The sequence below is a fragment of the Microbacterium sp. MMO-56 genome (genome assembly GCF_037146215.1).
GTDB lineage: Bacteria > Actinomycetota > Actinomycetes > Actinomycetales > Microbacteriaceae > Microbacterium.
This window is the reverse complement of record NZ_JBBCVW010000009.1, coordinates 1-57000: the sequence shown is the minus strand read 5'-3', so window position 1 is coordinate 57000 and position 57000 is coordinate 1. Positions and strand designations below refer to the sequence as shown.

General features: G+C 69.4%; 52 protein-coding genes and 1 pseudogene. 16 read left to right on the top strand and 37 right to left on the bottom strand.

Going from position 1 to position 57000, the window contains the following annotated elements:
- The first annotated feature begins 31 nt into the window (after positions 1–31).
- Complete coding sequence (locus tag WFI00_RS09970; RefSeq protein ID WP_336631891.1) at positions 32–1471, top strand: D-alanyl-D-alanine carboxypeptidase family protein; 1440 nt, start codon at positions 32–34, stop codon at positions 1469–1471.
- 43 nt (positions 1472–1514) lie between these two features.
- Here the strand turns inward: WFI00_RS09970 and WFI00_RS09965 are convergent, their stop codons facing one another.
- From WFI00_RS09965 to mgtE, 3 genes are all read right to left on the bottom strand, one after another.
- On the bottom strand, positions 1515–3107 hold the full coding sequence (locus tag WFI00_RS09965; RefSeq protein WP_336631890.1) for an SLC13 family permease: 1593 nt from the start codon (positions 3105–3107) through the stop codon (positions 1515–1517).
- A 140-nt stretch (positions 3108–3247) separates the two neighbouring features.
- A complete protein-coding gene (locus tag WFI00_RS09960) occupies positions 3248–3676 on the bottom strand; it encodes a hypothetical protein (RefSeq protein ID WP_336631889.1) in 429 nt (142 codons plus the stop codon).
- Positions 3677–3728: 52 nt separating this feature from the next.
- Positions 3729–5078 carry a magnesium transporter gene (mgtE, locus tag WFI00_RS09955; RefSeq protein ID WP_336631888.1) on the bottom strand — a complete coding sequence of 450 codons (1350 nt, stop codon included), beginning with the start codon at positions 5076–5078 and terminating at the stop codon, positions 3729–3731.
- A gap of 102 nt (positions 5079–5180) precedes the next feature.
- Here mgtE and WFI00_RS09950 point away from each other — a divergent pair, with 102 nt between their 5' ends.
- From WFI00_RS09950 to WFI00_RS09935, 4 genes are all read left to right on the top strand, one after another.
- A complete protein-coding gene (locus tag WFI00_RS09950; RefSeq protein WP_336631887.1) occupies positions 5181–5786 on the top strand; it encodes a hypothetical protein in 606 nt (201 codons plus the stop codon).
- A gap of 103 nt (positions 5787–5889) precedes the next feature.
- Positions 5890–6435, top strand: a complete 546-nt coding sequence (locus WFI00_RS09945) for a copper resistance CopC family protein (protein WP_336631886.1) — start codon at positions 5890–5892, stop codon at positions 6433–6435.
- Positions 6432–6986: a copper chaperone PCu(A)C gene (locus WFI00_RS09940; RefSeq protein WP_336631885.1), complete on the top strand. Its 555-nt coding sequence runs from the start codon at positions 6432–6434 to the stop codon at positions 6984–6986. The genes WFI00_RS09945 and WFI00_RS09940 overlap by 4 nt, the downstream gene beginning before the upstream one ends.
- A complete protein-coding gene (locus WFI00_RS09935; RefSeq protein WP_336631884.1) occupies positions 6986–8203 on the top strand; it encodes a Dyp-type peroxidase in 1218 nt (405 codons plus the stop codon). The genes WFI00_RS09940 and WFI00_RS09935 overlap by 1 nt, the downstream gene beginning before the upstream one ends.
- Here the strand turns inward: WFI00_RS09935 and WFI00_RS09930 are convergent.
- The 11 genes from WFI00_RS09930 to WFI00_RS09880 all read right to left on the bottom strand — a co-directional run bounded on the left by WFI00_RS09930 (position 8192) and on the right by WFI00_RS09880 (position 21979).
- Positions 8192–9625: an FAD-binding oxidoreductase gene (locus tag WFI00_RS09930; RefSeq protein WP_336631883.1), complete on the bottom strand. Its 1434-nt coding sequence runs from the start codon at positions 9623–9625 to the stop codon at positions 8192–8194. The genes WFI00_RS09935 and WFI00_RS09930 overlap by 12 nt on opposite strands.
- Before the next feature lie 9 nt (positions 9626–9634).
- Positions 9635–11917, bottom strand: coding sequence for a beta-glucosidase family protein (locus WFI00_RS09925; protein WP_336631882.1), 2283 nt, complete (start codon positions 11915–11917; stop codon positions 9635–9637).
- Positions 11914–13467, bottom strand: a complete 1554-nt coding sequence (locus WFI00_RS09920) for an arylsulfatase (RefSeq protein ID WP_336631881.1) — start codon at positions 13465–13467, stop codon at positions 11914–11916. The genes WFI00_RS09925 and WFI00_RS09920 overlap by 4 nt, the downstream gene beginning before the upstream one ends.
- Positions 13464–14165: a TetR/AcrR family transcriptional regulator gene (locus tag WFI00_RS09915; RefSeq protein ID WP_336631880.1), complete on the bottom strand. Its 702-nt coding sequence runs from the start codon at positions 14163–14165 to the stop codon at positions 13464–13466. The genes WFI00_RS09920 and WFI00_RS09915 overlap by 4 nt, the downstream gene beginning before the upstream one ends.
- On the bottom strand, positions 14162–15787 hold the full coding sequence (locus tag WFI00_RS09910) for an ABC transporter ATP-binding protein (RefSeq protein ID WP_336631879.1): 1626 nt from the start codon (positions 15785–15787) through the stop codon (positions 14162–14164). The genes WFI00_RS09915 and WFI00_RS09910 overlap by 4 nt, the downstream gene beginning before the upstream one ends.
- Positions 15784–16698, bottom strand: a complete 915-nt coding sequence (locus WFI00_RS09905; RefSeq protein ID WP_336631878.1) for an ABC transporter permease — start codon at positions 16696–16698, stop codon at positions 15784–15786. Before WFI00_RS09905 ends, WFI00_RS09910 begins: the two co-directional genes overlap by 4 nt.
- A 1-nt stretch (position 16699) precedes the next feature.
- Positions 16700–17647, bottom strand: a complete 948-nt coding sequence (locus WFI00_RS09900) for an ABC transporter permease (RefSeq protein WP_336631877.1) — start codon at positions 17645–17647, stop codon at positions 16700–16702.
- Between the two features lie 102 nt (positions 17648–17749).
- Positions 17750–19285 carry an ABC transporter substrate-binding protein gene (locus tag WFI00_RS09895; RefSeq protein ID WP_336631876.1) on the bottom strand — a complete coding sequence of 512 codons (1536 nt, stop codon included), beginning with the start codon at positions 19283–19285 and terminating at the stop codon, positions 17750–17752.
- 119 nt (positions 19286–19404) lie between these two features.
- Entirely contained in the window at positions 19405–20574 is a 1170-nt protein-coding gene (locus WFI00_RS09890) for a thiolase family protein (RefSeq protein WP_336631875.1), read from the bottom strand.
- A 2-nt stretch (positions 20575–20576) separates the two neighbouring features.
- Positions 20577–21224 carry a 3-oxoacid CoA-transferase subunit B gene (locus WFI00_RS09885; RefSeq protein ID WP_336631874.1) on the bottom strand — a complete coding sequence of 216 codons (648 nt, stop codon included), beginning with the start codon at positions 21222–21224 and terminating at the stop codon, positions 20577–20579.
- Positions 21221–21979 carry a 3-oxoacid CoA-transferase subunit A gene (locus WFI00_RS09880; protein WP_336631873.1) on the bottom strand — a complete coding sequence of 253 codons (759 nt, stop codon included), beginning with the start codon at positions 21977–21979 and terminating at the stop codon, positions 21221–21223. The genes WFI00_RS09885 and WFI00_RS09880 overlap by 4 nt, the downstream gene beginning before the upstream one ends.
- Before the next feature lie 53 nt (positions 21980–22032).
- On the opposite strand from WFI00_RS09880, the gene WFI00_RS09875 reads away from it, so the two are divergent.
- The 3 genes from WFI00_RS09875 (at position 22033) to WFI00_RS09865 (ending at position 23929) form a co-directional block, all read left to right on the top strand.
- Positions 22033–22824 (top strand): IclR family transcriptional regulator domain-containing protein, encoded by a 792-nt coding sequence (locus WFI00_RS09875; RefSeq protein WP_336631872.1) that lies wholly within the window; start codon positions 22033–22035, stop codon positions 22822–22824.
- A gap of 82 nt (positions 22825–22906) precedes the next feature.
- Positions 22907–23176 carry a glutaredoxin family protein gene (locus tag WFI00_RS09870; RefSeq protein ID WP_336631871.1) on the top strand — a complete coding sequence of 90 codons (270 nt, stop codon included), beginning with the start codon at positions 22907–22909 and terminating at the stop codon, positions 23174–23176.
- A 63-nt stretch (positions 23177–23239) separates the two neighbouring features.
- On the top strand, positions 23240–23929 hold the full coding sequence (locus WFI00_RS09865) for a GntR family transcriptional regulator (RefSeq protein WP_336631870.1): 690 nt from the start codon (positions 23240–23242) through the stop codon (positions 23927–23929).
- Here WFI00_RS09865 and WFI00_RS09860 read toward each other — a convergent pair.
- Genes WFI00_RS09860 through WFI00_RS09850 form a run of 3 tightly spaced genes read right to left on the bottom strand, consistent with a single transcriptional unit; the run spans position 23892 to position 27591 of the window.
- Positions 23892–24854, bottom strand: a complete 963-nt coding sequence (locus WFI00_RS09860; protein ID WP_336631869.1) for a 3-hydroxyacyl-CoA dehydrogenase — start codon at positions 24852–24854, stop codon at positions 23892–23894. The genes WFI00_RS09865 and WFI00_RS09860 overlap by 38 nt on opposite strands.
- Complete coding sequence (locus tag WFI00_RS09855) at positions 24854–26104, bottom strand: iron-containing alcohol dehydrogenase (RefSeq protein WP_336631868.1); 1251 nt, start codon at positions 26102–26104, stop codon at positions 24854–24856. Before WFI00_RS09855 ends, WFI00_RS09860 begins: the two co-directional genes overlap by 1 nt.
- The gene (locus WFI00_RS09850) at positions 26101–27591 is read right to left on the bottom strand and encodes an NAD-dependent succinate-semialdehyde dehydrogenase (protein WP_336631867.1); all 1491 of its coding nucleotides are present in this window, start codon (positions 27589–27591) and stop codon (positions 26101–26103) included. The genes WFI00_RS09855 and WFI00_RS09850 overlap by 4 nt, the downstream gene beginning before the upstream one ends.
- Before the next feature lie 208 nt (positions 27592–27799).
- Here WFI00_RS09850 and WFI00_RS09845 point away from each other — a divergent pair, with 208 nt between their 5' ends.
- On the top strand, positions 27800–29473 hold the full coding sequence (locus WFI00_RS09845; protein ID WP_336631866.1) for a sigma-54-dependent Fis family transcriptional regulator: 1674 nt from the start codon (positions 27800–27802) through the stop codon (positions 29471–29473).
- Between the two features lie 40 nt (positions 29474–29513).
- On the opposite strand, the gene WFI00_RS09840 is transcribed toward WFI00_RS09845, so the two are convergent.
- From WFI00_RS09840 to WFI00_RS09825, 4 genes are all read right to left on the bottom strand, one after another.
- Positions 29514–30524 carry an ABC transporter permease gene (locus tag WFI00_RS09840; RefSeq protein WP_336631865.1) on the bottom strand — a complete coding sequence of 337 codons (1011 nt, stop codon included), beginning with the start codon at positions 30522–30524 and terminating at the stop codon, positions 29514–29516.
- Positions 30521–33043 carry an ATP-binding cassette domain-containing protein gene (locus tag WFI00_RS09835; protein ID WP_336631864.1) on the bottom strand — a complete coding sequence of 841 codons (2523 nt, stop codon included), beginning with the start codon at positions 33041–33043 and terminating at the stop codon, positions 30521–30523. The genes WFI00_RS09840 and WFI00_RS09835 overlap by 4 nt, the downstream gene beginning before the upstream one ends.
- Positions 33044–33058: 15 nt before the next feature.
- Positions 33059–33778 carry an SDR family NAD(P)-dependent oxidoreductase gene (locus tag WFI00_RS09830; RefSeq protein ID WP_336631863.1) on the bottom strand — a complete coding sequence of 240 codons (720 nt, stop codon included), beginning with the start codon at positions 33776–33778 and terminating at the stop codon, positions 33059–33061.
- Positions 33779–33868: 90 nt separating this feature from the next.
- A complete protein-coding gene (locus WFI00_RS09825) occupies positions 33869–35029 on the bottom strand; it encodes a substrate-binding domain-containing protein (RefSeq protein WP_336631862.1) in 1161 nt (386 codons plus the stop codon).
- A 329-nt stretch (positions 35030–35358) separates the two neighbouring features.
- Here WFI00_RS09825 and WFI00_RS09820 point away from each other — a divergent pair, with 329 nt between their 5' ends.
- From WFI00_RS09820 to WFI00_RS09810, 3 genes are read left to right on the top strand one after another with little or no spacing between them, the layout of a single operon-like run.
- The gene (locus WFI00_RS09820) at positions 35359–36279 is read left to right on the top strand and encodes an alpha/beta hydrolase (protein WP_336631861.1); all 921 of its coding nucleotides are present in this window, start codon (positions 35359–35361) and stop codon (positions 36277–36279) included.
- A gap of 23 nt (positions 36280–36302) precedes the next feature.
- Complete coding sequence (locus WFI00_RS09815) at positions 36303–37985, top strand: flavin-containing monooxygenase (protein ID WP_336631860.1); 1683 nt, start codon at positions 36303–36305, stop codon at positions 37983–37985.
- Positions 37982–38752 carry an SDR family NAD(P)-dependent oxidoreductase gene (locus WFI00_RS09810; RefSeq protein WP_336631859.1) on the top strand — a complete coding sequence of 257 codons (771 nt, stop codon included), beginning with the start codon at positions 37982–37984 and terminating at the stop codon, positions 38750–38752. Before WFI00_RS09815 ends, WFI00_RS09810 begins: the two co-directional genes overlap by 4 nt.
- A gap of 172 nt (positions 38753–38924) precedes the next feature.
- Here WFI00_RS09810 and WFI00_RS09805 read toward each other — a convergent pair whose 3' ends face one another.
- Positions 38925–39941, bottom strand: coding sequence for a LacI family DNA-binding transcriptional regulator (locus WFI00_RS09805; protein WP_336631858.1), 1017 nt, complete (start codon positions 39939–39941; stop codon positions 38925–38927).
- 38 nt (positions 39942–39979) lie between these two features.
- The gene (locus WFI00_RS09800) at positions 39980–41200 is read right to left on the bottom strand and encodes a Gfo/Idh/MocA family protein (protein WP_336631857.1); all 1221 of its coding nucleotides are present in this window, start codon (positions 41198–41200) and stop codon (positions 39980–39982) included.
- 129 nt (positions 41201–41329) lie between these two features.
- On the opposite strand from WFI00_RS09800, the gene WFI00_RS09795 reads away from it, so the two are divergent.
- On the top strand, positions 41330–42247 hold the full coding sequence (locus tag WFI00_RS09795; protein WP_336631856.1) for a PfkB family carbohydrate kinase: 918 nt from the start codon (positions 41330–41332) through the stop codon (positions 42245–42247).
- Positions 42248–42257: 10 nt separating this feature from the next.
- Here WFI00_RS09795 and WFI00_RS09790 read toward each other — a convergent pair whose 3' ends face one another.
- The 6 genes from WFI00_RS09790 to WFI00_RS09765 form a co-directional block, all read right to left on the bottom strand.
- Complete coding sequence (locus tag WFI00_RS09790; RefSeq protein ID WP_336631855.1) at positions 42258–43256, bottom strand: LacI family DNA-binding transcriptional regulator; 999 nt, start codon at positions 43254–43256, stop codon at positions 42258–42260.
- A gap of 34 nt (positions 43257–43290) precedes the next feature.
- Positions 43291–44214, bottom strand: coding sequence for a ribokinase (locus WFI00_RS09785; RefSeq protein ID WP_336631854.1), 924 nt, complete (start codon positions 44212–44214; stop codon positions 43291–43293).
- Positions 44211–45167 carry a nucleoside hydrolase gene (locus tag WFI00_RS09780; RefSeq protein ID WP_336631853.1) on the bottom strand — a complete coding sequence of 319 codons (957 nt, stop codon included), beginning with the start codon at positions 45165–45167 and terminating at the stop codon, positions 44211–44213. Before WFI00_RS09780 ends, WFI00_RS09785 begins: the two co-directional genes overlap by 4 nt.
- Positions 45164–46000, bottom strand: coding sequence for a carbohydrate ABC transporter permease (locus WFI00_RS09775; RefSeq protein ID WP_336631852.1), 837 nt, complete (start codon positions 45998–46000; stop codon positions 45164–45166). The genes WFI00_RS09780 and WFI00_RS09775 overlap by 4 nt, the downstream gene beginning before the upstream one ends.
- Entirely contained in the window at positions 45997–46827 is an 831-nt protein-coding gene (locus tag WFI00_RS09770) for a carbohydrate ABC transporter permease (protein WP_336642356.1), read from the bottom strand. The genes WFI00_RS09775 and WFI00_RS09770 overlap by 4 nt, the downstream gene beginning before the upstream one ends.
- A gap of 130 nt (positions 46828–46957) precedes the next feature.
- Positions 46958–48184 carry an ABC transporter substrate-binding protein gene (locus WFI00_RS09765; RefSeq protein ID WP_336631850.1) on the bottom strand — a complete coding sequence of 409 codons (1227 nt, stop codon included), beginning with the start codon at positions 48182–48184 and terminating at the stop codon, positions 46958–46960.
- Between the two features lie 152 nt (positions 48185–48336).
- On the opposite strand from WFI00_RS09765, the gene WFI00_RS09760 reads away from it, so the two are divergent.
- Positions 48337–49371, top strand: a complete 1035-nt coding sequence (locus WFI00_RS09760; RefSeq protein WP_336631849.1) for an acetylxylan esterase — start codon at positions 48337–48339, stop codon at positions 49369–49371.
- A 60-nt stretch (positions 49372–49431) separates the two neighbouring features.
- Here the strand turns inward: WFI00_RS09760 and WFI00_RS09755 are convergent, their stop codons facing one another.
- Positions 49432–50049, bottom strand: a complete 618-nt coding sequence (locus WFI00_RS09755) for a L,D-transpeptidase (RefSeq protein WP_336631848.1) — start codon at positions 50047–50049, stop codon at positions 49432–49434.
- 102 nt (positions 50050–50151) lie between these two features.
- On the opposite strand from WFI00_RS09755, the gene WFI00_RS09750 reads away from it, so the two are divergent.
- The gene (locus WFI00_RS09750; protein ID WP_336631847.1) at positions 50152–50307 is read left to right on the top strand and encodes a hypothetical protein; all 156 of its coding nucleotides are present in this window, start codon (positions 50152–50154) and stop codon (positions 50305–50307) included.
- Between the two features lie 32 nt (positions 50308–50339).
- Here WFI00_RS09750 and WFI00_RS09745 read toward each other — a convergent pair whose 3' ends face one another.
- Both WFI00_RS09745 and WFI00_RS09740 read right to left on the bottom strand, forming a co-directional pair.
- Positions 50340–50561: a hypothetical protein gene (locus WFI00_RS09745; protein WP_336631846.1), complete on the bottom strand. Its 222-nt coding sequence runs from the start codon at positions 50559–50561 to the stop codon at positions 50340–50342.
- A gap of 177 nt (positions 50562–50738) precedes the next feature.
- Positions 50739–51911, bottom strand: a pseudogene (locus WFI00_RS09740) (alcohol dehydrogenase catalytic domain-containing protein).
- A 272-nt stretch (positions 51912–52183) separates the two neighbouring features.
- On the opposite strand from WFI00_RS09740, the gene WFI00_RS09735 reads away from it, so the two are divergent.
- Positions 52184–52708: a DUF6328 family protein gene (locus tag WFI00_RS09735; RefSeq protein ID WP_336631845.1), complete on the top strand. Its 525-nt coding sequence runs from the start codon at positions 52184–52186 to the stop codon at positions 52706–52708.
- Between the two features lie 208 nt (positions 52709–52916).
- On the opposite strand, the gene WFI00_RS09730 is transcribed toward WFI00_RS09735, so the two are convergent.
- The 5 genes from WFI00_RS09730 to WFI00_RS09710 form a co-directional block, all read right to left on the bottom strand.
- Positions 52917–53405, bottom strand: coding sequence for a nuclear transport factor 2 family protein (locus WFI00_RS09730; RefSeq protein ID WP_336631844.1), 489 nt, complete (start codon positions 53403–53405; stop codon positions 52917–52919).
- Positions 53406–53446: 41 nt separating this feature from the next.
- On the bottom strand, positions 53447–54517 hold the full coding sequence (locus WFI00_RS09725) for an ABC transporter ATP-binding protein (protein ID WP_336642355.1): 1071 nt from the start codon (positions 54515–54517) through the stop codon (positions 53447–53449).
- A 5-nt stretch (positions 54518–54522) separates the two neighbouring features.
- Positions 54523–55329 carry an ABC transporter permease gene (locus tag WFI00_RS09720; protein ID WP_336631842.1) on the bottom strand — a complete coding sequence of 269 codons (807 nt, stop codon included), beginning with the start codon at positions 55327–55329 and terminating at the stop codon, positions 54523–54525.
- A gap of 1 nt (position 55330) precedes the next feature.
- Complete coding sequence (locus WFI00_RS09715; protein WP_336631841.1) at positions 55331–56257, bottom strand: ABC transporter permease; 927 nt, start codon at positions 56255–56257, stop codon at positions 55331–55333.
- A gap of 47 nt (positions 56258–56304) precedes the next feature.
- The coding region (locus WFI00_RS09710) for an extracellular solute-binding protein (RefSeq protein ID WP_336642354.1) at positions 56305–57000 on the bottom strand (696 nt) is incomplete at its 5' end.

Genomic DNA, 57000 nt, shown 5'->3' with positions numbered 1-57000 from the left:
GAGTATAGGTGCTTCGCGGTAGTTTGAGCGGGTGACCGTGGACGATTCGCCCCCGCCGCCCGGCCCGGCGGCTGTGGCGGCGCCCGATGCGTCCAGCGTGGTCCTGACCGCGCACGACGCGGCCCGCGGCTCGGCCCGGGTCGCCCTGCGGTGGGTCGAGGACGACGCGGTCGTCGCCGCCCCGGCACCCCGGGAGCTCCTCCTCGCGCACGGGTACCCCGCCGTCTCGGTGGATCTGCTCGCGCGGAGGCCGCGACGCTCGCCCTGGCGCGCCGGCGTCGTCATGCCCTTCCTCCTGGCCATCGCCCTCGCCGGTCTCTACGCGGCGACCACGCTCCTCTGGCCTCTCGTGGCGGTGCCGCCCGTCGTCGACGACGTCCCGATCGCGGCTCTGGATGCACCGCCGACCGCGGTCACCTGGCCCGCGGAGGGCTCGGCGGCCGTGGGCGTCGCCGGGTTCGACGGGGCGCCGGCCTCCACCGCCGACCAGGCCCCGATGGCGAGCATCACCAAGCTCGTCACGGTGCTGATGATCCTCGACCAGATGCCGCTGGCGCCGGGCCAGAGCGGTCCGTCGTTCTCCTTCACGGAGCGCGATGAGGAGACGTACTACGACTACCTCGCCCAGGACGAGTCGGCGCTGGATGTGCCCGTCGACGGTTCGCTGACGCAGTATCAGATGCTGCAGGGCATCCTGATGGGCTCCGCGGGCAACTACACCGACCGTCTCGCGAGCACGATCTGGCCGACCGACGCCGTCTTCGCGCGCGCCGCATCGGAGTGGCTCGCCCGCCACGGACTCACCGGCATCACGGTCGTCGAGCCCACGGGCATCGATCCGGCCAACGCCGCCGATCCCGCCTCGCTCATCGCGCTGGCGCGCTTCGCGCTCGACGACCCGGTCGTCGCCGAGATCGTGCGGACCCGGACGGTCGACCTCCCCGGAGCGGGAACGGTCGTCAACACCAACGATCTGCTGAGCGACCCGGCGGTCATCGGCGTCAAGACCGGCTCGCTCAGCACGGGCTACAACCTCCTCGCCGCGCGCGAGCAGACGGTGGGCGAGCAGACGGTCCGTGCCTACGCGGTCACACTGACCCAGGGGAGCCGGAGCGACCGCGACGGCGAGACCGCGCGCCTGCTCGCCGAGGTCACCGCCGAGGCATCCCAGCCGCGTGTCCTGCCCGCGGGGACTCTCGCCGGCGTGGTCACGACACCCTGGGGCGCGACCGCGAACGTCATGACCGACACCGACGTCTCGCTGCTGCTGTGGAACGGGGCCACCGCCCCCGTGGTCTCCGACATCGAGCTCGGCGACGCCCGTACCGCCGAGAGCGCCGTCGGCAGCATCCGGGTCGCGGGCCCGCTCGGCGCCGCCACGACCGGCCTGCACCTCACGGGGGACATCCCCGGCCCCGACGCGTGGTGGCGCCTGACCCACCCGCTGCAGCTGTTCGGCCTCGCGGACTGAGCGCCGAGGGCCCCGACCCGGGTCCGACCGCGGGATGCGCGCGTCAGAACGGCCAGACCAGCGGGACGTAGACGACCGCCGCGGCGAGGAACACGACCATGAGCGGCAGCCCCAGCTTCCAGTAGTCGCCGAAGCGGTACCCGCCCGGCTGCAGCACCATGAGGTTGACGGGCGTGGCCACCGGCGTGAGGAACGCCGCCGCGCCGGCGACCGTCAGCGCCATCATGAACGGCTGTACGCTGAGATCGAGGCTGTCGGCGATCGCGATGGCGATCGGGGTCACGATGAGCACGGTCGCGACGTTCGAGATGAACTGGCCGAGCACCATCGTCAGCACGCACAGGACGAGCAGCGCGACCTGCGGTGAGCCCGACCCGATGACGGCGAGCACGACGTCGGCGACACGGTTCGCCGCCCCCGTCGTGATGAAGGCCGACGACAGCGGCACCATGCCGGCGATGAGGATGACCGTCGTCCAGGAGATCGACCGGTAGGCCTGCGGGATCGTGAGCGCTCGCGTCAGCACGATCGCCCCCGCCGCCGAGAGCCCCGCCACCGCCGGAGGGACCAGGCCGGTCGCCAGCAGCACGACCATGAGGCCCAGGATGACGAGCGAGCGCTTCGCACCCCGCCCGAGCGGCACCGCCCGCTGGAGCGACTGCGGGGGCGTGACGGCGATCACGTCGGGCGACTGCGAGTACCGGGCGAGTGCGGCCCACGGGCCCTGGACGAGCACGGCGTCGCCCGCCTGCAGCGTGAGGGAGCCCGCGACGCCGGTGCCGCGCGACGCGTTCGGCCCGTCGTCGGCGCCCCGCCGCACGGCGAGGATCACGAGGTTCTCGTCCCGCGTGGTCATCCCCGTCGAGACCGTCCGGCCGATCAGGCGCGAGCGCGGCGCGACCAGCACCTCGGCGACTCCCTCGCGGGCGCTGAAGAGGACGCCGGTGTCGATGTCGACGGCGTAGCTGTCGCGCAGCGTGCGGGCGTGCTCGCTCGGGTCGGTCGGATCGGCGAAGTGCTCCGGGCGGCGCGTGGGCAGCAGCCGGTCTCCCGCGAGCGCGACGATCGCGACCGTCACAGCGACCAGGGGAACCCCGACCAGGGCGAACTCGAAGAAGCCGAACTCCCGGCCGCCGGCCGCCGCCGCCGCCTCGGACACGACGATGTTCACCGGGGTGCCGGTCAGTGTGAGCAGCGACCCGGCGCTCGCGCAGAAGGCGAGCGGAAGCAGCATCTTCGACGGGACGATCTTCGCGCGGACGGCGACCACCACCACCACCGGCAGCAGCGCGGCGACCGCGCCGTTGATCGAGATGAACGCGGCGAGCACCGCGGCCATCGTCCCGAACACGACGGTCAGCCGCGCCCGGCCCCGGCCCGCGCGCGCGACGACCTGCTGCCCGAGCCACGCGGTCACACCGGTGGCATCCAGCGACTCGCTCACCACGAACAGGCTCGCGATGAACAGGACGGTCGGGTCGCCGAACCCCGACAGCGCCTCGGAGAGGGTCAGGACCCCCGTCGCCCACAGCGCGAGGGCCACACCGGTCGACACGACCGCCAGGGGCACGCGACCGCTCACGAACGCGACGATCGCGAGCGCCAGGATCAGGAAGGTCCACGCCGCGGGGTCCATGCCCCTCACCCTAGACGGCGCGCCGGGCCACGGTCATTCCGGCGATCACACCGCGCCAGCTCCGCAGAATGTCACCTACTCCGCAGCCGATCGCGCCTCCGCGTGCGGAGTTCGCGACATCCTGCGGAGTTCGCAAGCCGTCACTCCGTGACGGCGTCGACCAGCTCGATCTCGGCATCCGCCACGCGGATCGTGAGCGGGGACGTCGTGGTGACGTCGGAGGGCGTCACGAAGACGGAGGTGTGCGGCACGAGGTCGCGTGTGCAGGCCCTGTCCTCCGGGATTGCGCGGACGTCGACGCGGACGACATTGCCCGCCGACGCGGGCTCCTCGACCACCATCCGCTCACCGATCGGCGGGCAGGTGCTGCTCCCCCAGAGCACGACGGCGATGGCGCCCGCGTTCTCGAGGTAGAAGGCCTGCGGCTCGCCGCTGACGGCCGATGCGTCGACGTGCTCGGGGAAGCCCGGATAGGACTCCGTCGGGCCCGCGCCGGCGGCGCACCCCGCGAGCGCGAGGCCGAGTGCGGCCACACCGACGACGATTCCCCACCGCGTGCGTCCAGACATCCTCGCCCCTCTCCGCGCTCGTGCGATCACCTTATCGGTGGCCGGTCGTCGATCACAGTCCGAGCAGCCACGTCGCGATGAGGAAGTAGATCACGAGACTCGTCGCGTCGCAGAAGGTCGAGATGAACGGGGTGGAGAACACGGCCGGGTCGGCGCGTACGGCTCGGGCGAGCATCGGCATCGCGCCGCCGACCGCCGCCGCGAGCGTGCACACGGCCACGAGCGTGAGTCCGATCACGCCGCCGAAGGAGACGCCGAAGACGAGGGATGCCAGCACGAAGCCGAGACCTCCCAGGAGGCTGCCGAGGAGCAGCCCCACGCGCACTTCGCGCCACGCGACGGCGAGGACGTCGCCGGCGCGCACCTCTCCGAGCGCGAGCGCGCGGGTGACCGTGGTCGCCGCCTGCGCGCCGGTGTTCCCCGCCGTGCCCGTGAGCAGCGGGATGAACAGCGCGAGCGTGACGACCTCGGCGAGGGTCTCCTCGAACACCCCGAGCACCTGGACGGTCAGCAGGGCCGAGACGGCGAGGACCAGCAGCCACACCACCCGCGAGCGCACGATCCCGAGCACCGGTGTCGTGAGGTACGGGCGGCGCAGCGGCTCGGCGGCGCCCTGACGGGCCGCGTCCTCGTCGTCGGCGTCCTCGAGGATGCGCGCGGCGTCGTCGACCGTGACGACACCGACGATGCGGTTCTCGCCGTCCACGACGGGAGCGGCGAGCAGCTGCGCCTCGACGATGCGGCGCGCCGCCGTCTCGGCGTCGTCGGTGGCGCGCACGGAGCGCGCGTCGACCATGAGGTCGCCGATCGTCGCGTCCGCGGGTGCCATCACGAGGTCGCGAAGCCCGATCACACCCTCGACGCGCCGCTCGTCGTCGGTGACGGGCAGCAGGTAGATCGTCTCGGCCTCCGCGCCGCGATGACGCACGTGGGTGAGCGCGTCCCCCGCCGTCAGCCGGGCACGCAGCCGCACGAACTCCGGGCTCATGTATCGGCCGATGCTGCGCTTCGGGTAGCCGAGCAACGGCAGGGTCAGCTCTCGCTCCTGCGCGGAGAGTCCCTGCAGGAGCCGCTTGGCCACCCCGGCGGGGAGCTCGTCGAGCAGCTGCACCCGGTCGTCGGGGTCGATCGCCTCGAACACGCGCGTCACGTCCTCGTCGCGGAGTCCTTCGATCAGCTCCCCGCGCAGACCGTTCTCGAGCAGCTCGAAGACGTCGACCGCCGTCGAGCGGTCGAGCAGGCGGTACATCACCGCACGGTCGGCGGCATGCTGCTCCTGCTCCAGCAGCCGGACGATCTCGGGCGCGTCATGCGCATGCAGGAGCGTGCTCACGGCGGTGAGGTCGTGTGCGGCGAGCGCGGCCGTCACGCCGTCCCGGAATCCGTCGAATTCTTCGTCCATGGCCTCGATCCCTACCGTGCGCGGATGGACGACAGGTTACGCGGGACGACCGCGCCGCCGCGCGGCGCACGGCCTCGACGGGCGGCATGGAAGACTGTGGGGATGCGTTCCTCCCGTGCCACGCGTGTCGCGCGCGGCGCCGTGGTCGCGAGCATCGCGACCTTCACGGCGCTGCTGTCGCACGTCGTCGCCGGCGGGGACGTGCCCGGCTGGGCCGGGGTCGCGGCCCCGTGGATGCTGGCTCTCATGGCGTCCACGCTCCTGGCCGGGCGGAACCTGTCGACGATCCGGCTCGGCCTGAGCGTCGTGATCAGTCAGCTCCTGTTCCACACGCTCTTCGTGATGGGCGCGTCCGCATCCGCGCCCGCGATGCCGGGCATGCATCACCACGGCGCGATGACCGTGCTGCCGACGGCGCCCGTCGAGACGGCGGCACTGTGCGCCGACCCGCTCATGTGGGCGATGCATGCCGCGGCGGCGATCCTCACCACTGTGATGCTCGTGCGCGGCGAGCGCGCAATGCGCGCACTGCTGCGCCTCGCACACGACCTGCGCACCTGGGCACGACGGATCGTGCGGCACACCGCCGCCGTGTCGCTGCCCCACCTGCCCTCCGCCTCTCCCGAGGCGCCGTTCTGGGTCGTCCGGCCCGCCGCTCGTCTCGCCGTCCAGCGGCGACGAGGTCCCCCGCTCGCGATCGCGCTCTGACCCTGCCCCGCCGCGCCCCGCGCCGCGGGGTCCGCGTGCGCGCCGTCGGCGCGCGATCGATCGGTGGTGCCCGTTGTCCCGTTCCCGCATCCGTACCCTCACCATGGCCGTCGCTCTGGCGGCAGCGGCGGTGCTCGTCTCGGCGACGCCCGCCGCGGCGCACGACGAGCTCATGGCGAGTTCGCCGTCCCCGGGCCAGGATCTCTCCTCCGGCCCGGAGGAGATCTCGCTGACGTTCTCCGCGGACGTCCTGACCGTCGGCGCCGCCGTCATCGTCGCCGACGGGTCGGCCCGCGACTGGACGGCCGGCGAGCCGTCGGTCGAGGCCGGCACCGTCACGGTCCCCCTGGAGGGCGCCCTACCCGCCGGCGGGTACGAGATCCGGTGGCGGGTCGTCTCGGCGGACGGCCATCCGATCAGCGGCCTCGTGCCGTTCACGGTCGGCGGCGCCGCACCCCTCGAGAGGGCGGCTCCGGCCGACGACGGCACTCCTCCGGCGGCGAGCCCCGCCGACAGCACACAGCAGAGCGCATCCGACGACCAGGGGATCATCCGGATCCTGCTGGTGGGCCTCGGTGGAGCGGCCGTCGCGGTCGCCGCCTATGCCCTCATCCGCATACTTCGCAGGAAGAAGAACACCACATCATGACCATCTCCCTCTCTCCCCTCTCCCGCGCCGCCGCCCTCGTCGCCGTCGCAGCCCTCTCCCTCACGGGGTGCGCGGCGTCCGCGTCGGCACCCGCCGCGTCGCCCACCCTCGCCGGCGCGTCCGTCTCCGTCTCCGACGCGTGGGTCAAGGCGGCCGACGCGGGCATGTCCGCCGCGTTCGGCACGGTGCACAACGACTCGGCCGCAGAGGTCACCCTCGTCTCCGCCGAGACGTCGGCGTCGTCGATGACCGAGCTGCACGAGACCACCGCGAACGACGCGGGCGAGATGGTGATGCAGCAGAAGCCGGGCGGGTTCGTGATCCCGGCAGGCGGCGAGGCCGTCCTGCAGCCCGGCGGCGACCACATCATGCTGATGGACCTCACCGCACCGCTGACGGCGGGGTCCGACGTCACGCTCACGCTCACCTTCTCCGACGGCTCCACGTACGACCTCACGGCTCCCGTGAAGGACTACGCGGGGGCGAACGAGACGTACGAGGGCGGCGACATGTCCGGCCACACGAGCCCCACTCCGGCGCCGGGCCACTGATGGGCGCGCCCGCTCCCCGTTCGGGCCGGGCGTCCTCGACGCGGCGGCAGTTCCTCCTCGGAGGGGCTGTCGCCGGCGTCGGCGCCGCCGCCGCGATCGGCGTCGACCTCGCCCTCACCCCGACAGGTGGGTCGACGGCGTCGGTTCCACTCAACGGGGACGTGACCGTCCCCTTCCACGGCGCGCATCAGGCCGGCATCGACACGGATGCGCAGGCGCACGCGACGCTCGTGGCGATCGACCTGAACGACGACCTCGACCGCGACGGCCTGCGCCGACTCCTGCGCGTCCTGAGCGATGACGCCGAGAGACTCACGCAGGGCCGTGGCGCCCTCGCCGACTCGGAGCCCGAGCTCGCCCTCTCCCCCGCCCGGCTCACCGTCACCTTCGCCTTCGGGCCGCGCCTCGTCACGCGCACCGGCGCCTCCGCTCCGTCGTGGCTGCGTCCGCTGCCCGCGTTCGCGATCGACCGGCTGCAGGAGGGGTTCAGCGACGGCGACCTGCTGCTGCAGGTCGCCGCCGACGACCCCCTCACCGTGTCGCACGCGACACGCATGCTCCTGAAGGATGCGCGCGGGTTCGGGCGCGTGCGGTGGAGCCAGCAGGGCTTCCGCCGCGCGCACGGCACGGTCGCACCGGGCACGACGATGCGCAACCTCTTCGGGCAGGTGGACGGCACATCGAACCCGCGACCGGGGACCACGGCGTTCGACGACGTGGTGTGGTCGGGCGAAGGATGGCTCGCCGGGGGCACCGGGATGGTGGTCCGGCGCATCCGCATGGATCTCGACCGGTGGGACCGCCTCGACCGACCCGGCCGCGAGCAGTCGGTGGGACGCACGCTGTCGACCGGAGCGCCTCTGACCGGCACGGCGGAGCACGACGAGCCGGACTTCGAGGCGACGACCCCGATCGGCTTCCCCGTGATCCCGGAGTTCTCCCACGTGCGACGTTCGCGTCCGGACGATCCGGCGCAGCGGATCTTCCGCCGCGCCTACAACTACGACGAGCGGCCCACGGATGGCGGCATCTCCGACGCCGGGCTGGTGTTCGTGTCGTTCCAGGCCGACGTGGATCGCCAGTTCGTGCCGATCCAGCGGCGCCTGGACGAGCTCGATCTGCTGAACGAGTGGACGACGCCGATCGGCTCGGCCGTCTTCGCCGTGCCGCCCGGGTGCGCTCCGGGCGGCTTCATCGGCGAGACGCTACTCGGGTGACCCTTCGCCCTCGCGGATCACCTTCCCCGGGTTGAAGATGCCGGCCGGGTCCAGAGCCCGTTTCACCGCGGCGTGCATCCGCAGCGCCCTCGGGCCCGCCTCGCGGACGAGCCCCGCCCGCTTGAGCAGGCCCACACCGTGCTCGCCGGTCACCGTGCCGCCGACCTCGAGGGCGACGTCGAGGATGGCCTCGAAGGCCGCCTGGGCACGCAGCCGGGCCTCGTCGTCCCCGTGGGCGGTGACGATCAACGGATGCAGGTTGCCATCGCCGGCGTGCGCGATGTTCGCGATGCGCACGTCGAAGGCCTCCGCGATGTCGTGGATGCGCCCGAGCACCGCCGGTACGGCGCGGCGCGGCACGCAGATGTCCTCGGTCAGCACCGCACCGAGGCGTTCGACGGCAGGGTAGGCGAGGCGCCGCGCCTCGAACAGCGCCTCCGCCTCCGCCTCGTCGGTGGATCGGTCCGCCCAGGTCGCCCCCGCCTGCTCGAAACAGGTCACGACGCGCGCGGCCAGCTCGTCCCGGTGCGGCATCGGGTCGTCGAGTCGGGCGAGCAGGAGCACCTCCGCCTCCACGGCCAGACCCATCGCCGTCCACTCGTCGACGGCCTCCAGGCAGTACCGGTCCACGAGCTCGAGGGCGGCAGGCACAACCCCCGCCGCCGCGACGGCGCGGATCCCCTCGCCCGCCGACACGAGATCGGGGAAGGCTCCGACGACCGTCGCCGCCTGTCCCGGCAGCGGAAGCAGCCGCACCGTGACCTCCGTGACGATCCCGAGCGTCCCCTCCGAACCGACGAAGAGGCCGACGAGGTCGTACCCGGCGACCCCCTTGGCCGTGCGGTGCCCGATGCGCACCGTATCCCCGAAGCCGTTCACGACCTCCAGGGCGAGCACGTAGTCGCGCGTCACGCCGTACTTCACGCAGCACAGGCCGCCCGCGTTGGTCGCCACGTTGCCACCGATCGACGACCACGGGGCGCTCGCCGGGTCCGGCGGGTACCACAGCCCGTGCTCCGCGACAGCGCGGCGGAGGTCGTCGCCGACGACGCCCGGCTGGACGACCGCGAGACGCTCGACCTCATCGATCTCGAGCACCTCGTCCATATCGGCGAGACTGACGACCACGCATCCGTCGATCGCGTTCGCTCCCCCGGAGAGCCCGGTGCCCGATCCACGCGCGACGACGGGTCGTCCGTCGGCGAGACAGAGGCGGACGACCGCCTGCACGTCGGCGGTTCCGGTGGCGCGCACGACCGCGATCGGCGCGCCGGCCTCGGCCCACTCCGCGTCGTCGGCCACGAGGCCCGCGACGATCTGCGGGTCCGTCACGATCACCCGCGGGGGCAGCGCACCCGCGAGCGCGTCGAGGAACCGCGCGTCCCGATCGGTCGGCTCTTTCGTCGGCTCGTCACCCGTCATCGCGCCTCATCACACGTCGTCGCTCATCGCGACGATCTCGTCCGCATCGAACGGGAACCCCGGGAACTCCGTGAGGGATGCCATCGGCACGCTGAGCACCGAGTCCCTGCCCGCCTCGTCCGCGAGCAGGTCCGCCATGCGCCCGGTGATCCCTCCTCGTTCGGCGATCGCCTCCGTGAGGCGGGGTCCCCGTCGGGCATCGGCGAGCCACTCGCCGAAGCTGGACCACAGCGTGAGGGGGACGGAGACGGCGCGACCGGCCACCTCGGCCGTGCCGCGCAGACGGATGTCCCTCGAGGATGCTCCGACCCGCACCTCGAGCACGCCGCCCTCGAACTCCCACGCGTCCGAACGCACATCGAAGTAGCCGAGCCGGTCGCGGGCGACCGCGAAGGAGACACGACGCGACGCACCCGCCGCGAGATGCACCCGGGAGAACGCGCGCAGCTGCTGCTCGGGCATCCGGACCACCGCGGAGTCCTCGGCGACGTAGAGCTGGACGACCTCGTCGCCGGCGCACGCCCCGGTGTTCGTGATGCGCGCGCTCACGGTGAGGGCGACCTCGGACGAGGGGTCCGAGGACGGCTCGATCTCGAGCTCGTCGTACGCGAAGGACGTGTACGACAACCCGTGCCCGAAGGGGAAGTCCACGGCGAGGCCGAGGGCGTCGTAGTGGCGGTATCCCACGAACACCCCCTCGCCGTAGCGGACGTGCCCGGCTTCGCCGGGGAAGGAGAGATAGGACGGGGTGTCCTGGAGCCGCTGCGGGACGGTCTCGGCCAGCCGCCCGGCGGGGTTCACGTCGCCCACGAGGACGTCGACGATGCTGTCGCCGTGGGCTTGGCCGGTGAGCCAGAACTCGACGATCGCCGCCATACCCTCCCGCCACGACGCCGTGCTCACCGCGGACCCGTTGCTGAGGCATGCCACGACCGGGACGCCGGAGCGCCCGAGACGCGTCAGCAGGGACCGCTGCACCTCCGGAAGCTCGATCGAGGTGCGGTCTCGGCCCTCCGCCTCGGCGGACCCCGGCAGTCCCACGCACGCGATGACGATGTCCGCCTCTGCGGCCAGCGCGACCGCCCGATCCTCTTCGGCGGCGTCGATCGTGGCGGCGTCCACGGCGTAGCCGGGCGCGAAGGTCACGACGGCGCCACGCTCCGTGAGCCGCGCGTGGAGGGAATCCCACGCGCTCACGACGCGCGTCGGGTTCACCGCCGAGCTCCCGGCACCCTGATACCGCGGCTCGCGGGCGAGGGAGCCGATGACGGCGATGCGCACGCCGCCCAGATCACGCAGCGGCAGGACGCCGTCGTTCGTCAGGAGCACGGCGCTGCGCGCGGCCGCGCGCCGCGCGAGGTCGTGGTGCGCGCCGGGATCGGCGGCATCGGCGAGCGCCTCCGCCCGCGTCGTCCGCCTGCCGAGCAGAGCGAGCCGCTCCGCGACCGCCTCCAGGACCTCGGGGGCGAGGGCGCCGGATCTCGCCGCCTCGGCGACGCGAGCATCGTCGGGCCGTCCGGGCATCCGCAGATCCAGGCCCGAGCCGACGGCGTCGACCGGGTCGTGCACGGCGCCCCAGTCGGACACCACCACGCCGTCCCAGCCCCACCGCCGTCGGAGCGTGTCGGTCAGCAGGAACGGGTTCTCCGAGGCGTACACGCCGTTGATCCGGTTGTACGAGGACATGATCGTCCACGCCGGCTCGACCTCCAGGGCGACCTGGAAGGCGCGCAGGTAGATCTCGAAGAGGGTCCGCCGATCGACGTCGGCACTCACCCGCTGACGATCGGTCTCCTGGTTGTTGACGGCGAAGTGCTTCAGACAGGCCGCGACACCCTGCGACTGGATGCCCGCGACCATCGCTCCGGCGAGGACGCCGGCCAGCAGCGGATCCTCGGAGTAGTACTCGAAGTTGCGGCCGCACAGCGGACTGCGCTTGATGTTGAGGCCGGGGCCGAGGACAACGTCGACGCCCTGGGCCGCGGCCTCCGCGCCCAGCGCCCGGCCCACCTCGGTGATCAGCTCCGGGTCCCAGGAGGAGGCCAGGGTGACGGCGGGCGGAAAGCACGTCGCCGGGAGGCTCCGACCGATGCCCAGGTGATCGGGCGCGTCGTCGTTCTGGACGCGCAGCCCGTGCGGGCCGTCCGCCAGGCGAAGAGCCCGCACCCCGTCGGCGGGCGATGCGGGGGTGGACCAGTAGTCGACACCCGTCGTCAACGGTGCGCGGCGGAGCGCCGCCGTCGAGCGATCGGCGACGCTCACCTCCGCGTCGGGCTCTGCGGGCCCGCTCATCCCATGGCCCGTTCCGGAGCGAGTCCGCGGGACACATGGTCCGCGAGCACGTCCTCCCAGGGGATGACACCGTTGCGCTGCGCCCACGCCTCGTACTCGGCGAGGAGCTCGGCGGCCAGAGCGGGCTCCGCGGCGGAGAGGTCGTGCGACTCCCCCCGGTCGACCGCGATGTCGTAGAGCTCCCAGGGGCCTCCCCACTCACGCACGAGCTTGTACCGTCCGCGACGCACCGCCGCGTTGCCGACGTGCTCCCAGAAGAGCGTCCGCTCCTCGGTGGGCTCGCCCCGCCATACGGGCAGCAGCGACTCCCCCTCGAGATCGGACTCCAGTCCCATAGCGTCCAGCACGGTCGGGACGATGTCGATGATGTGGCCGACGCCCGGCATGATGTCGGCCCCCGCCGGCACGCCTCCCGCGGGCCACGACGCGATGAACGGCGTCGAGATGCCGCCCTCGTGCACCCACCGCTTCCACATCCGGAACGGCGTGTTCGAGACGGTCGCCCATCGCTCGCCGTAGCTCTGGTAGGTGTTCGCGGGACCGGGCATCAGATCCGGGTGGTTGCCGACGACGACCTCCTCGCCCGCGCGGGTGACGGGAGGGCACACGAGCTCGGAGAAGCTCGTGCGTCCGGGAGTGATCTCTTCGCTGCACCCGCCGTTGTCGGAGAAGAAGAGGACGATCGTGTCCTGGTCGACGCCCGCGACCTCGAGGGCGTCGAGGATCCGGCCGACGCCTCGGTCGAGCGACTCCACCTGAGCGGCGTACACGGCCATCCGCTCCGTCTCCCACCGCGCGTCGGCGGGCCATCCGTCGAGGTCGGCACCGACCTCGAACCGCTCCACACCGGACGCGACTCCGAGATCACGCATCCGGGCGAACCGCTCGGCCTGCACGCGCGCCCAGCCGACGCCGAAACGATCGCGGTACTTCGCGATGTCCGACTCGTCGGCCTGCAGCGGCCAATGCGGCGCGGTGTACGCGAGGAACAGGAAGAACGGCTCCTCGGCCTCCGCTCGCCGCCGGATGAAGTCGACCCCGCTCTGGGTGATGTCCTCCGTGAAGTAGTAGTCCTCCGGGAGGTCGGCGTCCGCGACGCGCTGTTCGCCCTCGGTGATCGGCGGGTTCCGGTAGCTGGATGCGCCGGGGAGCATCCCGCGGAACTCGTCGAACCCTCGTCGTGTGGGCCACGTCGCGCTGGGCACAGTCATGTCGCTGGCGAGGTGCCACTTCCCGAAGACGGCGGTGGCGTACCCCTCGTCCTTCACGCGCTCCGCGAGAGTGGGGACGTCCGGGTCGAGGGACCCGGGGTACCCGCGGGGACGATTGTCGGTGGTGAGCACGCCGATGCCGACGGAGTGCGGGTGACGGCCGGTGAGCAGGGCGGCGCGCGAGGGCGAGCAGCGGGGTGTGACGTAGTACGAGGTCATACGGACACCGCGCGCGGCGAGACGCTCGAGCTGGGGGGTGTCGATCTCCCCGCCGAACGGGGAGATGTCGGAGTATCCGAGATCGTCGGCGAGGACGATGACGACGTTCGGGCGGTTCATGTCGTCGGTTCCTCCGATGGCGCGGGTGCGCTCCCGGGGTCGCGCAGGTAGGGGGTGAGAAGGGTCAGGAAGAGCCGGACGTAGCCGGCACGGTCGAACGCCTGCGGGTCGACCACCCATTGCGCGCCGAGGCCGTGCGAGATCGCGATCAGCCAGCGCGCGATGACCTCCGCCGTGATGCCCTCGGGGAGCGTCGACTCATCGATGGCCCGCCGCACCTCCGCGATGTTGCGCTCCAGCACATCGAGGTCGCGCGCCCGGAACCAGTCGTGCGCGGGGTGGTCGGGCGCAGTGCTCTCCGCGGAGAGCACCACGAACAGCTGCACCAGCTCGGGATGCAGATCGTTCTCGGAAAGACCGCTGACGAAGGCCTCGAGCCCGGGCATCCCGGCGCGCTTGCGCTCCTGGCGCCGCGCGGCACCCTCCTCCTCACGTTGCTGCATCACCGCCAACAGCAGGGCGCTCTTGTTCGGGAAGTAGTGGAAGATGGCCGCCTGGGTGATCCCGACCTCCCGGGCGATGTCCGCGAGGCTCACCGAGTGGAATCCTCCGGACGCGAACAGCGTCATCGCCGCGCGGAGGATCTCCTGGCGCCGGATCTCTCCGCGGGCGCGGGGGACGATGCGCGGGTCGGTCCGCTGAGCGGAGACCTCGGTCGACGCGACACCGTCCGATTCGTCGTGCGTGGTGGATGTCATGCGAAGACCTTGTCTACGTCGGGCGTCGCCGCCAGGAGCGTGCGCGTGTACGGATGCTGCGGATCGCCGTAGATCTGCTCGGTGTCGCCCGTCTCGACGATCCGGCCTCGCCGCATCACCGCCACTCGGTGGCTGATCGCCCGGACGACGGAGAGGTCGTGGGAGATGAACAGATAGGCGAGCCCGTACGTCCGCTGCAGCGACTCGAGCAGATCGAGGATCTGCGCCTGGATCGACACGTCGAGCGCCGACACCGGCTCGTCCAGGATAAGCAGGTCAGGGTCGGAGGCGAGAGCGCGCGCGATGCCGATGCGCTGACGCTGCCCACCCGAGAACGCCCACGGATACCGGTCCAGATACTCCGCCGAGAGGCTGACCCGTTCGAGCAGCTCGACGCTGCGCTCGCGCACCTCGCGCGCGGGCACGTCCGCGATACGCAGCGCCTCCTCTAGGGACTGCCCGGCCGTGCGTCGGGGGTTCAGCGACGAGTAGGGGTCCTGGAAGACGTACTGGATCGACCGCACCATCGCGCGCCGCTGCGCCGGGGTCATCTCCGCCGCGGACACCCCTCCGACGCGGATCTCCCCCTCGGTCGGCTGGTTGATCCCGACGATCGTGCGCGAGAGCGTGGACTTGCCGCACCCCGACTCGCCCACGAGGGCCAGCGTCTCCCCCGGTGCGACCGTGAGGCTGACGCCGTCGACGGCGAAGAACGGCTGCGCGGGACGGAACAGGCTGCGGCGTCGGGTGTTCACGTCCACCCGCAGGTCGCGCACCTCCAGAACCGGGGTCGCCGCCTCGGTCGGCGCGTCGTGGCGCAACGGCGCATCCATCCGGGGAATCGCGGCCATGAGCTTGCGCGTGTACGCGTCGACCGGATTCGCGAGGACCTCGCGCACGGGACCACGCTCGACGATCCGTCCCTTGTACATCACCAGCACGTCGTCGCACAGCTCCGCCACGACACCCATGTCGTGGGTGATGAAGACGATCGCGATCCCGAGTTCGTCTCGCAGGCGACGGAGGAGCTCGAGGATCTGCGCCTGGATGGTGACGTCGAGAGCCGTGGTGGGCTCGTCGGCGATCAGGATCGCCGGATCGTTGGCGAGGGCGATCGCGATGACCACGCGCTGGCGCATGCCGCCGGAGAACTGGTGCGGGTACTTCTCCGCAGCCTGCAGCGGTTCGGGGATCCCCACCTTCTCGAGCAGTTCGATGGCTCGGGCCTGCGCGGCGGCGCGCGCGACGCCGTGGATGAGCATCGCCTCGACGATCTGGTCCTTGATCCGCATCACGGGATTCAGCGCGGCCTGCGGATCCTGGAAGATCATCGCGATCTCCTTGCCGCGGACGCCGAGCATCTGCTTCTCGCTGAGGCCGAGCACATCGCGTCCCTGGATCTCGATACGCCCGTCCGCGACGCGGCCGGGGTGACGCAGCATCCGCATGAGCGACTTCGAGGTGACCGACTTGCCGGAGCCGGACTCGCCGACGATGCCGAGGATCTGCCCCGGGCGCAGGTCGAAGGACACGCCGTCGACGGCGGTGAGAGGTCCGGCCGGCAGGTCGAAGACGACGTCGAGGTCGTCGACGCGCAGCACGGGCTCCGTGGGTGAGGTCATTTGCGGTTCACCGTTTCGTTGAGGGCGTCGGAGATGAGGCTGAACGCCATGGAGAGCAGGATGAGCACGACGGTCGGCCCGAGGACGTACAGCGGGGATGTCTCGATGAACCTCATCCCGACGTTCAGGAGCGACCCGAGCGAGGGCTCGGGCGGCTGGATTCCGAGGCCGATGATGCTGAGGCCCGCCTCGATGAAGATCGCGCTGACGACGAAGATCGCGCCGTTGACGAGAACGGGGTCGATGGCGTTGGGAAGGATGTGGCGCAGGAGGATCGTGCCCCTCCCGACGCCGAGCGTCCGCGCCGCGACGACGTACTCGCGCTGGGACTGCTCGAGCAGCGCCGCGCGCGCCTGGCGTCCGAACGACGGGAGTCCGCTGACGGCGATCGCGACCACCAGGGCCGTCCAGCCGGGGCCCATGATGAGCACGATGCACACGCCGAGGACGACCCCCGGGAACCCGAGGATGATGTCGAGCACACGCTGCACGAACGTTCCCGCGAAGCGAGAGAGGGCACCCAGCAGTCCGAGTGCGGTCCCGACGATCATGCTGATCGGCACGGCGACGCCGATGATCGACAGGTCCATGCGCAGGCCGTACATCGTGCGGACGAAGAGGTCGCGGCCGATCTCGTCGGTGCCGAACGGGTGTGCGAGGCTCGGGCCCTCGAAGGCCGCGAACACCTGCCTGTCGTAGCCGCCGGGGAACAGGACCGGGGCGAGCAGCGCCACCCCGATCAGCAGGACGAGGACGATCAGCCCGCTGAGACCTCGCGCCGTGCGGAAGGCTGCTCCGTACCGGCGCACCGTCACGGGCAGGGTGACGCGGCGCTGCCGGCGCTGCTCCGCTCGGAGGGTCTCCGTCGACGGCGGGTACACGATCGTGCCGGTGGGACGCGGATCACTCATCTCAGGCATCCAATCTGACTCGGGGGTCCAACGCGGCGAGCGCGATCTCGGTGAGCAGCTGTGAGATCACGGCGACCAGCACGGCCGCCATGATCAGCACCTGGATCAGCTGGTAGTCCCGCGCGTTCACCGCCTGCACCGCGAGCTGGCCGAGTCCGTTCCGGGCGAAGATCGCCTCGATGATGATGGCGCCCCCGAAGAGCTCTCCGATCCGCAGTCCGATGGCGACGACGGCCGCACCGAGGCTCGTGCGCAGGACATGGCGATACGTGACCCGTCGGGGCGAGGCGCCCTTCGCCCGGGCGAGGTCCACGAACTCCTCTCCGCGCGTGGACCGCATCGTGGTCTGCAGCAGGCGGGCCACCGCGGGCGCCAGGGCGAGGCCCAGGGCGAGGGCGGGGAGAAGCAGGTACTGGATGCCGATGCCGAAGTCCTCGGTGAGGGAGACCTCGCCGCTCACCGGCAGGAGTCGCCATGCCACGCCGAAGAGGACGATGAGCAGGAGTCCGATGAGGAAGGCGGGTGTGGCGATGAGCAGCGTGTTGACGGCGTCGGTGGCCAGACGCGCGCCGCGCCCGCGGGCGGAGCCGCCGAGGATGCCGAGACCCATCCCGAGCACGATCATGAACACGGCCGCCAGAAGCGCGAGCTGCACCGTGCTGTCGAGCCGGCTCGCGATGAGCTCACCCACCGGCCGGTTGAAGACGTACGACTGGCCGAGGTCGCCGCGGAAGACGCCGCCGAGCCACGTGAGGTACTGCACGACGAGCGGCTGGTCGAGTCCGAGCGAGGTGCGGATCGCCGCCACCTGCTCCGGAGTCGCCTCCGAACCGGCGATGGTCTGAGCCGGGTCGCCGGGCGCGAAGCGCGGCAGGAGGAACGCGATGATCGAGGTGGCGAACAGGACGAGGAGGGTGGCCGGAATCTTGCTGACCAGGAAGCGCAGCATGCGTGGATCCTTCCGCCGCAGCGGGTGAACGGGAGGGACAGGGTGTGCCGGCCGGGCCCGGGGACGACGCGCGGTCGCGCGTCCTCCCCGGGCGCCGGTCCGTCAGTCGGCGAGGAAGGCGGCGCCGGCTTCCAGGTACGCACGAGAGCTGTACTCGGCGCCGTGCACGGAGGTGGACTGCACCGCCTGGCCCGCGGCCTGCACGATGACGCCCGTGAACGCCTCGTCGAGGATGTAGGCGGTGAGCTCGTGGAGCGCGTCGTCGTACGTGTCCGCCGTCGCGGTCGTGACCGCCTTCCGCAGGGCGACGTACTCCTCCGGCCAGAACTTCGAGGGGTTGCCTTCGCGGAGCGAGGGAAGGGTGTTCAGCAGTGTCGCCGGGCCGAGGCTGTAGAGCCCGTGGACCGGGAGGAACGCCTGGCCGAGCTCTCCGGCCACCTGGTTCTTGTCCCAGGTCTGGGCGTCCTGCACGACGATGGTGGGCTGCAGACCGACCTCTTCGAGGTTGTTGCGCACGATCTCGGCGAGGCCGGTGTTCTGGGGCAGGCCGATCACCGTCACCTCGACGGCCGCACCCGCGGCTCCGGAGTCCGCGAGCATCTTCCGCGCCTTGTCCGGGTCGTATGTGTAGTGGGTGGCGAGATCCGCGGGGTAGCCGGGGGTGGCCTCGTCCCAGAAGAGGTCGGTCACGATGCCGGCGTCGCCGAACACCTGGTCGGCGATGCGCTGACGGTCGATCGCGTACTGGAGCGCCTGACGCGGCTCCTTCTTGTCGAACGGAGCGCGCGTCACGTCGACGCCGAGGGGGTACGCGCCGCCGGCGGTGCGCACGATGGTGAAGGACGGATTCGCCGAGAGCGACTTCACGTCCACCGGGCTCATCGAGAGCGCGATCTGGCTGCGGTCGCTGCGGACGGCGTTGAGCATCGCGGTGCTGTCGGAGATGACGGCGATGTCGATGCCGTCGAGGTAGGGCTTGTCACCCCAGTACGCGTCGTTGCGCACGAGCGTGGCCTCCGACCCCGGGGTCCAGCTCTCGAAGACGAACGGACCGGTTCCGATCACCTGGGAGCCGTCGGCGAGGCCGGCCACCGTCTCGGAGTCGAGGATGTAGATCTGCTCGAAGAAGTCGAAGATGTTCGGCGTCGGGGCCGTGAAGTTCACGACGAGCTCCGTCGCGCTCGTGACGTCGATCGACTGGAACGACCGGGCGATGTAGCCGACCTGCGCGCTGTACTGCGGGTCCGCGGCGGCTTCGAAGCTGAACTTGACGTCATCGGCGGTCATCTTCCTGCCGGTGTGGAACGTCACGTCGTCCCGCAGGGTGATGTCGATGCTCATCGAGTCGTCGGCCACGCGCCAGTCGGTCGCGAGCAGCGGCTGAGGCTTCATCTGCGCGTCGTAGGAGGTGAGCGTCTCGAAGACGTTCGAGGCCCACGAGGTGTTCCCGGCCCGGGCGGCCAGGACGTTGCGCGGCTGCAGGTCACCGGCCTGGGCGACCTGCAGGGTGCCGCCCTCCACCGGCGACGCCGACGGCGACGCCTCTTGCTGCTGAACAGCGGACTGACACCCCGTCAGGGTGAGGGCGAGGGCCGCTGCGGCTGCGAGCACGGTGACTCGCCACGGTCGTGTGAACATCGTCGTCCTATCTCATCGTCGTCGAGGTGATGGGATCAAACTAACTTACTGTTCAATTAATTACAACCGAAGAACCTCGTCCCGCACCGACCGTGACAAATCGCCGCAGCCGGCGCCGCTCACCTCTCCAGGACGACCGCCATGCCCTGACCGACCCCGATGCAGATGGCGACGACCGCGACGCCGCGACCGCGCCGCGCGAGCTCGTGCGCGGCGTGACCGATGATGCGTCCTCCGGAGGCCCCGAGCGGATGACCGAGCGCGATCGCGCCCCCGTGGATGTTCACGATGTCCGGGTCGAGGTCCCTCCACCCGCGTATGCACGCGAGGGACTGCGCGGCGAACGCCTCGTTGAGCTCGACGACGTCGACGTCCGCCCAGGTGCGTCCCGCGCGCGCCAAGGCCTTGTGGGCGGCCTCGATCGGCGCGATCGGGAAGTCGTCGGGATCGACGCCGTGCACGGCGCGGCCGGAGATCCGCGCCAGGGGCTCGGTGTCGAGCACGCCCTCCCGCCCGAGCAGCACGGCCGACGCCCCGTCATTGATCGAGGACGAGTTCCCGGCGGTGACCGATCCGTCCGTGGCGAACAGAGCCTTCAGCCCGGCGAGCGCCTCGGTGCTCGTGTCGTCGCGGATGCCCTCGTCGCGGAGCAACGGGACGCCGGGCACCGCGACGACCTCGTCGGCGTAGATCCCGGACGCCCAGGCGCGCGCGGCGAGACGATGCGAGCGCACCGCGAACTCGTCCTGATCGTCACGGCTGATCCCCCACTCGCGGGCTGTCTTCTCGGCGGCTTCGCCGTTGGAGATCGTCCACGGCGCCGGGAGCGCGGGGTTGACCATCCGCCAGCCGATGGACGTGTTCCACATGGTCTGGTTGCCCACCGCCGGCCACGGACGTGCGGACTTCTCGACCACGAACGGGGCGCGGCTCATCGACTCCACCCCGCCCGCGAGGACCAGCTCGGCGTCGCCCGTCTCGATCGCGCGGGCGCCCTGGACGACGGCCTCGAGGGAGGATGCGCACAGCCGATTGACCGTCGTCCCGGTGACCGACGTGGGAAAGCCCGCGAGGAGGGCTCCGAACCGCGCGACGTCGCGATTGTCCTCACCCGCCTGATTCGCATCGCCGAAGATCACGTCGTCGATGCGCGCCGGGTCCAGACCCGCGCGCGCGACGCTCGCACGCATGACCAGCGCGGCGAGGTCGTCGGGCCGGATGCCCGACAGCGCACCCCCGCCGCGTCCGAACGGCGTGCGGACGGCGTCGTAGACATGGGTCGCAGGCACGATCACTCTCCTTCTCTCAGGGTGAGTCCGGTCAGACGCGACAGCGACTCCACGGTGTTCCCACCGAACGCCTCGCGCACGGCGAACCCGCTCGGGGTCACGTCGAACACCGCGTGATCGGTATAGACGCGGGTCACGCACGCGACACCGGTCAGGGGGTACGTGCACTCCGCGACGAGCTTGGACTCGCCGGTCTTGGTCAGCAGGTCGGTCATCACGTAGACGGACTTGGCACCGATCGCGAGATCCATCGCGCCGCCGACCGCGGGGATCGAATCCGCCGCCCCGGTCGACCAGTTCGCCAGGTCTCCCGACTGAGAGACCTGGAAGGCACCGAGGACGCAGACGTCGAGGTGGCCGCCGCGCATCATCGCGAACGAGTCGGCCTGATGGAAGTAGGCGGCACCGGGCAGGGCGGTGACCGGGAGCTTGCCGGCGTTGAGCAGATCGGGGTCGACCCGCTCCGCGGAGGGACGCCCACCCATGCCGAGGAGGCCGTTCTCCGTGTGCAGGACGATCTCGAGCCCCTCCGGCAGATGATCCGCCACGAGCGTCGGTGCGCCGATCCCCAGATTCACGAACGACCCCTCCGGGATGTCGGCCGCGATGCGCGCGGCGAGCTCTGCGCGGGTCAGAGGTGAGGTGCTCATGCGCTCGCTCCGGCCGTCGTCAGGGGTCTTCCGGCGGGTCTGCCGTCGACATCCACCCCACCGGTGAAGACGCCATCGGTCAGCCAGATCCGCTCGCCCACGCACACCACGGCGTCGACGTAGATCCCCGGAGTGACGACGGATTCCGGATCGAGAGCACCGAGGGCGACCACCTCGTCCACCTGCGCGATCGTGGTGGCCGCGGCGGTCGCCATGATCGGTCCGAAGTTGCGCGCGGTCCCCCGGTAGACGAGATTTCCCCAGCGGTCCGCCCGCCAGGCGGAGATCAGCGCGATGTCGGCCCTGATCGGATACTCGAGGACGTAGTCGCGCCCGTCGATCGTGCGCACCTCACGGCCCTCCGCGAGACGGGTGCCGACGCCCGTCGGCGTGTAGAACGCACCGATACCGGCCCCGGCCGCCCGGATGCGCTCCGCGAGGTTCCCCTGGGGCACGAGCTCCAGCTCGATCCGCCCCTCCCGGTACAGCGCATCGAAGACCCACGAATCGTGCTGGCGCGGGAACGAGCAGATGATCTTCCGCACGCGACCCGCCGCGAGGAGCGCGGCGAGACCGGAGTCGCCGTTGCCGGCGTTGTTGTTGACGATCGTGAGATCGGACGCGCCGTGGGCGATGAGGGCGTCGATGAGCTCGACCGGCTGTCCGGCGCGGCCGAAGCCTCCGATCATGACCGTCGCTCCGTCGCGGATGGAGGACACCGCGGCGGCAGCCGACGGTACGGACTTGCTGATCATGTCGGCTCCTGTGCCTCTTGACGATGTTCGCTATGCGAACTAAAGTGCGTATAGTGAATACTACTCCCGACGAGGCGCCGGCGCGACGCGACACCGAGCATGTGCAGTCCCTCGAGCGCGGCCTGGCCGTGATCCGCGCGTTCGACCGGGACCATTCCCGCATGACGCTGAGTCAGGTCGCCGCGCGCGCGGGGCTCAACCGGGCGGTGGCGCGCCGACTGCTGCTCACCCTCTCCTCCCTGGGCTACGTGGAGTCGGACGGACGCGAGTTCCGCCTGCGCGCAAAGATGCTCGAGCTCGGCTACGGCTACCTGTCGAGCATCGGACTGCCGGAGATCGCGGAGCCGCACCTGCGGCAGCTGTCCCTGAGCACGGGCGAGTCGACCTCGATCGCCGTCCTCGAGGACGACAACGTCGTGTACGTCGCGCGCGTCGTCGTCTCGCGGATCATGTCGCTCGCGATCGGCGTCGGCACGCGCCTGCCGGCGGCGGCGACCTCCCTCGGGCGCGCGATGCTCGCGTACACGGATGAGGAGTTCGTCCGCGGCCTCCCCCTGCCGGCGCACACCCCGCACACCCTCACCGACCACGACGAGCTGGCGGCGGTGCTCGCGCAGGTGCGCGAGCGCGGCTGGGCGCTCGTGGATCAGGAGCTCGAGCTCGGGCTGCGATCCGTCGCGGCCCCCCTCCGCGACGCCTCGGGGCGCGTCGTCGCCGCGCTCAATGTGTCGGCCTCCGCGCGGCGCGGCACCCTCGCCCAGATCGAGGACGAGATCGTCGCTCCGCTGTGCGCCGCCGCGGCCGCGATCGAGGCCGATCTCCGGCGCGGAGGGGTCCGCCTGTGACGGCGCCGTCGCACTCGCGCCGGAGCGGTCTCAATGTGAGACTGCGCTGCCTGTCGACGCAGCCGGGCGATAGCGTGTGACCATGTCGGTGCCTCCTCCCACGATCACGGTGTACGGAACCCCCACGTGCGCCGATTGCCGCCGCTCCACGGCCGTCCTGAACGCCGCAGGGGTCCCCTACGAGTGGGTCGACATGTCGACCGACGCGGACGCGACCGCCTTCGTCCTGGCCCAGAGCGGTCGCACCAGCACCCCGTACATCGTCTTCCCGGATGGGACCTCGGTGACGGATCCCTCCGACGCGCAGCTGCGCGACAGACTGCGCGAGCTCGGCCTGCCCGACGGGTCCTGACCGGGCGGCGGTGCAGCACCCCCGGACAGCCTCGCGCCGGCGCCTCCGATCTAGAGTGAATGTATGACGACGACCAGCCGCACCGTGCCGCACGACGCGGCGCCGTTGCGCCAGAAGGTCGTCGAGGCGCTCCGCGAGGACATCCTGGACGACGTCCTCCACCCCGGCGAGCGCCTCCTCGAGAACGCGCTGTGCGCACGGTACGGCGTGTCCCGTACGGTGGTGCGGGAGGCGTTGCGCCAGCTCGAGTCGGAGCGCCTCATCACGATGCTGCCGGGACGCGGGCCGATCGTGACGGTGCTCTCCGAGGCCGACATCCGCGAGCTCTACGACGTGCGTCGCGTTCTGGAGGGACTGGCGGGAGAGCTCTTCGCCGAGCGCGCAGACGACGCCGAACGGCGCGCCCTGATCGACCACCTGGCGGACATGGAGTCGACCTATGTGCGCGGCGACGTCGCATCACGCAGCGCCGCGAAGGACACCTTCTACCGGCTTCTCATCGAGGGGGCGCACAACGATGTCCTGGCGGAGAACCTGGCCGGCATCCACACCCGCATCGGGATCTTCCGCCATTACGCCTACGTGGACGAGCAGCGGGTGGCGGTGTCGATGTCCGAGCTCCGCGTCATCGTCGCCGAAGCCGCCGAGCACCAGGACCCGCAGGCCGCCCGCAGCGCCTGCGAGCACCACATCCGGCTCGCGGGCGATCTCGCGATCATCGAGTACCGGCGTCATCGGCCGGCGCTGGACTGACGGCCTTCTCGAGCCGCCGCATGAGCTCCTGATCGCGCCACCGCACGCGCTCCTCCCACGCCTCGAGAGGAAGCACCGCACGTCGCTGCGCGGTCACGTCGGCGACGAGATCCGGCGTCCACGGGTCGTCCTGCCCGCGTGACGCCCCCATCCTCGCGTACGCGGGCCCCATCTTCTCCGCGTGCGAAGCGATGCCGCCGCGGGTGTTCAGATCCGCCGTCTCGAACGGACCCATGAAGGTCCACCGCCGCCCGAGGCCGCTGCGCACCACTTCGTCGATGTCATCGACCGTGGCCACACCGTCGCGCACCAGACAGTACGCTTCGCGCAGAAGAGCGCCCTGCAGTCGGTTGAAGACGAACCCCTCGATCTCCGCGTGCACCAGCACGGGGCGCAGGCCCGCCGCGGTGTAGATCTCGCGCGCCCGGTCGACCGTCTCCGCCGAGGTGAGCGGCGACGGCACGAGCTCGATGACGGGGATGAGGTACGGGGGGTTCCCGGGATGCGCGATCAGCACGCGGTCGCGGGCCGGCGTCGCCGTGGCGAACTCGCTCGCCACGATCGCCGAGCTCGAGCTCGCCAGGACGCACCCGGCCTCGCTGTAGGCACCGAGCTGCTGGAACACCTCGCGCTTGAGGTCGAGTCGTTCCGGGACGCACTCCTGTGCGAGCTCGGCACCGGCGAGGGCATCCAGCAGGATCTCGTGGAAGGTGACACGGGCGCGGACGGTGTCGGGGGCTTCGGCGAGGAGCTCGTTCTCGTCGAGCAGAGCGAGGCGGTCGATCAGCTCCACCGTGGCGCGGGCGGCGGCGCCCGGCACCGGATCCCACACCCGCACGTCGAAGCCGGCCCGGGCGAAGAGCACCGCGAACGCCACCCCGATGGACCCCGCACCGGCGACCGCCACGGTGCGCGGCCCGGGCATCAGTCCCACCACGACCTGTCACCCGCGTAGCCGCGCTCGAGGACCCGGATGATCCCCTCCCGGGTCACCTCGCGCGGATTGTTCGCGGTGAGCCGGGTCGCGAGCATCGCCTGATCGGCCACGTAGCCGAACTGTTCCGGCTCGAGCCCGAGCTCACGCAGCGACGCAGGCACGCCGAGCGCCGAGAGCAGCTCCTCGACGCGGACGATGCCCGCCCGGCCGTTGACCGCTTCGTCGGCTGCCGGGTCGTGCACGCCCAGCGCCTCCGCGAGCTCGGCGAAGGCACCAGGATTCGCCGGCAGGTTGTACCGCATGACGTACGGCAGGAGCGCGCCGACGCCGATGCCGTGCGGCGTGTGGGTGAGGTTGCCGATCGGCGACTGGATGGCGTGCGCCGAGGCGGTTCCTGCGGTGTTGATCGCCATGCCGGCGCAGAAGGACGCCAGCATCGTGTCCGACCGCGCGTCGAGGTCGGACGGGTCCGCGACGACGCGCTCGAGCGATGTGTTGAGCAGGCCCAGGCCGGTACGGCAGAAGACGTCGGTCAGCACGTTCTTGCCGACGTACAGGTGGTCGACGATCTCCTGCGGACTCGGATTCTTCGCCCGGTCGGTGAACGACTCGACGAGGTGCGAGAGGGCATCCGCGCCCGTCGCCGCCGTCAGACCGGGAGGGCACGTCACCGTGAGCTCGGGATCGACGATCGCGATCGTCGGCTCGAGGTGCTCGCTCGCGACGCCGACCTTCATCCCCCGCTCGGCGTCGAAGACGACGGCGATGCACGTCACCTCCGCGCCCGTTCCGCCCGTCGTGGGGATCGTGATGACCGGAAGCCCGCGGCTCGGCACGAGGTTCTCGCCGTAGTAGCGGCTGATGTCGCCGCCGTGTGCGAGGACGAGCCCCGCGACCTTCGCCATGTCGAGGCAGCTGCCGCCGCCGAGCCCGACGATCACGTCGACGGATGCCGCCTCGAACTCCTCGGCGAGGCCGTCGATGTCCTCGCGCGGCAGGTCGGGCTGCACCCGGTCGAAGACGCTCACCGCGATGCCGGCGTCGTCGAGGCCCGCGCGCAGCTGCGCGAACTCGTCCGTCGTCGCCATGCGCGCGTCGGTGCAGATGAGCACCGAGGTGCCGAGCCCGCGGACGAGGTGCGGGAGCTGACGACGCTGGCCGGGGCCGAACAGCACGGTGCCCGGCTGGCGCAGCAGGCCGAGCCCGATGCTGTTCGTGACGTCCGTGGGAGTGCTCATCGCGCCGCCGCCTCGTCGATCGTGAGCGCGATGTACTTGCGCTCCATGAACTCGTAGATGCCCTCGTGCCCGCCCTCGCGTCCGAGGCCGGAGGTCTTGATGCCGCCGAACGGCGCGGCGGGATCGGCCATGATGCCGCGGTTGACCCCGACCATGCCGAACTCGAGCTGCTCGGACACCGCGATCGCCCGCGAGACGTCCCGCGTGAAGAGGTACCCCGCGAGCCCGTAGCGGGTGTCGTTCGCGGAGGCGATCGCCTCCGCGACGCTGTCCACCGTGTACAGCGTCGCGACCGGGGCGAAGAGCTCCTCGTTGCACAGGTCGGATGCGCCGTCGGCGATCGTGAGCACGGTCGGCTCGAGGAAGAAGCCCGGGCGGTCGATCGCCCTCCCGCCCGTGTGCACGGTCGCCCCCTCGGCACGGAAGCGGTCGACGAGGGCCAGCACGCGATCACGCTGACCCGCGGTGATCATCGGACCGACGTCGACGCCCTCCGCGAAGCCGTCGCCCACGACGAGCTCCTCGGCACGGGCGATGAACTTCTCGGTGAACTCCGCCGCGATGTCCGCGTGCAGGATGATCCGGTTCGCGGCCACGCACGCCTGTCCGGCGTTGCGGAACTTGCAGATGGCCGCCTGCTCCACGGCGAGGTCGATGTCCGCGTCGTCGAGCACGATGAACGGACCGTCGCCGCCGAGCTCCATCGAGGCGTTGACGATGTTCTCGGCCGCCTGCGTCAGGAGGGTCGTTCCGACGCCGGTGGATCCCGTGAAGCTCACCTTCCGCAGCCTCGCGTCCGCCATCACCGCGGACGACACCGCCGCCGAGGTGCTCGTGTGGATCAGGTTGACGACGCCGTCGGGGAACCCCGCGTCCGACAGGGTCGCGGCGAACAGCGCGGCGGTGAAGGGGGTCTCCCGCGCGGACTTCATGACCACCGTGCATCCGGCCGCCAGTGCCGCGCCCGCCTTGCGTGCCGACATCAGCATCGGGAAGTTCCAGGGCGTGATCAGCAGGCTCGGCCCGACCGGCTGATGCGTCTCGATCACGCGGTATCCACCGGGGCTGCCCTCCTGGAACGTCCCGTGCAGATGCGCGACCTGCTCGGCGTACCAGAGGAAGAAGCCCGTGGAGAGCGCGAACTCGCCGACGGCCTCGGCGCGCGGCTTGCCGCTCTCGAGGACCATGACGTCGGCGAAGGCGTCCGCTCGCTCCATGAGCAGGGCGTAGGCCCGATGGAACAGATCGGCGCGTCGACGCGGCGCCCACGCGCGCCACTCGGCGGCGGCGGCCGTCGCGGCGGCCAGGGCGTCCAGCGCGTCGTCCGCAGTGCCGTCCGCGACGGCCCCGATGACCGTCTCGTCGGCGGGGTTGACCACGGGGATGACGCGATCGGTCTGGCGCCACTCCCCCGCGATCAGCAGTCCGGTGGGGACGGCGTGGCCTCTCAGCCGGACGGACGGCGCGATGTCGACGACAAGCGACATGGTCGTGCTCCTTTCGACCGCGTCTTCGCGGCGGTTCGGATAACTCTCAGGACACAATCTAACTCAAGATCGTATTCTCGTATTACGATCTTACCAAGGGCCGCAGCACGCCGATGACACGGGGTCGGATGCGCGTGTTCGGCCGTACGATATGTCGCAGGGCGAACCCGATCACCCGACCCTGCCGAGGCGCCAATGGAGGTGCAACGTGACGTCTGCTGTCGACGGACATCGGCCGGATCACACGACCAGACGCGACGTCGAGCTCGCCGACTCGTGGCAGCGCTCGCGCGTCGCGCTCGGCGACCCGGGCAACATCCACGACGTGCCGCACGTGCCGGAATCGCTGCTCGACGAGCATCTGCTCGACATGCTCGGCGCGCCGATGGCGCGCTTCGCCGACGACATCGACGGCACGGGTCTGGCGTTGCTGCTGGCCGACGCGCGAGGCCAGATCCTGCAGCGCTGGTTCGAGGACCGGCAGGCCGAGTCGCACCTGGATCGTGTCGGAACGGTGCGCGGCGCCGTCCTCGCGGAGAACGTCGTCGGCACGAACGGCGTCGGCACCGTCGTCGCCTCGGGACGTCCCGTGCAGATCAGCGGCGACGAGCACTACGCCGACTTCTATAAGGACGCCGTCTGCACCGGCGCCCCCGTGCTGCATCCGATCACGCGCAATCTCGTCGCGGTCGTGACGCTCTCGTGCGATCTGACCCCGCGCAGCGAACTGCTGCGCCCCCTCGTGCGTTCGATCGCCAACGGCCTCGAGCAGCATCTGCTCTCGGTGGAGCACCCCGAGGCCCGCGAGATGCTCAGCATCTTCCTGGACGCCAGCCGCGAGCACCGCACGCCCGTGGTCGCGTTCGGTCCGCACGGCGCGATGATCCAGAACGCACAGGCCGGTTCCCTCACCCCTCAGGACATGGCTCTCCTGCGCTCCCTCGGCGAGGAGCGCCGGCCGTCCGGCTCGTATACGGTCCAGCTCACCTCCGGAACGGTGCTGCTCGACTTCACCCCCGTCGGCCCCACCAACAACGTCGTCGCGCTGCGGGATCAGCCGCGTTCGCACGTCCACCAGGTCGGAGCCCGCCTGCCCGAAGCGGTGCCGACCCGCTCGGCGCAGTGGCTCGCGCTGACGAGCGAGTTGGGCAAGCTCGCCGCCATCGGAGACCCGGTCCTGATCGTCGGCGAACGGGGCGTGGGCAAGCTCACTCTCGCCCAGCACGCCGTCGACGACCCCGGAGCCGTCACGCTCAACGCCGCGGAGCTGCACATCCTCGGAACCCGCCAATGGCTCGCACGGCTGTCGGAGAGCTTCGGGGCGCACTCCCGGGTGATCGTGCGCGGGGTCGAGACCCTCGATGCGCCCGCGCTGGACGGGCTCAGCGCGGTGCTCGACGCGCATGCCGACGTCGACGTGATCATGACGTACTCCGCCGAGGAACTCGCCGCCGCCGATCCGGTCATCCTCCAGCTGGGCGCTCGCCCGCTCTGGGTCCCTCCACTGCGCGCCCGCGCCGAGGACCTCCCGGAGCTCTGGCGTGCGATGGTCGCCGCCCTGTCGCCGCGCGCGCGTCTCGAACTCACGGACGAGGCTCATGCGCTGCTGCGCTCCTACGCGTGGCCCGGCAATGTCAAGGAGCTCCGTCGCCTCGTGCGCCAGCTGGTGACGGCGGGCAAGTCGGGGCTCGTCACGGCGGGCGACCTGCCGGCCAACATGCAGAGCGCGAAGAACCTGACGATGATCGAACGCGTCGAGCTGGAGGCGATCCGCAAGGCGCTCCAGGAGGCCGGCGGCAACCGTGTGCGCGCCGCCGACATCCTGGGCGTCTCGCGCGCCACGGTCTACCGGAAGATGAAGACCTACCGCATCGGCGGATGAGGCGCATGACCGGGGGATCATCTCCGGATCGTCCGCGCGGTCACGTGGCCGGGACCGGCGCGGAGCGTCGGCGCAGGCTGAGCGTGCCGAGGATCGCGCGCGCGAGGATGACGGCCAGCAGCACACCGGCCTGAGCGATCAGCTGCATCGGCTCGGGGATGCCCACGGCGCGCAGGAGCTGACCGAGCTGGGTGAGGAACAGGGCCGCCACCCCGGTCGCGATGATGGCCGACCTCCCACCCGTGAGCGCGGTGCCGCCGAGCACGACCGCGGCCACGGTCGGCAGCAGGTACGCGTCGCCGAAGAAGAGCGGAGGCGTGCTCACGTAGCCGGTGTACAGGACCGCGGCCAGACCGTAGGCGACACCTGCAAGGCCGTACGCGAGGGTCTGATAGGTGCGGACGGGCAGCCCGATCGCCGCCGCGGCCGGCTCGCTCACGCCGACCGCGGTCAGGCGGTGTCCGACGACCGTGCGCCGCGAGACGAACCCCACCACGATCACCACGACGATCGCGATGATCAGTGCGTGAGGGACGGGGCCGAGCTTGCCCTTCGCGAACGCCGCGAGCCCGGCCGGCGCTCCGGCGGGGGTACCGCTGGAGAGGGCGAACACGGTGCCGAGCAGGATCGCGTTCATGCCGAGCGTCACGACGAGCGACATCACCCCGAAGCGGGTGACGACGATGCCGTTGACGAGACCCGCCACACCGGGCAGGACGACGGCCGCCACGATCGCCAGCCACGCAGGCCACCCGAACCACTGGGGCAGGGCAGATGCGAGCACGGCCCCGAAGGCGAGCATGCCGGGGACGGAGAGATCCAGACCGCGCTGCTGCACGACCAGGGTCTGGCCGACGGCGGCGATCGCGAGCACGGCGGCGAAGGGGAGCATCCCGGCGACCGCGGCGTAGCTGAGGCTCGCCGGCGCGACGAGGGGGCTCGCGAGGAAGAGGAGGATCGTCGCGACCCAGATCCCCGCTCCGCCGCCGGAGTTCACGCGACGCCAGAGCGCCTGCACGGACGTGGTCGTGGTGGTCGTATCGGTCATCATGCCCTCCGGATCCTGCGCAGCTGCGCGTACAGCACGGCGGCGCCGACCGTGATCAGGCCGGGCAGCCAGTATCCCCACGCCCCCGACAGGCCGAGGAAGGACGGGACTCCCAGCACCTGCGCGACGAGGATGCCCGCCGCGATGATGCCGATGAACGACCCGCGTCCGCCGAAGATGCTCGCACCGGCGAGGACGACGACCGTGACCGAGGTGAGGGTGAACGAGAGTCCCGGCCTGCCGTCGCCGACACCGATCTGCGACATCAGGATGACGGCGGTCGGCAGGACGAGCACCGACGTCAGCACGTACGACAGCAGGTGGACACGGTTCGTGCGGATGCCGAGCCGAGCCGCGGCGTCCTTGCGGGACCCGACCGCGCGCAGCTCGACGCCCCAGCGGGTGCGCCGCAGCGCCCACTCGAGGGCGAGGGCGATGACGACCGCGATGATCGTCACGACCGGCACGAAGCCGACCGCGGCGAACACCCAGTCGGTGACCTGCGTCGTGATGGTGCCCCCGGGCGTCGAGCGGAGCGTGAACAGCGCCCCCTGGAGGGCCAGCGCTATGGCGAGGGTCACGACCACCGGATTGAGGGCGAACCGCGTCACCAGGAAACCGTTGACGAACCCCACGGCGAGCGCCGCGATCACCATCAACCCGATGCCGATCAGGATGTTTCCGCCGTCTATGACGAAGTAGGAGGCGATCACCACCAGGAGGCTGAGCAGCGGTCCGACCGAGAGGTCGAACCCCGCCCCCATGACCACCACCTGCTGCGCGCATCCGATGAGGATCATGAGCGCGGCCGTGAAGAGGATGTTGTTGAGGCTGAAGGCCGAGAAGTAGAACGGGTTGGCCGCCCCGACGAAGGCGCTGAGCGCCACGATGATGAGCCCGAGCACCGCGGCGGGCGAGTGATCGCCACGCAGCCAGCTGCGCAGCCTCCCCGCGCGGGAGGCCTGCGGGTCGCGCTGACGCACCGAGGTCGAGGTCAGCGCCGCATGCGCGATGCGCTCCTCGGTGACCTCGTCGCCGCTGAGCCGTGACACCACGCTGCCGCGCGACATGATCATGACTCGATCGCACAGGCCCTCCAGCTCGACGCCGTCGGAGGAGAGGATGACCACCGCCGCGCCGTCGTCGGCGGCTCCCCGCAGGATGCTGTAGATATCGACGCGGGCGCCGGCATCCACCCCCTGCGTCGGCTCCTCCGCGAGGAGGACCTTCGGACGCGCGAGGAGGGTGCGGGCGAGGACCGCCTTCTGCTGGTTCCCGCCCGAGAGCGAGCCGATCGGCGTGCGCCACGAGGGCGTCTTGATCGACTGGCGCGCGATCTGCTCGCGGGAGACGGCCGAGACGGCGGACTCGTCGACGACGCCCATCCGCGAGAACCGCCCGAGTGTCTTCATGACGATGTTCTCGCCGACGCCGAGGTCGAGGAAGACCCCTTCGCCGTGCCGATCCGCGGGGACGTAGACCACTCCGGCGCGGGAGGCGGCGGTGTTGCTGCCCAGCCGCACGCTGCGGCCGTCGATGGTGACGTCGCCGCTCGCGTTCTCCAGGCCGGCCAGCGCGCGGATGAGCTCCGCCTGCCCGTTGCCCTGGACGCCGGCAAGGCCGACGATCTCGCCCGCGCCGACGGTCAGGCGGATGTCGGAGAAGTGGCGACCGGAGAGGCCTTCGACCACGAGGACCTCGCGTTCCGGAAGCAGGGGGTCGCGTTTGGGTGGGAAGACGGCGTCCAGAGCGCGGCCGACGACGAGCTCGACGATCTGGGACTCGCTGACGCTGTCGGCGGCGAACGTCCCGCGCACGGCGCCGTCGCGCAGGACCGTGATGCGGTCGGCGATCTCCTTGACCTCGGGGATGCGATGGGAGATGTAGACGACGGCGGTCGCCGCGTCGGTGAGATCCCGGACACGGCGGAACAGCCGCTCCACCTCCTCGCGGTTGAGGTGCTCGGTGGGCTCGTCGAGGATGAGGACCCGGGGGCGAAGGGCGAGCGCGCGGGCGATCTCGACGACGAAGCGCTGCTCGACGGAGAGTTCGCTGACACGAGAGGCGGGGTTGATCCCCATCTGCCACGGGTCGAGATAGTCCCGCGCGGCGTGGCCTGCGCGTCGCAGCCCCGAGAGGGAGTTCAGGCCCGTGCTGATCGCGAAGTTCTCCGCGACCGTGAGGTCGGGGAGAAGGGCGGGATCCTGGCGGACGATCGCAAGCCCGAGCGCCCGGGCCTCGTCGGGGGACGCGCCGGTGAGCGCTTGTCCGCCGATCTCGACCGCGCCCGATTCCGGGGTGAGGGCGCCCGAGGCCACCGCCATGAGGGTGGACTTGCCCGCGCCGTTCTCGCCGACGAGGGCGTGGACCTCGCCGGCGACGACGTCGAGACTGACCGACTTCAGAGCGCGCACGCCGGGGAAGGTCTTCTCGATGTCGGTCAGGCGCAGCGCCACGGCGCCGAAGGGCAGATGATCGTCCCGCGTGATTGAGGGAAGGTTGGTCGTGGAGGAGATGCTCACGTCGGGTCCGTTCTGCTACTGGGCGAGGTAGCCGCCGTCGATGACCAGCTCGGCGCCGGTCATGAACGTGGACTCGTCGCTCGCGAGGAAGAGCGCTCCGGCGGCGATCTCTTCGGGCGTGCCGGCGCGCCCCATGGGGGTCATGCTGACGACGTACTCGTTGATCTCGGGAGCCTGCGACTCGGTGAGGGGGGTCGTGATGAAGCCCGGGTGCAGCGAGTTGATGCGGATGCCCTTCGTGGCGTAGGTGATCGCCGCGTTCTTCGACATGTTCCGCACGGCGCCCTTCGTCGCGTGGTACGCGTGCGCACCGGCCACCGCGGCGTTGCCCCAGATCGACGAGACGTTGATGATCGAGCCCGCGGCCTGCTCGAGCATGGAGGGCAGCACCGAGCGCATCCCGAGCCAGACACCCGTCTGGTTCACCGCGACGACGCGGTCCCAGTTCTCGTGGGTCAGCTCGTCGAGCGTCTCGTACGCGATGATGCCGGCGTTGTTGACGAGCACGTCGATGCGCCCGTGCTCGGCGAGGACGTCGGCGACGAGGGCATCCCATCCCGCCTCCTCCGCGACATCCTGACGGCGGAAGGCGATGCCGGCCGGGAAGTCGTCGTGCGGGCTCTGGCTCGTCGCGATGACGGTCGCCCCCTCGCGGTGGAAGGTCTCGGCGATCGCTCGTCCGATCCCTCGTCCGGCGCCGGTGACGATGGCCACCTTTCCCTGCAAACGGCTCATGTCCTGTCCTGTCTCGCTCGTCCTCGAGCGCGGTGAGAGTGGAGGTGGGGCGGGCCGCCCGACACGCTCGGCGTCGGGCGGCCCCGGGGGTCACTGCGAGAACAGCGCCTTCTGCTGCTCGATCGTCAGCCCGGACGACAGGATCGCGTCGTTGGGGAGATCGGGCTCGCACTTGGGCATCATGTCCGGGTTGGTCGAGTCCTCGATGATCTCGAGGTTGTAGGTCGACGGTTCCGAGTTGGCGAGACCGTTGTAGGCCGCCAGACCCTTGTGCAGTGCGGGGATGGCGATCCAGTTGCGGGAGGACATCGTCGCGATCTGGAAGCTGGGCTGCGAGTCCTTGTACTGGTACCAGAGGCACGCGAACTGGTTGGAGTCGTTCGCCGACCACACCGGCAGCGGCTTGCCCGCATCGACGAACGCCTCGATGCCGCCCACCGAGCCCCCGCCGTAGTCGGCGACGATGCCGTCGATCTTGTCGAACTTCGTGATGAGGCCGGCCATGACCTGCTTGGTCTTGCCCGGCTCCCAGCCGGTGTCGACGAACGTGTCGCCCAGCTGCGCGTTGAGCAGCGTCACGCCGGGGTTCTCCGCGACCGCGCGCTTCACCCCGTCGTAGACGGCCTGCGAGTAGGGGTTGCCGGCCTGACCACCGGTCATGAGCAGGTTGCCCTTGGCTCCCATCTTCTCGATCGTCCACTTCGCGAGGCCGTAGCCGTAGGTGTCGACGTTCTCCGAGACGCAGTCGACGTAGTCCACGCCGGGGGTGCCACCGGGGCACGCGACGATAGAGACGAACTTCACGCCGGCCGCGGTCGCCTTCTTGACGGTGGGCAGCAGCGCCTCGCCGCCGTCGCTGAAGGAGACGATGACGTTCACGCCCTGCGCGACGAGGGAGTTGATGTCGGAGATCGCCTTCTGCGTGTCCGCCTGGGCATCCGTGTACAGGACGTCCGTGATGTTCGGGCACTTCTTGGCCTCGGCCTCGAAGATGGCCCGCGTCGTCTTGCGCCACGAGTTGCCGCCGAAGCCGTCCGCGTAGGCGACCTTGATGGGCTTGTCCCCGCAGAACTGCGAGACGTCGAGGATGTCGGACTGCACGCCCTGCTCCCCCACCGTGACGGTGTTGTCGCCACCGGAGCCGCCGGAGGCGCCGGCGGTGCCGCCGGACGGTGCACCGGTCGTGCAGCCGGTGAATGCGAGAACGCCGATCGCCAACGCGGCGAGGGCGGAATTCCTTCTGATGGACATGAAGACTCTTTCTCTTGGGCAGGGGACCGGACGCCTGCTCCGGTCCGGAGAGTTCTCCGGATCAGTGGTCGTCGTCGTCGACGGACCGTTCTTCGTCGACATCGACGAACTGATCTGCTCGCCTGCAGACCGGGCGCCTGCAGTTTCCTCATCGTGACAGCGGCCGCAGAGGACGCGATGAGTCACGTTGCGACGGCGGTGACTCATTTTGAGACCGCCCCTGCACGCATCCGGACACGCCCTGCACGCTGAACTCGTGAAGCGATTCACGGCACCGTTCGATCGGTCGCATCGTCGCGACGGATCTGCAGACGAAGGAGTTGAGCATCATGGGTACGCCGACGCCGACGGATCTCCTCGGGGAGATCTACGAGCACTGGATCTCCGAATTGGGGCTGCTGGGTGACGCGCCCGTCTCGACGGAGTTGTTGCGGTTGATCTTCGACGACTGGCAGCGGGCGACGGCGGAGCCCGAGGACGTCACCTACAGGAGCACGTCGATCGGATCCGTCCCGGGGATCCTCGTGACCCCGATCGGCGCGGATCCGGCCCAGATGCTGGTGTTCTTCCACGGTGGCGGGTTCGCCCTCGGGTCGTCCGCGAGCCACCGCAAGCTCGCCGGGCACATCGCGAAGGCGTGCGGTGCCCACGCCTTCGTGCTCGACTTCCGCCGGGCACCGGACTTCAAGTTCCCCGCGCAGCTGGAGGACGGGGTCGCGGTATACCGCGCGCTGCTGCACCAGGGCCACGCGCCGGAGGACGTCACACTCATCGGCGACAGCGCCGGAGGGAACCTCGCGATCAGCACGGTGTTCGAGATCGCGGAGGCGGGTCTCGCGCAGCCGGCGGGGGTGATCACCCTGTCCCCCTGGCTGAACATGGAGAACGACGGCGTGACGATCGAGACCAACGACGCGACCGACTTCCTCATCGCGCGCGAGGGGCTGCAGGGGAACATCGACCGCTACATCGCCGGCGCGACCGAGCCGACGGATCCGCGTGCGAACCCGCTCTATCGCGACTTCGACGGGTTCCCGCGTCTGTACATCACCGCGGGCGACATCGAGTCGCTGTGGGACGACGCCGAACGGCTCGACGCTCTCGCGCGCGGCGCCGGAGTGGACGTCACCTTCTCCGTCGGGGAGGGGATGCAGCACGTCTACCCCTTCATGGCGGGCAACCATCCTCGCGCGGATCAGGAGATCCGCGCGATCGCCGACTGGTACCGCGCCGGCCGCGCCGGCCGCTGAACGAACCACGAAAGGAACAGGAAATGACCGACAACACCGCGTCCCTCACCGCCGAGGGCGCCGCGACGGCGACCGACGTCGACAGCCTCATCATCGGCGCCGGATTCTCCGGCCTCGCCCTCCTCCATCACCTCCGCGAGGTGGGGCAGCGCAGCCTCGTCGTCGACGGCGCCGACGGCATCGGCGGCACCTGGTGGATCAACCGCTACCCGGGGGTGCGCACCGACAGCGAGTTCAGCTACTACTCGTTCTCCTTCTCCAAGGAGGTGCGCGACGAGTGGGTGTGGACGCACCGCTACCCCGCGGGCGAAGAAGTGCTCGCCTACCTCAACTTCGTCGCGGATCGTCTGGACCTGCGCAAGGACATCCGCCTGGGTGCGCGCGTGGAGTCCGCCGTGTACGACGAGGACCGCAACATCTGGACCGTGACCTTCGCCGACGGCACCTCGCTCACCTCGAAGTACCTGGTCTCGGGCATGGGCGTGCTGTCGCAGCCGATCTGGCCGGACATCCCGGGCATCGACACCTTCCAGGGGCGCCTCGTCCATGCCGCCCGCTGGCCGCACGAGGGGATCGACCTCTCGGGCAAGCGCGTCGGCCTCATCGGTCTCGGCGCCTCGGGCATCCAGATCACCCCCGTCGTCGCCCCGCAGGCGGAGAAGCTGGTCGTCTTCCAGCGCACCCCCAACTTCGTCGTCGAGACGAACAACGACCCCGTCTCGGAAGAGCAGCTCGCACACGTGCGCGCGACGTACGACGAGATCTGGGAGAGGGCGGCGGCGCATCCGTTCGGGGTGGACATGGTGCCCGCCGAGCACAGTGCGCTCGACGTCGATCCGGAGGAGCGCCACCGCATCTTCGAGAGCAAGTGGAACGAAGGAGGCTTCCACTTCGCGAACGAGTGCTTCAACGACCTCGCGACCAACCACGAGTCCAGCGAGCTCGCCTCCGAGTACATCCGCTCGAAGATCCGCGAGATCGTCCACGACCCGGAGACGGCCGACCTGCTCTCGCCGACGACGTACTCGTTCAACGGCAAGCGCGTGCCCACGGGCTTCGGCTACTACGCCGCGTTCAACCGCCCGAACGTGACGCTGGTCGACACGGCCACCACCCCGATCACCGAGATCACCGAGCGGGGTGTGCGCGTGGGCGATGAGGAGTACGAGCTCGATGTGCTCATCATGGCGACCGGCTTCGACGCCATGACGGGAACGCTCACGAACATCGACATCGTGGGCCGCGACGGCGTGGTCCTGCGCGACAAGTGGGCCGACGGCATCCGGACAAACCTCGGCATCTCCATGAACGGCTTCCCGAACTTCTTCCTGTCGCTCGGACCTCAGACGCCGTACTCCAACCTGCCGGTGCCGATCCAGCTCGGCGCGCAGTGGATCGCCGGCGCCGTCGCCTTCGCGGAGCGCAACGGCATCCACCACCTCGAGGCGACACCCGAGTCCGAGGTGTGGTGGGCGGCCGAGGTCGATCGTGCCGGCAAGGCGACGGTCATGTACTCCGAAGGACAGAAGGCGAAGGCGTGGTTCTTCGGCGAGAACGTCCCCGGCAAGCCGCACGAGTTCCAGGTCTACATGGGCGGGGGCGGCGTGTACCAGGAGTTCTGCCGCGCGGCCGCCGCGGACGGCTACGCGTCGTTCCGCACGGATCACGCGGGCCGGGCGCTCGAGGCGATCGGACAGACGGCGTGAACCGTCTGAGCGGCAAGGTCGCCGTCGTCACGGGCGGCGGATCCGGCATGGGCGCCGCCACCTCGGAGCTGTTCGGGGCGGAAGGGGCGACGGTCGTCGTGACCGATCTGGACGGCGCCGCGGCGTCCGCCGTCGCCGAGCGGATCGTCGCCGCAGGCGGATCCGCCTCGGCGGTGGCCGTCGACGTCGCGGACGAGGACGACGTCGCCCGCGCGTACGCCGAGATCGGCCGCGCGCACGGCACGATCGACGTGCTCATCAACTGCGCCGGGATCATCGGGGCGGACAAGCCGACCCATGAGCTGTCGGAGCGGGAATGGGACGCGCTGTTCGCCGTCGACGTGAAGGGGGTGTTCTTCTCCACGAAGCACGCCCTGCCGTACATGATCGCGCAGCGCTCCGGATCGATCGTGAACTTCTCGTCGATCTACGGCCTGACGGGCAACGACGAGTTCACGGCGTACCACGTCGCCAAGGGTGCCGTCACGATGCAGACGAAGCAGGATGCCGCCGTCTACGGGCAGTACAACATCCGCGTGAACTCGGTGCACCCGAGCACGGTGCTCACGCCGCTCGTCGAAGGCATCGCGAACGCGTTCCCCGGCGGACTCGAGGAGTACGAGAAGGTCAACACCGCGAACCAGTCGATCCGACGCCTCGGGACACCGCTCGACGTGGCGTACGCCGTGCTCTACCTCGCCTCGGACGAGTCGACGTGGGTGACCGGGGTCGCACTCCCCGTCGACGGCGGGTTCATGGCGCGCTGAGGCGCTCGACGTCAGAAGCCCTGCAGTACCCGGTCCCACGGGTGCGGCAGGGCTTCTGCGCACCGTGTGGGTGGATCGTCCGGCCACCGAGGAGCACACCGCGAGCCGCGCACGAATGCCGAGCGCGGAGCTGAACCCCAGCGTTCGTGACGCGAACCGGGGTGGCGCCCATCTATGTCTCCTCGGGCTCGGCAGAAACACAACCGCAAGACCCGCGGACCCGCAGGCTCGCCCGGAACACAGTGTGGTCTGCTCCCCGAGCGGCCTCCGTGATGGCTCGCACGGCGGCCTCGGCGATCGCGTCGACCGGCTGTTCCACGACACTCAACGGGGGTGAGGTGTATGCGCACTCGGCCGAACCGTCGAATGCGACCACTGCCAAGTCATCTGGCACCCGCACGCCGACAGCGTGCGCTGCCCGCAGGAGCCCCACCGCCTGCAGATCACTCGAGACGAAGACGGCGGAGGGGCGGTCGACGTGCCGCAGAAGGGAGAGCCCCGCTCGGTACCCTCCGTCCCGCGTATACGGCGCCCGTATCGTGCGGCCCTCGACCGCTCCGAACGAGCCGATCGCGGCCGCCCATCCACGCTCTCGCGCGCGCGTCGAGTCGGATCCGTCGTCTCCGAGGATCGCCGCGATCCGATCGTGGCCATGCTGGAGCAGATGACTCACGGCGAGAGCGCTCGCAGATTCGAAGTCCACGCCGACGGTCACCACTCCTGGAACCGGGCGGACGCGGTCGAGGACAACACACGGCACACCGATCGACCGCATCAGATCCTCGCGCACACCGTGTGCCGATCCGCTGGCGACGATGAGCCCGTCGATCTGCCGGTCGACGAGGTTCATGATCTGGCCGGCCTCCCGTTCCGCGTCCCCTTCGGAGTCGACGAGGAGCAAGGAATAGCCCGCATCAGCGCAGAGGTGCTGGACACGACGCGAGAGGTCGGCGAAGAACGGGTTACCCACGTTCGGAACGACGAGACCCACAGTTCGGGTCATGCCCGTGCGGAGAGCGCGCGCGACCGCGTTCGGGCGATAGCCGAGCTGGCGGATCGCCTCCTCCACGCGCGAGCGCGCGTTCGAGGAGACGGGACGGGGTGATCCATTCACGACGTAGCTGACGACAGCGGGGCTCACGCCGGCGAGCCGCGCTACGTCCGCCCTCGTGACCGCGTCCCGACTCACGTCCGCTCCTGCATACTCAGAACCCTACGTGGTGCACCTCAAGCCCCGGCCATACGCGGCCACGACGCGGGGGCATCTCCGAAGTCGGGGATCCTGAGGCGCTGCCCACCCGCGAGTGCCGATGCATGCGCAGTGATACCGGGCAAGGTGAAGCGCGCGGCGACCCAGGCATTCACCGGCGGGAGCGTCCGCGTCTCCACCGCCACAGCGAAGTCGTCCACGAGGTAATGGTGGGATCCTTCGTGTCCGTTGGGAGCCCCCTCGAGTTCACGCGGCAGGCGCGCGACATCATGAACCGCAGCGTGTCCGGACACGAACGCGCTGCGCAGTGCTGGGGATACGTGCGCCAGCGTCGGATCGTCGAGCGACATCGAGGCGTACGTGCGCAGGTCGTCGGTGACGTCGGTCACGCCCTCCTTGTCCTGCCAGAGACTCACGGTGGCGAGCTGCTCGAAGCTCGCTTCCGTGCCGAAGAAGCGGAACCGTGACTCGCGGAGGTGTGAGGGATATCCGACACGGCGCATCTCGTTCGTCCGCATCACACCCCCATCGGAGAGCTCGAAGAGCGCGCTGGCGTTGGAGAAGTCGTTGCCGAACATGCTGACCTCCCGATCGAAGACGCCATCACCTCGCTCATCGCGCACGCCGATAGCGCTCACCGAGGTGGCGTGCGCAGGGATCGCTCCCAGCACTCCACCGATGGCATGCGTGGGATACATCAGCGGCGGATAGCTCGCCGTCTCACGCCAAGCCTCCCCGCCGCTGTAGCGATAGGCGTCATAGAACCCGAGGTCCATGTCATGCACGTAGTCGCCTTCGGAGTAGAAGACGCGGCCGAACGCACCCTGCGCGTACTTGCTGCGCGCAAGCACGGTAGCCGGGTTGTAGTAGCTCGTCTCGCCCATCATGTAGACGAGACCGGTCGATCGCACGAGTTCGATGATCCGTCCGATCTCGTGCTCGGAGATCGCCATCGGTACAGCGGAGTAGACGTGCTTGCCTGCCGAGAGCGCGCGCTCCACGAGCGGCCCGTGGGTCCACCGCTGCGTGAAGATGGCGACGGCATCGACGTCGGAGGCGAGGAGCGCGTCGAAGTCTTCGACGGTCTCTGCCGCGGGCAGGGCGGCAGCGAGTGCCTCTGAGCGCTCGGCGATCAGGTCCGTGACCGCGATGCGGTCGACCGCGGGGTGCAGCGCGAACAGACGGGCAAAATGACCGGCGAACTGGCCAGCACCGACCAGTCCCAATGAGAACGGCATCGTCGATCCTCTTTCGTGATTCGTGTCATGTGGATGGTTGCTTCACAACACGGGCAATCGTAGCGGCATCTGGACTGCATATCTACACGTGTCACGTCAATCTTCGGCACCTGTGAGAGTATTCATTCGATGGTCATTGTCGTGATCGGCTCTGCGAACGAGGATCGGATCTTCCGCCGCGCCCCTTCGCTGGACGGGGGCCGAATGTCGTACGCCGCGTCACACCGACGCGCGGCGGGAGGCCTGGGGGTCAATCAGGCGATCGCGGTGGCGCGACAAAGCAGCCCCGTGGTGTACGCGGGCTGCGTCGGTGACGACGACCCCGGCATGCGAATCCTGGAGCGGCTGACCTCCGAAGGGATCGACACCACCTGCGTCGACGTCGTGGAGGGGGGATCGACGGGCGTCGCATTCGTCCAGACCCAACCGGGTGGGGCCCATTCGATCGTCGTCGCCCGCAACGCCAATGACCTGTTGACCGATGCGACGATCGACCACGCACTCAGGAAGGCTGCGCCCGGCGCGTCTGTCCTGCTCCTTCAAGGAGAGACCCCGCCTGCGCGGCTCGAGCACGCGAGCGGCGCGGCGCAACGGCGCGGCATGCGCACTGTACTGAGCCTGGACGCGCGCGTGTCGATCAGTCCGACCGTGGCGTCGCGATGCGACCCACTCATCGTGAGCCGGCCGGAGGCGGCGTGGCTCCTTGGCGAGGAGGTGCCGACCGTGGATGCCGCCCGTCACGCCGCACGCACGCTCCTGCGCTCGCATCGCAACGTCGTCGTGACCCTCGGGCCGGACGGCGCGGTCTACACCGACGGCGGCGATGCGCTACACCTCGCCGCGGACGCGCGGTTCCCTGCTGTCGACGTCTCCGGCGCCGGGGATGCGTTCGCCGCTGCCGTGTGCGTGGCCCTGCTTCGTGGCGCGCCTCTGGCGGAAGCGACGGCATACGCGCAGACCGTCGCAGCTCTGACGATCGCTCGACACGGGGTCATCGACGCCTTCCCGGATGCGGCAGAGATCGCCTCGGCGGTGCGATCGCCATGAAGGACGGGGTTCAGCCGTCGCACCCGCAGCTGTGGCGGATGACGAGTTGTCCGTCGAGCCTCATATCCGCCGGTGTGCCGCTTCTCAGGAAGGCCGCGATCTCGCGCGCCATCGCGTCCACCGGCTGACGCAGCGACGTGAGCGACGGCTGCACGAACGCACCGGCGCGGGTGCCGTCGAAGGAGACGATGGCCACATCGTCGGGGACGCGCAGGCCGAGACGATCACACGCATGGATGACACCCATCGCCTGCACGTCGGAGGAGACGAACAGCGCCGTCGGACGAGGCCGGTGGGCTGCCGCGCGATGCCCCGTCTCGGCGAGGAGGCTCTCCGCTGCACGGTCGCCGCCGGCAGCGGTGAAGTCTCCGTACGCGACGAGGTCGCGCGATTCGTCACCGACGGCGCGTCGCCAACCGGCGACACGATCGTCGGCCACCGCCACGCCGGGCGGGCCGGCGACGCATCCGATGTGACGATGGCCGTGGAACTGGAGATGCTCGGCAGCGCGCATCGCGCCCTCCGCACCGAGTGTGCTCACGCTGAAGGCCCGTCCGCCCACATGGCCTGCTCGATCGATGAATGCGACCGATACCGAGCGCAATTGTGAAAGCTGCTCTTCGAGAGCGCCCCCTCCGATGGCGATGATCGCGTCGACACGGCGCTCGACGAGCAGATCGATGTAGCGCCGAGAACGCTCAGAGGATCGGCCGATCGTTCCGGTGAGCACCAGAGTCTCCTCTTCGCTCAACTCGCGCTCGACGGCCTGCGCCAGTTCGGCGAAGTAGGGGTTGCTCTGCTCGGGCAGGAGTAGGCCGACGCTCCCGCTCGTGCCGCCTTTGAGAGCGCGCGCCATGACGTTCGGACGGTAGTTGAGCTCGCGGATCGCGTCCTCGACCGCGCGCCGCGACTTCTCTGACACCGGTCGCGGCCCATTGTTCACGACGTAGCTGACGACCGCCGTCGAGACCCCGGCCAACCGCGCGACGTCGGACCGCGTTGCGACCACGGCGACCACCTCCCACCGATGCCCTGGACCGACCCTACCCCGGCGGGGTGGACGGCACGACGAGATCGGACAGTGCCGGGTAGGACGACTGCGCCCCACGCCGCGCAACGGCGAACGCTCCTGCTCTCACTCCGAGAGCCACGGATTCCCGGAGAGTCGCACCAGCGGCGAGCCGTGTGGCGAGGGCACCGATGAACGCGTCGCCCGCGCCCGTGGTGTCCACCACTCTCTCGACGTCCGGAGCGGGGCACGCCCCCGCATCTCCGGCGTCCGCCCATACGGCCCCCTCGGGTCCCAGGGTGATGACGATGGACGTGGCGAGCGACCGCTGCAGCGTCACCGCCGCAGCGAGACCGTCGACATCCGCCCCGACCGCGCGGCCGAGGAGCGCGCTCGCCTCCGATTCATTGAGCACGAGTGGATCGGCCAGCGACAGGAGGGCCTCGGGCAGCGCGACGAACGGAGCGAGGTTGAACACGACACGGGCGCCGCAGTCGACCGCCGTTCGCACGGCGACATCGATCACGTCGGGGGCGATCTCGGCCTGGAGGACGAGCACGCTCGCCGACGAGCACAGCCGCCGCACGGCCCGACCGACCCGCGCCGCGTTCAACCCCGCATTCGCGCCGGGCACCACGACGATCGAGTTGTCTCCGTTGTCGACGATGTAGACCATGGCTGACCCTGTCGGCTCCGAGACCACCTCCACGTCGCCGGTGCGTATTCCCTCGGATCGGAGCTGCAGCAGCATCTGCGCCCCGTCCGCATCGTCCCCCACAGCACCGACGAAGCCGACATCGGCACCGAGTCGCGCCGCAGCGACGGCCTGATTCGCGCCCTTGCCCCCGGCTTGCTTCACGAGATCGAGCGCCAGGACCGTCTCGCCGAGAGCCGGCAGCGAGTTCACGCGAATGAGATAGTCCTGATTGATGGATCCGACGACCACCACCTGCGTCATGCGTGCACCTCCTCGGTCGTCACGTACCCAGGACCAGCATGGAGCATCTCATCGAGAACGCCCGCGATCGTGACCGCATTCGCTACCCGCTTCACGTAACGGTGCGGTCCGTCCGGTTCGGCGTGGAAGGTGTTCGCGCCGTCCGCGCCGACATGGACACGCCCCGGCTCGCTGTACCAATAGAGCCCCCGCGTGCGCATCGCCGCGACGTGCACGGCAATCAGATCCCAACTCGGGCGCCCGCGCCCGCTCGTGTAGAGCTGGTACGCAGCGGCAACAGGGTCGCGGCCCACCGGCGAGTCCCCCGTCGCGCGCCCGGTGATCACGTCGTGACCGACCTCCCACCCGACGAACTCGATCTCGCACGGCCATTCCGACACGAATCTCGCCGCATCATGCGGAAACGAGGCGATGTTGAACTCTCGTCCGGCGGGGAAGGTCCCACCCATCACGACCGTCCGGCGCACCTTTGCACGGATCAGGTCCCGTCCGGAGAGCGAGCACATGTCGTCGGGGCCGCTGTCCAGGAGACGCACGAGGTTGCCGAAGAAGCCGATGGACGTCATGACCACACCACCGTCCGGGCTCTCGGCCAATGCCCGTCGCAGAACGGTCTCCGACGGGGCCACGCGTGGACTCTTACCGGCGGCGAATCGCTCCGAGATATGACGAGCGAAGTCGACCTCTGCCTCATCCTCGGTCCCAGGGAAGTTCGCACCGATCGGGACATCGTCGCGGCCGAAGAAGGCGTTCACCACGGCTGCGGCGCGCGGGCCCCAGACGCTCGGGGTGTTCACCGAGACCGCCGCGAGGTCGATGTGGCCGCGGTCTGCCAGGACATGCGCGACGGCAAGCGCACCGACATCGTCCACGTCGCTGAAAATGTCGGTCTCGAGGATCATCCGCATGCGCGGAATCCGCGTGACGTCGTCGGTCGGAGCCAAGTCGTTCATCCCTTCAGACTTCCGGCCACGAGGCCGCTCACGATGTACTTCTGTGCGACCAGGAACAGGACGAGCATCGGAATCAGCACGACGACGGTCACGGTCATGAACATCGGCCAGTCGATCGTGAACTGCGCCACGGCACGCGATGCGAGCAGCACCAGCGTCGTCTTGTCCGGCGAGCTGAGATAGATCGTCGGCGAGACGTAGTCGTTCCACACCGCCATCACCTGGAAGACCCCCACCGTGACCAGTACCGGCCTGACGAGCGGCAGGGCGATCGAGAAGTACATGCGGAACGGTCTCGCTCCGTCGATCCTGGCTGCCTCGAAGAGCTCGGGCGGGAGCGTCCTCATGTATCCGACGATGATGAAGTAGCAGAACACCGCGCCCGCGCTGTAGATCGCGATGAGGCCCGTCAGCGTGTCGACGAGCCCGACGCCCGCGATCATCTTGTAGAGCGGCAGCAGTGTCGTCTGGTACGGAACCAGGAATCCGGCGAGCAACGCGACCGCGACGACACGGTTGAACCACGTCCGCTTGAGCGTGATGGCGAAAGCAGCGAGGGAGCCGACGAGGACCATGAGAGCCACTGACGCCACGGTCACATAGACGGTGTTCGCGAACGCGACGGGGATGAGCGGATCCGACAGCACCTTGACGTAGTTGGCGAAGGTGACCGATTGCGGCAGCCCCAAAGGGTTGGACTGTATCTCCTCTGAGGTCTTCAAGGTGGTCACGACGATGTAGTAGAAGGGGAAGGCGACCAGTGCCGCCAGTGGCAGCATGACGACCGTCAGGGCCAGGTTCCCGAGCGAGCCGGGCTTCTCCGAAGTTCTCATTTCGTGCTCCGTCCTGCTCGCGCGGATGCGAAGATCTGCACCAGCACCAGCACCGCCACCATCACCATGAAGATGATCGACAGTGCGGCCGCTTGGCCGTACTTCCCCTGCGCGATGCCCTGCGTGATGATCGACTGGGTGATCGTGTAGGTCGAGAATCCCGGGCCACCGCCCGTGAGTGCGATCGGAAGCGCGTAGACATTCATGCCACCGACCAGCAGCAGCAGCGTGCTGACGGTGATCGCGGGTGTCAGCATCGGCAGCGTGATGTAGCGAAACCGCTGCCATGCGTTCGCACCGTCGAGGGTGGCGACTTCGTAATAGTCCGCGGGAATGGACTGGAGGTAGGCGAGGTAGAGAACGGCGTGCCACCCCGTGGCCGTCCACACTCCCACCGCAACGACGCTCGCCTGGGCGAGCGTCGAGTCCGCGAGCCAGGGGATGGGGGCCGCGTCGAAGAAACCCAGTAGCGCGTTCAGTGCGCCCCGCGAGAGCGGGCTGAGGATGACCGCCCAGACGAAGCCGAGAATCGCGATGCTGGGGATCGCCGGGAAGAAGAACACAGACCGCACGATGTTGCGACCGAAGAAGGCACGGTTCAGCGCGAGCGCGAGCGGAATGGCGCATACCGTCGTGATCGCGGTCGTGGCCACGGCGTACAAAATGGTGAAGGTGAGGCCGGACAGAAGTGCCGGGTCACGGAAAACGGTCTCGTAGTTGCGCAGACCCACGAAACGAACGTCGTCGCTGATGCCGTTGTAGTCGGTGAAGCTGAAGTACATCGACTGCGCGAACGGGACGGCGAGAACGACGACCAGAACGATCAAGATGGGCAGAAGGAACCCGTCGCCGCCGCCCTCACGGCGGCGACGGGCCCTTCTCCGATCCGACGGCGTCGTCGCACGCGCGCTCTCCACGCGTGTCATGTGAACGTCGGTAAGCACGTCGACCTCCGGGTCAGCGCAGGCTCGCGAGCTTGTCGTCGATGGATGCCGCGGCGTCCTCCGGCGATCGCTTGCCCTGGATCATCTCCTGGACCACCGCGACGACGTGAGTCGACAGCGCCTGGTTGTTGTCGACCCACCAGGTCTGCGGCCAGTAGATGGATCCCGCCGACGCCGCCGGGATGGCGTTGTCGAAGATCGCCGGCAGTTCGTTCGTGAATCCCTGTACGGTGACGATCTGCGAGGTGCTCTTCTGATACAGCTTCAGAGCCTCGTCGGACATCAGGAAGTCGACGAGCTTCTTCGCCGCGTCGGGATTCTTCGCCTTCGCGTTGACCGAATAGCCGATCGAGATCGTGCCGCCCCAGTACCCGCCCTGATCGGTGGGAACCGCATCGAGTCCGATGTCAAGGCTCGGCGAGGCCTTCTGGATCGAGGCCAGCGCCCACGTCCCCGACGGGAACATCGCCGCCTCGCCCGAGGCGAACTGCGCGACGGCTGCGTCGAAGTTCAGGCCGACGATGTTGGGAGAGAGGTATCCCGCCGACACGAGGCTCTCGAGCTTCGTGAGGGGCCCGGTCCAGGTCTTCGCGAACGTCGTCTTGCCCGCCCAGATATCGGCGTCCATGGCACCATCCAGCGACGCGTTGACTTCGCCGAGGAGCGCGGCAAGCAGCATCGGCGACTCGTCGCCGCGCTCGACGATCGGCGTGATCCCTGCAGCCTTGAGCTTGCCGCAGAGGTCGACGAATCCATCCCAGTCTGTCGGCACCTGCTCATAGCCGACCTTCGCGAGAAGATCCTTGTTGTAGTAGATCCCACCCGCCCATGCTCCGGGCGCCGCCGCGTACACGGCCCCGTCGGCCCCGTACAGCTTGCGTGCTTGCTCGGTGGTCTTTGCGACGTTCTCCAATCCGGAGATGTCCGCCGCCGCGCCGGCAGAGATGATCTGTCCCTTGTTCTCGGACGCCATGACGAAGACGTCCGCGGCCGTGCCGCTCGACAACCGGGTCTGGAGGGTGTTGACGTAGTCGTCGACGGGCGGCGCGAACGAGAACTCGACGTTGATCGACGTCTCTTTCTCGAACGCGTCGATGACCGGCTGCATCGCCTCCTGCGATTCCCAGGAGAACAGCGTCACCTTCTGTGCCTGGGCATCGCCGGACGGCGTGCACGCGGCCAGCGCCGCGATCGCCGATCCGGCGACCGCGATAGCCGAGATCGTACGCAGCGCGCGCACGCGAGGCTCCCTGATTCGTGTCTTCATTGACTTCCCTGTCTCTGCGAATGCCGATGGCGAGTACGCCGCGGCGTGAACGGATCGATATCGATCTACTTGAGTAGATTGACGATACCGGTCGCTAGTCTACTCAAGTAGATGTCGACTGCAAGATGCTCGAGAGGATGCACGGAATGACACAGTTCGACCTGCCGCTGGCGGAACTCGAGAACTACCGAGCGAACATCCGCGCACCGTCCGACTTGCACGACTTCTGGTCGCGAACGCTCGCCGACACCCGCGAGCACGATCTCGACATCCGACGATCCGTGGTCGGCAACGGCCTGCGTCTGGTGCGCACCCATGATCTGGACTTCGCCGGTTTCGGCGGCTCGAGGGCGAGGGCATGGTTGCACGTTCCCGCGGATGCCACTGAGGCGGTGCCCGCGGTGGTCCAGTTCCCGGGCTATTCCGGTGGCCGGGGGTACCCGCATGCGTCTCTGTGGGCCGAGGCGGGCTACGCCCACCTCGTCCTCGATCCCCGAGGGCAGGGCTGGTCATCGGGGGGCCCTGGGAGGTCGACGAGGTCCGCCCTCCCCGACAGTGAGCGCGGTGCACCGGGGATCATGACCCTCGGGATTCACGATCCCGAAAGCTACTACTATCGTCGGCTCTATACCGACGCCCTCCGACTCGTCGAGGTCGCACGGTCCCTTCCCCTCATTGATGCGTCCCGCATCATCGTCACGGGCATCAGTCAGGGCGGAGGGGTGGCGATAGCCGTCGCGGCACTCGCCGCATGGTCGGGCATACCACTGATTGCGACCGCGCCGGACGTCCCGTTTCTCTGCGACATCGAACGGGCGACCACCCTCACAGAACGAGCACCGTATGCGGAGATCACCCGCCACCTCTCCGTCTGGCGCGACGATGCTGCGGCAGCGTCGCGGACCCTCCCGTACTTCGACGGCGCCGTCCTGGCCAGCTTCGCCACTGCACCGGCTCTGTTCTCCGTGGCGTTGCGAGACGGGACGTGTCCGCCGTCGACGGTGTTCGCCGCATACAACGCCTATGGTTCACATGCTCCGTCCGGTCCACCACCGAAACGCATCGTCGTCTACCCGCACAATGATCACGAAGGCGGTGGAGGTGCTCAGATCGACGAGCAGCTGCGATGGTTCGCGGAGCGCGTGGGACGGGACGACTGAGAACCCGGCGGCACATGCGGGGTGGGCCCTCTCCGTGCTGCGACGACGCGCGGAAGCCCTCTACCGGATGGTGACGGGCGTGCCGATCGAGACGTCGCCGTACAGGTGCGCGATCGCGTCGAGGGGCATGTGCACGCAGCCGTGCGATCCGCTCTGCGGGTACTCGCTCGAACCGAACGGGAAGGTCTGCCACGATGCGTCGTGGAAGCCCACCTCGTCGTCGAACGGCATCCAGTAGGCGACCGAGTCGTCCCACGATCCGTGGGAGTCGTGACCCACGAGTTCCGTGTCGCGCACCATGCCGGCGATCGCGAACGTGCCGATGGGGGTCGCGTAGTCGGGGTCGAGCCCCGAGGCTCCCGTCGAGACATCGGAGTCCATGATCAGGTTCTCCCCTGAGCATTCCCAGAGATGCTGGTCGGCGATGCTGACATAGACGTGGAGCGTGCCGTCGACGGCGGCGGCGTCTCCGGGACCCGTGCAGTTCGGTTCGGGCTGAGGGTCGTCGTGAAGCGTCCACTCCGCGGCCGGTGACGGTGCCGTCGTCGAGGCGGTGGGTGTCGGCGTCGATGTCGGGGCCGGAGTCACCGCCGGCGATGGCGGCGTGGGGGCGGCGGGCGCGCATCCCGCCAGCGCGATCGCGGCGACGACAGCGACGGCCGCGCCCGTGCGGCGCACGGAGAGCACTGGACGAAAAGCACAGTCGCCGCGCCGCGCCGCGCGCCTAGCATCGCCCTCGACCGGCCTCACCCGCTGCACGAATGGAAGGGAGCGATACCCGTGATCCTGACGACCGCAGGTACCGAACCGCACAGCATCATCCTGCCGCCGACGCAGAGCCTCGACATCAGTGCTGCCGTGCATGCGGCTCTCGATCCCGGGATCCCGCGCTCTCGCGCCATGGCCGAAGGCCAGAGCCCGGGTGATCCCGGGTAGGCGCCCAAGCTAGAGGGATTCCGACCTCACCGTCAGCCTTGCGGACGCGGTCCCATTCCATAGACGATCCACCCGGCCACGGGAATGGCGAGGAAGAAGACCCACGCCCACCCCCATCCGCCGGCCAGGAAGCCGATCAAGAGGAAAAGGGCGACCGCGATGATTGGGACGATCGCGACAATGGCGACGCCCACGGAACCGCCGAGAGGACGCTTACGGGCAAGGGGGTTGGATACATCGTCGGAGTCAGACATGCGGTCAGGGTAGTGCACACAGGACCCCTGATCGCAAGGGATTTCTCGATAGTCGCGAACGAAAGTCACGAGCTGTTCACACGTCCGATATCGACGTTCTGCGCGCCCGAGATCACGACGTCGCAATCGTCCGGCGGCCGACGGATCGCTACCGGAGACGGACACGAACGGTCGCGGTCAGGGGTGCATCACGACCTTTATGCAGCCGTTCTGCTTCTTCTGGAAGATCTCGTAGTGCGCGGCCGCATCGTCGAGGGACGGGCGGTGGGTCACCAGATCCTGGGTGCCGAGGGGGTCGTCGTCCTCTTCGACCAAGGGAAGCAGCATGTCGGTCCAGCGCTTGACGTTGCACTGCCCCATCCGCATCGTCACCTGCTTGTCGAAGAGCGTCTTCATCGGCATCGGATCGGCCTCGCCCGCGTAGACGCCGCTCAGCGACACCGTTCCGCCGCGCCGCACCATGTCGATGGCACTCATCAGCGCCGCCGTGCGGTCGATGCCCGCGTTCTACATCAGAGGCTGGGCGATGATGTCCGGCAGCGCCCCCATCGCGTGATGAGCGGCACTGACGAGCGGATTTCCGTGCGCCTCCATGCCGACGGCGTCGACCACGCCATCCGCGCCGCGACCTTCCGTGGCATCCAACACGGCGTCGAGCGCCCCGGACTGGTCGAGCGTGCGGATGCCGTGACGTTCAGCCATCGCGCGCCGCTCCGGCACCGGATCCACAGCCAGCACGTCGTAGCCGAGATGACGCCCGACGCGGGATGCGAACTGCCCGACCGGGCCGAGTCCGAGTACGACCAACGACCCTCCGTCCGGAACATGCGCGTAGTGGACGCCCTGCCACGCCGTGGGCAGGATGTCGCTCAGGAAGAGATACCGCTCGTCGGGCAGGTCCTCGCCCACCGGGATGGTGTTGTAGTCCGCGAGCGGAACGCGCAGGATCTCCGCCTGGCCGCCGGGTACCTGTCCGTAGAGCTTGGTGTAGCCGAACAGCGATGCCCCCGAACCGTACTCGCGCACCTGGGTCCGCTCGCACTGCGACTGCAGTCCGCGCGTGCACATGAAGCACTCTCCGCACGAGATGGTGAACGGCACGACCACCCGCTGTCCGACATGCAGGCCGTGCACGTCGGTGCCGACCTCCTCGACGACGCCCATCGTCTCGTGCCCGAGGATGTCGCCGCGGTCGAGGAACGGACCGAACAGCTCGTACAGATGCAGATCGGACCCGCAGATCGCGGTGGAGGTCACCCTGATCAGTGCATCGGTCGGCTGTTCGATGCGGGCGTCGGGGACGTCGCGGACCTCCACGCGTCGACGCCCCTGCCAGGTGAGCGCCCTCACGATGCGCCCTCGCCGGAGAGGTCGCGCACGGGCTCGGCAGGGCGGGTGCCGGAGGAGGAGCCGCCGTCGGAGGAGTTCATAGACTCACCTCACTCGACGCGTCGCGGATGATCAGGGGGATTGCCACCGCGCCCCCGGGGGCGTATACGCGCGCACGGGTCCTCCGGCGCCTGTCAAGCGCCTCGTCTCCGCCCGACCATCGGCGCACAATGCAATGGTCGGCGATTCCGGGGAGGTTCCGATGGACGCGCGATCGGTGACGGAGTGCGAGCATGTCTGACGGCGACGGTCGCACACGCCGCGGCGACCGGGACGCGCGTCCCGGAGACGGCAGGGACGAGACCGCGAACCAGCGCGCGGACCGCAACTGGTCGGAACTCCTCCAAGAGCTGCGTGTCACCCAGACGGGGACGCAGCTGATCAGCGGATTCCTCCTCGCCGTGGTGTTCCAGACACGGTTCAGCGACGTGGACGGATATCAGCTGTCGCTCTACCTGACGCTCGTCGGGTTGGCGGCGGTGTCGACGCTGCTCGGGCTCGGTCTGGTGCTGTTCCACCGGATGCACTTCGCGAAGCTGATGAAGGCGCGGGTGGTGCACGTGGGCAGCCGACTCCTGATGGCCAACATGATCGTCCTCGTCCTGCTCACGGCCGGCGTCACCAGCCTGATCTTCGACGTCGCGCTGAGCCGGACCGCCGGCGTCATCGCCTTCCTCGTCGCCCTGCTGCTGGGCTCGGCGCTGTGGGTGATGCTGTCCGGCACCCGGGAACGCGGCGAGGATCGTGCGGGGCGGTGAGGGGGCGCGAGGGCGACCGACGGCTCGACCCCACGCCGGATTGGCGGGACGTGGCCGAAGCCGCTCGAGACGTCATCCTGCGCAATATCGTGCGCGCCTGACCGACGACGCCGACGGTACTCCGGTCCACGGCACCGACAACGGCCGACCCGTGCTGTCAGTCGAGACGAGGAACCGGACGCTGACTCTCGCCGCTGGAGCGGAACAGTCAGCCGTTGTCGTGACCGTGAAGCACGAATCGGCCCGGCCAGTGATCCTCGATCTCCGAGACACGGTGAGCGATGCGCCACTTGCCGTCGGGTTCGCGACGCAGGGTGTCGAGGTAGCGGCCGAGCCCCCATACGTATGAACGCTCGCCGAGGCCCGCGTCGAAGCGGAACATGTAGCTCTGCGCCTCGGCGGTGTCGCCGTACAGCTGGATGCGACTGTTCAGCACCAGATGCTTGTGCCACGTTTCGGGGGCGTGGGAATGACGGCTCGCGAAGTCCAGCGTGCCTTGTCTTCCGACCCAGCGGTGGACCGAGCCGTCGGGACGGCGGTTCTCGCGCACAGCGTCGTCGGTGAAGACGTCGACGAGCTGGTCGTAGTCGCCGTAATCGAGCGAGTGCCCGTACTGAGTGAGGGTGTCGAGGATCGCGTTGCGGTCTTCGAGTTCCTGCAGGCGGATGCGCAGGGCGTCGAGATCATCGGTGGCCATGGTGTTCCTTTCGGTAGGGGTGGGTGCTGCGCCGTGGCGGGTCATCCTGTCTGTGGCAGCAGTATCGCGTCGTCCCACGGGATCGAGATGTCCACATGCTGTCCGGCGGAGAACCGGCGACCGCGGGTGGGTACGACGACGCGCAGGGCGGAGACCGCGTCCGAGTCGATGATCAGGCGGGTCTCATCTCCGAACAGCATCGAACTGCGCACGATGCCCTGCAGCACCGGAGCCCCGTCGATCACGCCGACCTTCGCAGCACGCGGACGGATACCGAAGAGGTACAGCCCCGAGGAACGGCGCGTGGGGTCACCCCACGCCGTATCGCCCTGGGCGAAGGAGAACCGCCCATCGTGGTCGATTCGGCCGGCGACCATGGTCGCGTCCGAGAAGAACTCGGCGGTGAAGGAGTTCGGCGGGTTGCGGAAGAGATCGTCAGGTTCGCCGAGCGCGATCACCTCGGAGTTGTTCATGATGGCAATCCGGGTGGAGAGGTGCATCGCCTCCTGCTGATCGTGGGTGACATACACGAAGGTGGTGCCGAGTTCGCTATGGATGCGCTTGATCTCCGATTCCATCTCCAAGCGCAGCGTGCGATCGAGCGCTCCGAGCGGCTCGTCCATCAACAGCACGTCGGGGTCGTACGCCAGCGATCGGGCGACCGCAACGCGCTGCTGCTGCCCACCGGAGAGCTCGGCCGGTAACGCATCGGCGCGATGCTCGAGTTTGACGATGGCAAGCATGTGCGCGACACGGTCCCTGCGGCGGTCGGCGGCCCACTTGCGGCGTTTGAGGCCGTACTCGATGTTCTGCGCGACCGTGAGGTTGGGGAAGAGCGAATAGCTCTGGAAGACCATGCCGAGTTCTCGCTGAGCGGGACTCAGGCGTGAGATGTCACGCGAGCGCAGCCAGATGGCTCCGCTTGTCGGGGCTTCGAACCCCGCGATCAGCTTCAGCAGGGTGCTCTTTCCGGACCCACTCGGGCCGAGGAGGGTGAGAAACTCTCCCCGCTCGATCGCGAAGCTCGTGGGGGCGAGCGCAGTGAGAGCTCCGTAGCGCTTGGCCACCTCGTCGAGGACGAGCACCTGGCTGTCGTTCGTTCTGACGTTCATACGTATCAACCTTTGCGTCTTCTGAAGGCGAGCCGTCCGGCGAGCGCCGCGACGGCCATCAAGAGTGCGGACCCGATCATGAGCAGCGACGCCGCCGCGGTGATCACCGGGTCGGTGGCGTTCTGCACGGAGTCGAGAATCGCCTTGGGCAGCGTCACCTGGCCGGGTCCCCCGACGAAGTTCACGATCACGACCTCGTCGAAAGCGTGCAGGAACCCCATGACGGAACTCGCGACGATCGCCGGCACGAGGGCTCGACCCGTGATCTCGACCAGCGAGCGGCCGAGTGAGGCTCCCATCGTCATCGCGGCGAACTCCGGTGTGCGCGAGATCTTGCTGAGCCCCGCAGTGATGCCGATGAGCACAATGGGGAGCGCGAGGACGGCCTGCGCAAGGATGAGCCCGATGTTGGTGGAGGTGAGACCCAACCGTGAGTACAGCGTGAAGAGGCCCACGGCCAGAGCCGTCGTCGGAATGATGATGCTGGCTACCGCCGCGCCCTGAAGGATGTTGCGCCCGGGCAGCGTACTGCGCTGTGCCACCAGAGCCACCGGTAGAGCGACGACGACCGCGAGAAGGGCGGCGGGAAGGGCCAACGACATCGAGAGGCCGATCGACCGCATCCAGACCTGATTGCGGAAGAGCTCCTCGTACTGACGCCACCCGAAGCCCTCGGGCGGGAAGGCGAAGCGCACCTGCTCGGAGAACGAGATCGCCAGGGTGACCACGACCGGGGCGAGGATGACGATGATGATCGCCGCCAGCAGGACGCGCATGAACACGCGGGAGAACGCGTCGATGATCCGTGCCATGTCACGACCTCGCAATCGCGCGGCGGACACTGCCGGCACCGACGACGGCGAGAGTGATACCCATCACCAGCAGGGCGACGACGAGCAGGATCACTGACAGCGCAGCGGCCGCCGGATAGTCGAAGTACTGGAGGATGTTCGCTTGGATGAGAGTCGCGAGGAAGGGGGACTGTGCACCGCCGAGCACGACCGGTGTGACGTAGAAGCCGACGGCCAGGGCGAACACCACCGCACCCGAGGCGATGAATCCGGGGGTGGCCAGCGGCAGCATCACGCGGGTGATCGCGCCGGATCGCGTCGACCCGAGCACCTCCGCGTTGCGCAGAAGGTTCAGGTCTATCGTCTGGAAGACCGCGTTGACCGTCAGCACGCCGAACGGTACGAGTGAGTACGCGATTCCGAGGACGACGGCGGGAGTCGTGTACATCAGCTGGACCGGGTCGAGGCCGAGAGCACGCAGCGCCGCGTTCACGACGCCGTCGTTGGAGATGAGCAGCACGATCGCGTAGTTCTTCACGACGGCGCCCATCCAGAAGGGCGCGAGAACGCACGCCCAACAGAGCAGGCGAAGCCACCGGTGCTTCGTCGTGCGGATCGTCCATCCGAGCACGCCGGAGACGAAGACCACGATCACCGTCGCGATGAGGCTGGCAGTGAACGTCGTGATGATCGCTCGCTGCCCTGAGCCACTCGCGAGCACCCGCCCGTATGCCTCAAAGCCATCGGCGCTGGATTCTATGGCCAGCAGTACGAGCGGGTAGATCGCGAACACAGCCAGCAGCACGACCGCGGGGAGCACCGCGATGACCGCGTAGCGGCGGGGAATGAAGGGGCTCCACTCACGTCGCGAGCGGGGACTGCGCACCGGCTCGGAAGCCGATCCGCGCGCGCTGGCGGGCGTTTCCGTCCGCAGAGTATCTGTCGTCATGACGTTTGGTCTGCTTTCGTCTGCACTGAGGGTGGCCGGAGCGGACGTCAGCCGGCGATGAATTCCTGCCAGCGACGGTTGATCTCATCGAACTTCGAGTTGAAGTCGGCGGCGTTGGGCACGGCGAGCTCGCCATCGTGCTCGGGCGCGTTCGCGAAACGCGGGCGCTGGTCGGCGGGGACGAACTCCAGTGCGGCGGCACTGATCGGAGCCTTCTGCGCCTTTGTGGCGAAGGCGGCCTGCTCCTCCAGGTGCGTCGCGTTCCACTCGAGCAGCTGCCACGCGGCATCCTTGTGCGGCGCGTTCTTGAGCACCACGCTGGTGCCCTGTGCGCGCGCACCGTCCGCCCAGACGACGTCGTAGTTGCCCTGCGGGATCAGCTCGCTATAGATGCGCGTCGCGTAGAAGATCGCCATATCGGCCTCGCCCTGGTCGAGCACTTGGGTGCCCTGGTCGACTGTGCTGTAGATCACCGACACTGCCGGGCGAAGCTCCTCGAGCTTGGCGAACACCTTGTCAACGTCGATGGGTGTCGTTCCGATCTCATCGCGCGGAGTTCCGAGTGCCAGCTGTGCGGCGGTGAGCGGGTAGATCGGGTTGAAGCCGATGATCGCGCGCTTCTCCGGGAACTTCTGAGCCCTGATCCACCGTCGCGATTCGGTTGAGCCGCGTTTCGCTTTTCGTTGAGTTGTTTCGGCGGGCGGGCGTGCGTGTTCTGCCAGCCGGGGCTCTGGCTTATCCAC

Excerpts from the sequence above, each read along its gene's own strand:
- WFI00_RS09885 (WP_336631874.1), bottom strand. The coding sequence starts at position 21,224 with ATGAGCACCTCACCTCTGACCCGCGCAGAGCTCGCCGCGCGCATCGCG.
- WFI00_RS09775 (WP_336631852.1), bottom strand. The coding sequence starts at position 46,000 with ATGAGAACTTCGGAGAAGCCCGGCTCGCTCGGGAACCTGGCCCTGACG.
- WFI00_RS09815 (WP_336631860.1), top strand. The coding sequence starts at position 36,303 with ATGACCGACAACACCGCGTCCCTCACCGCCGAGGGCGCCGCGACGGCG.
- WFI00_RS09910 (WP_336631879.1), bottom strand. The coding sequence starts at position 15,787 with ATGACCTCACCCACGGAGCCCGTGCTGCGCGTCGACGACCTCGACGTC.
- WFI00_RS09895 (WP_336631876.1), bottom strand. The coding sequence starts at position 19,285 with ATGTTCACACGACCGTGGCGAGTCACCGTGCTCGCAGCCGCAGCGGCC.
- WFI00_RS09880 (WP_336631873.1), bottom strand. The coding sequence starts at position 21,979 with ATGATCAGCAAGTCCGTACCGTCGGCTGCCGCCGCGGTGTCCTCCATC.
- mgtE (WP_336631888.1), bottom strand. The coding sequence starts at position 5,078 with ATGGACGAAGAATTCGACGGATTCCGGGACGGCGTGACGGCCGCGCTC.
- WFI00_RS09965 (WP_336631890.1), bottom strand. The coding sequence starts at position 3,107 with ATGGACCCCGCGGCGTGGACCTTCCTGATCCTGGCGCTCGCGATCGTC.
- WFI00_RS09840 (WP_336631865.1), bottom strand. The coding sequence starts at position 30,524 with ATGATGACCGATACGACCACCACGACCACGTCCGTGCAGGCGCTCTGG.
- WFI00_RS09850 (WP_336631867.1), bottom strand. The coding sequence starts at position 27,591 with ATGTCGCTTGTCGTCGACATCGCGCCGTCCGTCCGGCTGAGAGGCCAC.
- WFI00_RS09950 (WP_336631887.1), top strand. The coding sequence starts at position 5,181 with ATGCGTTCCTCCCGTGCCACGCGTGTCGCGCGCGGCGCCGTGGTCGCG.
- WFI00_RS09730 (WP_336631844.1), bottom strand. The coding sequence starts at position 53,405 with ATGGCCACCGATGATCTCGACGCCCTGCGCATCCGCCTGCAGGAACTC.
- WFI00_RS09860 (WP_336631869.1), bottom strand. The coding sequence starts at position 24,854 with ATGCCCGGGCCGCGCACCGTGGCGGTCGCCGGTGCGGGGTCCATCGGG.
- WFI00_RS09925 (WP_336631882.1), bottom strand. The coding sequence starts at position 11,917 with ATGAGCGGGCCCGCAGAGCCCGACGCGGAGGTGAGCGTCGCCGATCGC.
- WFI00_RS09785 (WP_336631854.1), bottom strand. The coding sequence starts at position 44,214 with ATGACGCAGGTGGTGGTCGTCGGATCCATCAATCAGGACTATCTCATT.
- WFI00_RS09900 (WP_336631877.1), bottom strand. The coding sequence starts at position 17,647 with ATGCTGCGCTTCCTGGTCAGCAAGATTCCGGCCACCCTCCTCGTCCTG.
- WFI00_RS09820 (WP_336631861.1), top strand. The coding sequence starts at position 35,359 with ATGGGTACGCCGACGCCGACGGATCTCCTCGGGGAGATCTACGAGCAC.
- WFI00_RS09825 (WP_336631862.1), bottom strand. The coding sequence starts at position 35,029 with ATGTCCATCAGAAGGAATTCCGCCCTCGCCGCGTTGGCGATCGGCGTT.
- WFI00_RS09780 (WP_336631853.1), bottom strand. The coding sequence starts at position 45,167 with ATGAACGACTTGGCTCCGACCGACGACGTCACGCGGATTCCGCGCATG.
- WFI00_RS09935 (WP_336631884.1), top strand. The coding sequence starts at position 6,986 with ATGGGCGCGCCCGCTCCCCGTTCGGGCCGGGCGTCCTCGACGCGGCGG.
- WFI00_RS09915 (WP_336631880.1), bottom strand. The coding sequence starts at position 14,165 with ATGACATCCACCACGCACGACGAATCGGACGGTGTCGCGTCGACCGAG.
- WFI00_RS09745 (WP_336631846.1), bottom strand. The coding sequence starts at position 50,561 with ATGTCTGACTCCGACGATGTATCCAACCCCCTTGCCCGTAAGCGTCCT.
- WFI00_RS09930 (WP_336631883.1), bottom strand. The coding sequence starts at position 9,625 with ATGACGGGTGACGAGCCGACGAAAGAGCCGACCGATCGGGACGCGCGG.
- WFI00_RS09735 (WP_336631845.1), top strand. The coding sequence starts at position 52,184 with ATGTCTGACGGCGACGGTCGCACACGCCGCGGCGACCGGGACGCGCGT.
- WFI00_RS09945 (WP_336631886.1), top strand. The coding sequence starts at position 5,890 with ATGGCCGTCGCTCTGGCGGCAGCGGCGGTGCTCGTCTCGGCGACGCCC.
- WFI00_RS09960 (WP_336631889.1), bottom strand. The coding sequence starts at position 3,676 with ATGTCTGGACGCACGCGGTGGGGAATCGTCGTCGGTGTGGCCGCACTC.
- WFI00_RS09920 (WP_336631881.1), bottom strand. The coding sequence starts at position 13,467 with ATGAACCGCCCGAACGTCGTCATCGTCCTCGCCGACGATCTCGGATAC.
- WFI00_RS09795 (WP_336631856.1), top strand. The coding sequence starts at position 41,330 with ATGGTCATTGTCGTGATCGGCTCTGCGAACGAGGATCGGATCTTCCGC.
- WFI00_RS09830 (WP_336631863.1), bottom strand. The coding sequence starts at position 33,778 with ATGAGCCGTTTGCAGGGAAAGGTGGCCATCGTCACCGGCGCCGGACGA.
- WFI00_RS09870 (WP_336631871.1), top strand. The coding sequence starts at position 22,907 with ATGTCGGTGCCTCCTCCCACGATCACGGTGTACGGAACCCCCACGTGC.
- WFI00_RS09855 (WP_336631868.1), bottom strand. The coding sequence starts at position 26,104 with ATGAGCACTCCCACGGACGTCACGAACAGCATCGGGCTCGGCCTGCTG.
- WFI00_RS09760 (WP_336631849.1), top strand. The coding sequence starts at position 48,337 with ATGCTCGAGAGGATGCACGGAATGACACAGTTCGACCTGCCGCTGGCG.
- WFI00_RS09725 (WP_336642355.1), bottom strand. The coding sequence starts at position 54,517 with ATGAACGTCAGAACGAACGACAGCCAGGTGCTCGTCCTCGACGAGGTG.
- WFI00_RS09865 (WP_336631870.1), top strand. The coding sequence starts at position 23,240 with ATGACGACGACCAGCCGCACCGTGCCGCACGACGCGGCGCCGTTGCGC.
- WFI00_RS09800 (WP_336631857.1), bottom strand. The coding sequence starts at position 41,200 with ATGCCGTTCTCATTGGGACTGGTCGGTGCTGGCCAGTTCGCCGGTCAT.
- WFI00_RS09715 (WP_336631841.1), bottom strand. The coding sequence starts at position 56,257 with ATGACGACAGATACTCTGCGGACGGAAACGCCCGCCAGCGCGCGCGGA.
- WFI00_RS09940 (WP_336631885.1), top strand. The coding sequence starts at position 6,432 with ATGACCATCTCCCTCTCTCCCCTCTCCCGCGCCGCCGCCCTCGTCGCC.
- WFI00_RS09720 (WP_336631842.1), bottom strand. The coding sequence starts at position 55,329 with ATGGCACGGATCATCGACGCGTTCTCCCGCGTGTTCATGCGCGTCCTG.
- WFI00_RS09905 (WP_336631878.1), bottom strand. The coding sequence starts at position 16,698 with ATGAGTGATCCGCGTCCCACCGGCACGATCGTGTACCCGCCGTCGACG.